The 57,671-nt window shown below is 54.5% G+C and carries 55 protein-coding genes and 1 pseudogene (2 of these 56 cut by a window edge); 23 read left to right on the forward strand and 33 right to left on the reverse strand.

Annotation, left to right across the window (positions count from 1 at the left end):
• Positions 1-1,374, forward strand: partial view of an amidophosphoribosyltransferase gene (purF, locus tag M0P74_06305; protein MCK9363196.1) — the 3' portion only. It extends 42 nt beyond the left edge of the window; 1,374 of the gene's 1,416 nt are visible here — the last part of the coding sequence; its start codon lies off the left edge, out of view; it ends in the stop codon at positions 1,372-1,374.
• A 125-nt stretch (positions 1,375-1,499) separates the two neighbouring features.
• Here the strand turns inward: purF and M0P74_06310 are convergent, their stop codons facing one another.
• From M0P74_06310 to M0P74_06335, 6 genes are all read right to left on the reverse strand, one after another.
• A complete protein-coding gene (locus tag M0P74_06310) occupies positions 1,500-2,774 on the reverse strand; it encodes an McrC family protein (GenBank protein MCK9363197.1) in 1,275 nt (424 codons plus the stop codon).
• Positions 2,767-5,106 (reverse strand): EVE domain-containing protein, encoded by a 2,340-nt coding sequence (locus M0P74_06315; protein ID MCK9363198.1) that lies wholly within the window; start codon positions 5,104-5,106, stop codon positions 2,767-2,769. Before M0P74_06315 ends, M0P74_06310 begins: the two co-directional genes overlap by 8 nt.
• 72 nt (positions 5,107-5,178) lie before the next feature.
• A complete protein-coding gene (locus M0P74_06320) occupies positions 5,179-6,183 on the reverse strand; it encodes a virulence RhuM family protein (GenBank protein MCK9363199.1) in 1,005 nt (334 codons plus the stop codon).
• A gap of 190 nt (positions 6,184-6,373) precedes the next feature.
• Entirely contained in the window at positions 6,374-6,703 is a 330-nt protein-coding gene (locus M0P74_06325) for a type II toxin-antitoxin system HicB family antitoxin (GenBank protein ID MCK9363200.1), read from the reverse strand.
• Positions 6,687-6,941 carry a hypothetical protein gene (locus M0P74_06330; GenBank protein ID MCK9363201.1) on the reverse strand — a complete coding sequence of 85 codons (255 nt, stop codon included), beginning with the start codon at positions 6,939-6,941 and terminating at the stop codon, positions 6,687-6,689. The genes M0P74_06325 and M0P74_06330 overlap by 17 nt, the downstream gene beginning before the upstream one ends.
• 471 nt (positions 6,942-7,412) lie before the next feature.
• Entirely contained in the window at positions 7,413-7,886 is a 474-nt protein-coding gene (locus tag M0P74_06335; protein ID MCK9363202.1) for a Mut7-C RNAse domain-containing protein, read from the reverse strand.
• A 297-nt stretch (positions 7,887-8,183) separates the two neighbouring features.
• Here M0P74_06335 and M0P74_06340 point away from each other — a divergent pair, with 297 nt between their 5' ends.
• The 9 genes from M0P74_06340 (at position 8,184) to M0P74_06380 (ending at position 18,317) form a co-directional block, all read left to right on the forward strand.
• On the forward strand, positions 8,184-8,927 hold the full coding sequence (locus M0P74_06340) for an RNA methyltransferase (GenBank protein ID MCK9363203.1): 744 nt from the start codon (positions 8,184-8,186) through the stop codon (positions 8,925-8,927).
• A 67-nt stretch (positions 8,928-8,994) separates the two neighbouring features.
• A complete protein-coding gene (locus M0P74_06345) occupies positions 8,995-9,450 on the forward strand; it encodes an NAD(P)H-dependent oxidoreductase (GenBank protein ID MCK9363204.1) in 456 nt (151 codons plus the stop codon).
• A gap of 72 nt (positions 9,451-9,522) precedes the next feature.
• The gene (locus M0P74_06350) at positions 9,523-9,780 is read left to right on the forward strand and encodes a type II toxin-antitoxin system RelE/ParE family toxin (protein ID MCK9363205.1); all 258 of its coding nucleotides are present in this window, start codon (positions 9,523-9,525) and stop codon (positions 9,778-9,780) included.
• Positions 9,777-10,154, forward strand: a complete 378-nt coding sequence (locus M0P74_06355; protein MCK9363206.1) for a helix-turn-helix domain-containing protein — start codon at positions 9,777-9,779, stop codon at positions 10,152-10,154. The genes M0P74_06350 and M0P74_06355 overlap by 4 nt, the downstream gene beginning before the upstream one ends.
• Before the next feature lie 3 nt (positions 10,155-10,157).
• Positions 10,158-13,088: a DEAD/DEAH box helicase family protein gene (locus M0P74_06360; GenBank protein MCK9363207.1), complete on the forward strand. Its 2,931-nt coding sequence runs from the start codon at positions 10,158-10,160 to the stop codon at positions 13,086-13,088.
• Between the two features lie 3 nt (positions 13,089-13,091).
• Entirely contained in the window at positions 13,092-15,224 is a 2,133-nt protein-coding gene (locus M0P74_06365) for a site-specific DNA-methyltransferase (protein ID MCK9363208.1), read from the forward strand.
• Positions 15,225-15,618: 394 nt separating this feature from the next.
• Complete coding sequence (locus tag M0P74_06370) at positions 15,619-16,470, forward strand: substrate-binding domain-containing protein (protein MCK9363209.1); 852 nt, start codon at positions 15,619-15,621, stop codon at positions 16,468-16,470.
• A 15-nt stretch (positions 16,471-16,485) separates the two neighbouring features.
• Complete coding sequence (locus M0P74_06375; GenBank protein MCK9363210.1) at positions 16,486-17,184, forward strand: ABC transporter permease; 699 nt, start codon at positions 16,486-16,488, stop codon at positions 17,182-17,184.
• Entirely contained in the window at positions 17,181-18,317 is a 1,137-nt protein-coding gene (locus M0P74_06380; protein ID MCK9363211.1) for an ABC transporter ATP-binding protein, read from the forward strand. The genes M0P74_06375 and M0P74_06380 overlap by 4 nt, the downstream gene beginning before the upstream one ends.
• 133 nt (positions 18,318-18,450) lie before the next feature.
• On the opposite strand, the gene M0P74_06385 is transcribed toward M0P74_06380, so the two are convergent.
• From M0P74_06385 to M0P74_06435, 11 genes are all read right to left on the reverse strand, one after another.
• A complete protein-coding gene (locus M0P74_06385) occupies positions 18,451-19,248 on the reverse strand; it encodes an energy-coupling factor transporter transmembrane protein EcfT (GenBank protein MCK9363212.1) in 798 nt (265 codons plus the stop codon).
• The gene (locus tag M0P74_06390) at positions 19,245-19,976 is read right to left on the reverse strand and encodes an ATP-binding cassette domain-containing protein (GenBank protein ID MCK9363213.1); all 732 of its coding nucleotides are present in this window, start codon (positions 19,974-19,976) and stop codon (positions 19,245-19,247) included. Before M0P74_06390 ends, M0P74_06385 begins: the two co-directional genes overlap by 4 nt.
• The gene (locus M0P74_06395) at positions 19,973-20,518 is read right to left on the reverse strand and encodes a biotin transporter BioY (protein ID MCK9363214.1); all 546 of its coding nucleotides are present in this window, start codon (positions 20,516-20,518) and stop codon (positions 19,973-19,975) included. The genes M0P74_06390 and M0P74_06395 overlap by 4 nt, the downstream gene beginning before the upstream one ends.
• A gap of 71 nt (positions 20,519-20,589) precedes the next feature.
• Positions 20,590-21,345 carry an energy-coupling factor ABC transporter ATP-binding protein gene (locus M0P74_06400; protein ID MCK9363215.1) on the reverse strand — a complete coding sequence of 252 codons (756 nt, stop codon included), beginning with the start codon at positions 21,343-21,345 and terminating at the stop codon, positions 20,590-20,592.
• A complete protein-coding gene (cbiQ, locus tag M0P74_06405; GenBank protein MCK9363216.1) occupies positions 21,345-22,151 on the reverse strand; it encodes a cobalt ECF transporter T component CbiQ in 807 nt (268 codons plus the stop codon). The genes M0P74_06400 and cbiQ overlap by 1 nt, the downstream gene beginning before the upstream one ends.
• A 59-nt stretch (positions 22,152-22,210) precedes the next feature.
• Positions 22,211-23,248 carry an energy-coupling factor ABC transporter permease gene (locus tag M0P74_06410; GenBank protein ID MCK9363217.1) on the reverse strand — a complete coding sequence of 346 codons (1,038 nt, stop codon included), beginning with the start codon at positions 23,246-23,248 and terminating at the stop codon, positions 22,211-22,213.
• 50 nt (positions 23,249-23,298) lie between these two features.
• A complete protein-coding gene (locus M0P74_06415) occupies positions 23,299-24,048 on the reverse strand; it encodes a transporter (GenBank protein MCK9363218.1) in 750 nt (249 codons plus the stop codon).
• Positions 24,049-24,145: 97 nt separating this feature from the next.
• Positions 24,146-24,562 carry a nickel-responsive transcriptional regulator NikR gene (nikR, locus tag M0P74_06420; protein MCK9363219.1) on the reverse strand — a complete coding sequence of 139 codons (417 nt, stop codon included), beginning with the start codon at positions 24,560-24,562 and terminating at the stop codon, positions 24,146-24,148.
• Positions 24,563-24,661: 99 nt separating this feature from the next.
• The gene (locus M0P74_06425) at positions 24,662-25,297 is read right to left on the reverse strand and encodes a flavodoxin family protein (GenBank protein MCK9363220.1); all 636 of its coding nucleotides are present in this window, start codon (positions 25,295-25,297) and stop codon (positions 24,662-24,664) included.
• Between the two features lie 71 nt (positions 25,298-25,368).
• On the reverse strand, positions 25,369-25,614 hold the full coding sequence (locus tag M0P74_06430; GenBank protein ID MCK9363221.1) for a DUF3820 family protein: 246 nt from the start codon (positions 25,612-25,614) through the stop codon (positions 25,369-25,371).
• An 86-nt stretch (positions 25,615-25,700) separates the two neighbouring features.
• Positions 25,701-25,883: a hypothetical protein gene (locus tag M0P74_06435; GenBank protein MCK9363222.1), complete on the reverse strand. Its 183-nt coding sequence runs from the start codon at positions 25,881-25,883 to the stop codon at positions 25,701-25,703.
• A 413-nt stretch (positions 25,884-26,296) separates the two neighbouring features.
• On the opposite strand from M0P74_06435, the gene tkt reads away from it, so the two are divergent.
• From tkt to M0P74_06460, 5 genes are all read left to right on the forward strand, one after another.
• Positions 26,297-28,360: a transketolase gene (gene tkt / locus M0P74_06440; GenBank protein MCK9363223.1), complete on the forward strand. Its 2,064-nt coding sequence runs from the start codon at positions 26,297-26,299 to the stop codon at positions 28,358-28,360.
• 82 nt (positions 28,361-28,442) lie between these two features.
• A complete protein-coding gene (locus M0P74_06445; GenBank protein MCK9363224.1) occupies positions 28,443-30,113 on the forward strand; it encodes a hypothetical protein in 1,671 nt (556 codons plus the stop codon).
• 255 nt (positions 30,114-30,368) lie between these two features.
• Positions 30,369-31,379: a DctP family TRAP transporter solute-binding subunit gene (locus M0P74_06450; GenBank protein ID MCK9363225.1), complete on the forward strand. Its 1,011-nt coding sequence runs from the start codon at positions 30,369-30,371 to the stop codon at positions 31,377-31,379.
• A gap of 12 nt (positions 31,380-31,391) precedes the next feature.
• Positions 31,392-31,898 carry a TRAP transporter small permease gene (locus M0P74_06455; protein ID MCK9363226.1) on the forward strand — a complete coding sequence of 169 codons (507 nt, stop codon included), beginning with the start codon at positions 31,392-31,394 and terminating at the stop codon, positions 31,896-31,898.
• Positions 31,899-31,901: 3 nt separating this feature from the next.
• The gene (locus tag M0P74_06460) at positions 31,902-33,182 is read left to right on the forward strand and encodes a TRAP transporter large permease subunit (GenBank protein ID MCK9363227.1); all 1,281 of its coding nucleotides are present in this window, start codon (positions 31,902-31,904) and stop codon (positions 33,180-33,182) included.
• Between the two features lie 9 nt (positions 33,183-33,191).
• Here M0P74_06460 and trxA read toward each other — a convergent pair whose 3' ends face one another.
• On the reverse strand, positions 33,192-33,722 hold the full coding sequence (gene trxA / locus M0P74_06465) for a thioredoxin (protein MCK9363228.1): 531 nt from the start codon (positions 33,720-33,722) through the stop codon (positions 33,192-33,194).
• Between the two features lie 224 nt (positions 33,723-33,946).
• Between trxA and M0P74_06470 the strand changes: the two are divergent.
• Positions 33,947-34,063: pseudogene (locus M0P74_06470) on the forward strand (transposase).
• 253 nt (positions 34,064-34,316) lie between these two features.
• On the opposite strand, the gene M0P74_06475 reads toward M0P74_06470, so the two are convergent.
• From M0P74_06475 to chrA, 9 genes are all read right to left on the reverse strand, one after another.
• Positions 34,317-34,619: a sulfite exporter TauE/SafE family protein gene (locus tag M0P74_06475; GenBank protein MCK9363229.1), complete on the reverse strand. Its 303-nt coding sequence runs from the start codon at positions 34,617-34,619 to the stop codon at positions 34,317-34,319.
• Positions 34,620-34,778: 159 nt separating this feature from the next.
• Positions 34,779-35,882 (reverse strand): uroporphyrinogen decarboxylase family protein, encoded by a 1,104-nt coding sequence (locus M0P74_06480; protein MCK9363230.1) that lies wholly within the window; start codon positions 35,880-35,882, stop codon positions 34,779-34,781.
• A gap of 214 nt (positions 35,883-36,096) precedes the next feature.
• Positions 36,097-37,986: a cation-translocating P-type ATPase gene (locus tag M0P74_06485; protein MCK9363231.1), complete on the reverse strand. Its 1,890-nt coding sequence runs from the start codon at positions 37,984-37,986 to the stop codon at positions 36,097-36,099.
• Positions 37,976-38,191 carry a hypothetical protein gene (locus tag M0P74_06490; protein MCK9363232.1) on the reverse strand — a complete coding sequence of 72 codons (216 nt, stop codon included), beginning with the start codon at positions 38,189-38,191 and terminating at the stop codon, positions 37,976-37,978. Before M0P74_06490 ends, M0P74_06485 begins: the two co-directional genes overlap by 11 nt.
• Positions 38,192-38,365: 174 nt before the next feature.
• Positions 38,366-38,743, reverse strand: a complete 378-nt coding sequence (locus M0P74_06495; GenBank protein ID MCK9363233.1) for a metalloregulator ArsR/SmtB family transcription factor — start codon at positions 38,741-38,743, stop codon at positions 38,366-38,368.
• Between the two features lie 151 nt (positions 38,744-38,894).
• Positions 38,895-40,319, reverse strand: coding sequence for a DUF4129 domain-containing protein (locus M0P74_06500; protein MCK9363234.1), 1,425 nt, complete (start codon positions 40,317-40,319; stop codon positions 38,895-38,897).
• The gene (locus M0P74_06505; GenBank protein ID MCK9363235.1) at positions 40,319-41,509 is read right to left on the reverse strand and encodes a DUF58 domain-containing protein; all 1,191 of its coding nucleotides are present in this window, start codon (positions 41,507-41,509) and stop codon (positions 40,319-40,321) included. The genes M0P74_06500 and M0P74_06505 overlap by 1 nt, the downstream gene beginning before the upstream one ends.
• A gap of 18 nt (positions 41,510-41,527) precedes the next feature.
• Positions 41,528-42,466 carry a MoxR family ATPase gene (locus tag M0P74_06510; protein ID MCK9363236.1) on the reverse strand — a complete coding sequence of 313 codons (939 nt, stop codon included), beginning with the start codon at positions 42,464-42,466 and terminating at the stop codon, positions 41,528-41,530.
• A gap of 288 nt (positions 42,467-42,754) precedes the next feature.
• Complete coding sequence (gene chrA / locus M0P74_06515; GenBank protein ID MCK9363237.1) at positions 42,755-43,909, reverse strand: chromate efflux transporter; 1,155 nt, start codon at positions 43,907-43,909, stop codon at positions 42,755-42,757.
• A 227-nt stretch (positions 43,910-44,136) separates the two neighbouring features.
• Here chrA and M0P74_06520 point away from each other — a divergent pair, with 227 nt between their 5' ends.
• Positions 44,137-44,679, forward strand: a complete 543-nt coding sequence (locus tag M0P74_06520; protein ID MCK9363238.1) for a DUF362 domain-containing protein — start codon at positions 44,137-44,139, stop codon at positions 44,677-44,679.
• Here M0P74_06520 and pyk read toward each other — a convergent pair.
• Positions 44,672-46,108 carry a pyruvate kinase gene (gene pyk, locus M0P74_06525; protein ID MCK9363239.1) on the reverse strand — a complete coding sequence of 479 codons (1,437 nt, stop codon included), beginning with the start codon at positions 46,106-46,108 and terminating at the stop codon, positions 44,672-44,674. The two genes, M0P74_06520 and pyk, sit on opposite strands and share 8 nt — an antisense overlap.
• A gap of 281 nt (positions 46,109-46,389) precedes the next feature.
• On the opposite strand from pyk, the gene M0P74_06530 reads away from it, so the two are divergent.
• The 4 genes from M0P74_06530 (at position 46,390) to M0P74_06545 (ending at position 49,344) form a co-directional block, all read left to right on the forward strand.
• The gene (locus M0P74_06530) at positions 46,390-46,656 is read left to right on the forward strand and encodes a hypothetical protein (GenBank protein ID MCK9363240.1); all 267 of its coding nucleotides are present in this window, start codon (positions 46,390-46,392) and stop codon (positions 46,654-46,656) included.
• 221 nt (positions 46,657-46,877) lie between these two features.
• The gene (locus tag M0P74_06535) at positions 46,878-47,456 is read left to right on the forward strand and encodes a DJ-1/PfpI family protein (protein ID MCK9363241.1); all 579 of its coding nucleotides are present in this window, start codon (positions 46,878-46,880) and stop codon (positions 47,454-47,456) included.
• Between the two features lie 31 nt (positions 47,457-47,487).
• Positions 47,488-48,489 carry a hypothetical protein gene (locus M0P74_06540; GenBank protein MCK9363242.1) on the forward strand — a complete coding sequence of 334 codons (1,002 nt, stop codon included), beginning with the start codon at positions 47,488-47,490 and terminating at the stop codon, positions 48,487-48,489.
• Between the two features lie 183 nt (positions 48,490-48,672).
• Entirely contained in the window at positions 48,673-49,344 is a 672-nt protein-coding gene (locus M0P74_06545) for a transglutaminase family protein (GenBank protein ID MCK9363243.1), read from the forward strand.
• A gap of 43 nt (positions 49,345-49,387) precedes the next feature.
• Here the strand turns inward: M0P74_06545 and M0P74_06550 are convergent, their stop codons facing one another.
• Entirely contained in the window at positions 49,388-49,780 is a 393-nt protein-coding gene (locus M0P74_06550; GenBank protein MCK9363244.1) for a P-II family nitrogen regulator, read from the reverse strand.
• A gap of 53 nt (positions 49,781-49,833) precedes the next feature.
• A complete protein-coding gene (locus M0P74_06555; GenBank protein ID MCK9363245.1) occupies positions 49,834-51,048 on the reverse strand; it encodes an ammonium transporter in 1,215 nt (404 codons plus the stop codon).
• Positions 51,049-51,585: 537 nt separating this feature from the next.
• Between M0P74_06555 and M0P74_06560 the strand changes: the two genes are divergently transcribed.
• Both M0P74_06560 and M0P74_06565 read left to right on the forward strand, forming a co-directional pair.
• On the forward strand, positions 51,586-53,268 hold the full coding sequence (locus M0P74_06560) for a dynamin family protein (GenBank protein MCK9363246.1): 1,683 nt from the start codon (positions 51,586-51,588) through the stop codon (positions 53,266-53,268).
• Positions 53,269-53,358: 90 nt separating this feature from the next.
• On the forward strand, positions 53,359-53,703 hold the full coding sequence (locus tag M0P74_06565) for a hypothetical protein (protein MCK9363247.1): 345 nt from the start codon (positions 53,359-53,361) through the stop codon (positions 53,701-53,703).
• 221 nt (positions 53,704-53,924) lie between these two features.
• Here the strand turns inward: M0P74_06565 and M0P74_06570 are convergent, their stop codons facing one another.
• The 3 genes from M0P74_06570 to M0P74_06580 all read right to left on the reverse strand — a co-directional run.
• The gene (locus M0P74_06570; protein MCK9363248.1) at positions 53,925-54,941 is read right to left on the reverse strand and encodes an alcohol dehydrogenase catalytic domain-containing protein; all 1,017 of its coding nucleotides are present in this window, start codon (positions 54,939-54,941) and stop codon (positions 53,925-53,927) included.
• A gap of 6 nt (positions 54,942-54,947) precedes the next feature.
• Entirely contained in the window at positions 54,948-55,826 is an 879-nt protein-coding gene (gene lsrF / locus M0P74_06575; protein MCK9363249.1) for a 3-hydroxy-5-phosphonooxypentane-2,4-dione thiolase, read from the reverse strand.
• Between the two features lie 83 nt (positions 55,827-55,909).
• On the reverse strand, positions 55,910-57,671 hold the 3' portion of the coding sequence (locus tag M0P74_06580) for an acyl-CoA dehydrogenase (protein MCK9363250.1). It continues 65 nt past the right edge of the window; the window shows 1,762 of its 1,827 coding nt (coding positions 66-1,827); its start codon lies off the right edge, out of view; it ends in the stop codon at positions 55,910-55,912.

Genomic DNA, 57,671 nt, shown 5'->3' on the forward strand with positions numbered 1-57,671 from the left:
GGGGTCTTTGCGGTCTATGGCCACAAGGATGCGGCGCGGGTTGCGTTTTTCGGCCTTTTTGCCCTGCAGCACCGCGGGCAGGAAAGCGCGGGGATTACCTCTGCCGACGGCTGTCATGTCTGGGAACACAAGGGGATGGGGCTGGCCTCGGAGGTTTTTCACGAGGATGTCCTCTCGAAACTTCCCGGCAACCTGGCGATAGGCCATGTCCGCTACTCTACCACCGGCTCTTCGGTGCTTTCCAATGCCCAGCCTTTTTTGGTGCATCACGCCGACGAGTACTACGCGCTTGCCCATAACGGCAATATTGTCAATGCCCTGGCGCTAAGGGCGGAGCTGGAACAGAAGGGGGCGATTTTCCAGTCCACGATGGATAGCGAGGTGATCGTCCATCTGATGGCACCCTACCTGAAAGAAGGTCTGGAGGTGGCCCTGACGAAGGCTCTGTCTCGCGTTGAGGGAGCCTACAGCATCGTGATGCTGACCAGAAACAGGATTATCGCCTTCCGTGATCCCCGGGGCTTCCGGCCGCTGTCGCTGGGAACCCTCAACGGCGGCTGGGCCGTGGCGTCCGAGACCTGCGCGTTTGATCTGGTCGGGGCAAAGTACATCCGCGACATAGAGCCGGGAGAGATGATGTTCATTGACGAAACCGGCCTGCACAGCATGAAGCCGTTTGCCCCGGTCAAGCCGGCTCATTGTATCTTCGAACTGATCTATTTTTCCCGCCCGGACAGCAACGTCTTCGGCAGGAACGTCTATATGTGCCGCAAACGGCTGGGGCGCAATCTGGCGCGGGAGTACCGTCCGGACGTAGAGCTGGTGATGCCGTTTCCCGATTCGGGGAATTACGCAGCGATTGGCTATGCGGAGGAAAGCAAGATTCCCTTTGAAATGGGGATGATAAGAAATCATTATGTCGGCAGAACCTTCATCCAGCCCAGTCAGATCATGCGGGATTTCGGCGTGCAGGTGAAGCTCAACCCGGTTACCCAGTTGCTCGAAGGCAAAAAAATCCTGATCATCGAGGATTCCGTTATTCGGGGAACGACCAGTAGAAACCGGGTGCGCCGCCTGCGCGAATGCGGGGTGAAGGAGATCCACATGGCGGTGAGCTGTCCGCCGACCCGCAACCCCTGTCCGTACGGGATCGATTTTTCGGTGCGCGGCGAACTGATCGCCGTCGGGAAGGCAACCGAAGAGGAAATTGCGGCGTTTATCGGTCTCGACAGCATTCACTACCTGTCCATCGCCGGGATGATTGATGCTATGGAGCTTCCGGGGGATAATTTTTGTCTGGCCTGTTACAACGGCGCCTACCCCGTGCCCCCGCCTGAAAAATTCGGGAAATTCTGCCTGGAAGACGCCCACTAACCGCAACAAGGCTGATTTCGCGGCAGCGGAACTCCGGAAGGGCAGGAAGGGGTGACGAAGAAGAGAGTGACCCTGACCGCAGGCGCCGCCTTGTGCCAGACCCTCGACAAATAATCCTGCGGATATCAAAGTAATTCGGCATTGGTCAGTATAGCGACAATGTCTTTTCCAAGATCGCCTCGTAGTTTATGACCGTCGAACAGTTCTAAAAATACCATACCACAGTTGTGGTTAAAAGATGGCTGAAGTGCTTTGCCCTGGAAATACCTCCCCTGAATATTCGCTTGGTTGCCGACTCTCGGATAAAGAAGAAAGCTTCGGTTTGCACCGAATTGGACGTTGTACGCGTGCATCTGCTGCAGATCGGCATCGCCTGGTTTACCATCGCCTGGAATTTTCCATTTGGTATCCATGACGACCCGCTCGTAATTGGAACCGGTATCGATCTGGGCAATGATGTCGGGACGGATGGCCTTCTGCATATTATCGGCAGACCAGAATGGGCGGGATACTTGAGCCTTGAACGAGATCCGACGGAACGTCTGTTTCATTTCTGCCCGCTTAAGCTGAACGTAGACAAAATGTTCGAACAGGGTATTCATATCGAACAGGATCGCCAGGACATCCTCCCTGCCGCCACAAACGTCGGGATTATAGTTCAGTATGATCAAGCGGGCGAGTTGCAGCGCCTTGCGGTAATGTTCTGTGTTCCGGGTGTAGGGGAGGCGGCTGAACGTCCGTTCCGTAACTTTAAGGACGTCAACATCCTCGAACAGAATAGCAAGGTTATGTGCGAAAGCGACCAAATGCGGATTGGGTGAAACGCGAACAAGCACATCCAGCGCGACACGCAATATTTGGTTGAACGGGTTGTTGCGATCATAGAACACGTGGGCCGTGAAGAACCGCTCGCGATGGACAATATTCTTGGCCAGGTGCTGTTGAAAGATTATACGCCCTTTCAGGGTAGGGAGATTCCCGCAGGTTTGGCGATACTTCCGAACCAGACCATGATGCACAAGCTCATCGACTTCCGCCAGAAAAGACTCGAAGTAGATATCGAGTAACGAGGACGACCGCAGTCTCAACCTGGCATCCGACATCGATGCCACCCGGATGAATCCTGATTGACGGAGCATTTCGATCAGAGCGCCCTGCCACTTCTTTTTCTGGGTGGACGAGTCAGGATCCTTGTCTGCCTTGGGCAGAATCTCTATGGTCAGGTTTCCAACCTGGATGACGCCAACATAGTTCCGGAAATGGATGCGATCGAATCCGACCGCAAAGAACCGATTGCCATGCCGTTCGTTGTACTGCACCAAACGTTTGAAGTGGTCATGGGTAAACGACCCCCTCACTGGCAGTGTTGTGTGTTCGAACACCTGGATGACATTACTCATAGACTGCACGGAAGTCCTCGTCATTCAGGGTCATGGAATCTTGTAACGCGTAAACGCGTCGTTCTTCGAACTCATCCGCACCCCAGTCGCCTGCCGCCCACTCGATCGTTTCGTCTTTTCGCGTGACAAACCGCTCACCAAGAACCATGCCGATCTTGGCCGGATCGCCGTAAAAATATTCCTCCAGCAGGGGCAGGATTCTCGTTGCAAAGATGTTGCGCAATTCGTCAAGGGGGTTATCTTTCTTCTCAATACCCATGAAGTAGGAATGGCCGATGCAATGATCCTTGTCCAACAATTTCTCGATACGCGCATTGATTTTTATGAGAAGGCGTCTGAGATCCACTTCAAGATTCCCGTGTTGTTGAATGAGTTCGGGTTGCGGAGGAATGGCCACGAATGTGAAGCGGCGACGCAGAGCCGTATCGAGTGCCTCCACACTCCGGTCCGCCGTATTCATGGCGCCGATGATGTAAAGGTTACGGGGTACCACGAATTCCTGTCTGGAATATGGCAACTGCGCCCGAAGCTCGTTTGGCGCTCCTTTGCGTTTGTCCTCTTCAATAAGAGCAATCAGTTCGCCAAAGATGCTGGCCACATTGCCGCGGTTGATCTCGTCGATGAGAAGCGCGTAGTTGTGATCGGGGTCATCCGAGGCCCGGTTGACCATATTCTTGAAGATTCCCGGCTTGACTTCGTAGGTCAGAGTTTCGTTCACCTCTGCGGACATTAAGGGTTTGATGCCCTCAACGAAGTCCTCATAACAGTAAGATTGATGGAATGTAACGTATTCGTAACGCTTGATCTCTTTGGTAACTGGTTTGAATTCTCGAAACATCTTCAGTCTTACGATCAATTCTGGCAATTGCTCCTCAACCATTTCTCGGTCTACGGTCCAGACGGATTGCTCATCTTTTGAGAAGATCAGCGGTTCATCCCGTTGTGCATTTTTCACATTGGGGCAGTCCATCTTTGTATGAATCTGTAACCAGGACCAAATTGTGTTCTTAGGGTTCTGATTTGCCTGGCGGCGAATTTTGGCTTGCAGCAAGGGGTGGTCAAAGATGGTGGACACCTTCGCCGGTCCCAAATCATAGAGGACGATGACGATCACCTGCAACCAGGTCAGCTCTCCGGCCATTTCCTTGGCAAACTGATCCCGAGTTACCATCTGACTCTCAGTAAAGCGTGTCATATACTCATTGCGGAGGGCGTGTGTCTTCCCTGTGCCTGGGGGACCGTAGAGGATAGTATTGAGAGCTGGTAACGGTTTGCTGTCTGTGGGAACCTGAACGTCTATTCCTAAAACAAGACCCTGAATGCCTTTAAAATGGGCTTCCGTGATTTTCAGGTTTGTTCCTTGCCTACCCGCCGGGAAATCTGAAAACCCGTGCAGAGCATCAAGTTCTGCTCTGAGTACAGGGGCGTTCCACAGATTCTTGTCGATGCGGATTATTACACCTTCTGAAGCGCCCTTCTCAGTCGGTTTTATCCAGTAGGAAACCTCCTTGGCATCTTCCTCAGAAACCTGCACTTCAGACATTACTGTTGCAAGTCCATAGCAGCCGCTGTTTTTTCCTGTTACCCAGATGATGACTCTGTCGCCCGTTTTGATTTCTTTCTTGTGTTGGTTAACCGACCATGTTTTCAATGCCCCATCCCGCAAAGCGCCGATCACATCGTAGTCCTTTGGATTGCCTTGGAAGATCCAGTAGCGCGGCTCATGCGTTTCGCTCTCTGTCTTCGTTAACATCCCAGCAGCCATTCTCCGACCTTCCTCATTTCCCACAAGGAATTCGTTAAGAGCATCGGTGCGGTAAAAATTTTCAAACTGAGGGAACCAATTGATGAGTTGCTGCTGCGCCTCGCGGACAACTTGGTAGCGTTTCACTATATCCGCCGGTAGGGTGATGTCGAAAAGCGCCAATGAGTCGGCGGTCTTGTTGTTGAGGATGGAGAAACTTTTTTTGTCTACCCGGTTCAGATAGATGGTTGCGAGGCCGATGCCGAAATATTTGAAGGCTTTCGTTTCGGCAAGCCATTTCGACTCATCGAAATCGGAGTCGAATGGATTAAAAACGAACGGATGAAATTGTTCATAATTGGTTTCAATGGTCTGCCGAAACTTAGTGCTCGACCGTTGACCACCGCTCTGTAAGTGACCACCTTCGTGAGCGAACTTGTAGAAGAAATTGATAAAATCGGATTTGGACAATCCGGAAAGATAGTTCTTTGTAATCGTGTCGCTGTAATAGTCCTCGTTCTTGGAATGGGGATTGCTCTCGAACCATTTAAAGAATGCATCGATCAGTTCTTGAGGTGGCTTTTTCATGGGTTATCCTCCTAATCGGGTGTTCGCAGTCGATGTCCGCCCGCCGTACGCGGACCATCCTTATTCCCGCCATCATTTCCTACCCGTAATCAAATTGACTACGACTTTCGCCAGAACGTCTTTCTCTTCCGGCTTACTTTCTGCAATCATCAGCGTGATGGCGACCAGAGCATTGTCGGCAATGTGCCGGGAGCCGTCGGCGCAATAAAGGATACCGTTCTTCTCCATGAACCAGAGAAACAAGGCGGCGGCAATGCGCTTGTTGCCATCCACGAAACTATGGTTCTTTACCAGAAAATAAAGAAGATGCGCGGCCTTTTCTTCAAGGCTCGGATAGAGGTCTCTCCCGTCGAACGTCTGCATCACCGCCCCAAGCGAACCAGGCAGGCTGCCGTCTTTCTCTCTGCCAAAGAGCTCTGATCCTCCGAATTTGCAGCGCAACTGCTCGATAACGATTAAAGCCTCCTGATAATCAATACCTTTTGCCGCTGCCTTCTTCAAACGGGCAAGTGAAACCCGCTGGTGATCGTAATCGTCCAATAAGTCAAGGGCATAAGAATAATCCGTCACCACATGGAGAAGCGCCCTGGCCTGGTCTGATGTCACATCATACCGGTCCAGGACCTGGCCGACCAGCTTAAGGGACTGGCGTAGTTCCTTTAAGCGGCGCTGGTTAACGGAATACCCCTTCAGAATATGGTCGCGCAAGGTCTGCGTCGCCCAGATGCGGAACTGTGTGCCGCGCTTGGAGTTGACGCGATAGCCCACGGAGAGGATGGCATCGAGGTTGAAGTTTTCGACCTGATAGGTTTTGCCGTCAGCGGCAGTTGTTGCAAAAAATGCAACAACTGAATCGCGCACCAACTCCTGTGATGAAAATACATTACGCAAGTGACGGGAAATAACCGATTTGTCGCGATCGAAGAGGGATGCTATCTGGTTTAAATTCAACCATAATGTGTCCTTTTCCAGCCGGACATCGAGACTTATCGTGCCGTCCGGGTTGTTGTAAAGCACTACGGCGCCGGTGCTATGTTTGCTGAGCGGTTCACTATGGATGCCGGATTGCTTCTTCATCACAACCCTCCAGTGCGGTTGATCATTTCAGTGCGGGATGGATCCATTGACAATCAAACCCCATTCTTTATTTACACTGCCCTTTGCACACTTCCAATCTGAAATCAATGAGGTCGCCCCAATGGGTATCGTATCGACTTGTATTTGCAGTGAATTTAAAATATAATTGAACAAAAAGGTATTTACATGTTTAGCGGCTCAGTTTAGCTCCAGCTATACGGTTTAAGCTGACGCCTGATTCCGCTGCCTGAATAGCAAGATTCCTATGAATTTCAGGAGGGACACGAACCATGAATTTACCGCTATATCTTTTACAGGCTATCGGTTGCGGGACTGCCTCACCGGCATGCGTCATATCGTTGATAACACTCTCAATGGTCTTACGAATACCCTTCAAGGCCGACTCAGGCGTCTTATCCAACCAGCTCAAACTCGGGAACTCGGTGCATAAACCGACATATTCTTGATCATCATCAGACCAAGTTACGCGGTAAGTATAACGATCATTTTTCAGTGGCATCTTCAACCTCCAACTTGTCAATAGCCAAAAGTACCTGCTTTACCTGGTAGGCCCTGGCCTTATTATTCTGTATGTTGATCCGTGGGTCTCCTTGCCAAGGCATCTTGTATACGTGGTGACTTCCATCCATTTGGCGCGCCTGCCCGAAATAATAAATACAGACTTTGCTTAAGTCAGCAAAGCGAACGTCCGCGGGTTTATTTTTCATCTGTATCAGAATATCTTCAACCTTGGCCATGTTTTTATAGTATCAATATTGATATTTATGTGAAGCCGTTTATTTCAGCCCTGACCTCTGCGCATTTCCATCGGAATTCATTGGATTCGATTCATGAGCTAAATCGTTGACTTGTATTGAAGTCTTGGATGATTCAAAAAAAGAAAGCCTGTTGCTTACAGGAAGCACAAAAGCCCCCGCTCCTCCCTCAAAAATGCCACATTTCAAGCACAATATCCTTGATATACCTTGATGCAATTGCAAAACCATTTGTCATTCCCGAAAGCGAAGCTTAATGTTCATAATGTTTCTATCCCCGATAACAGCATTCGGGGACGAATATGGTTTTTCAAGCAGTTAGAACCAGATTATGAACATTAAACTTCGTTTTCCCGCTCAGAATCGTTGCGGGAATGACAAGAATGGGGAGTTTTGCGATTACCTCTACCTTGTTAAAAAAATTGCAACTTTGAACAGTGTATTTGAACAGCTTCAAAAAAATCCCAAAGCGCCTATCGCTCCAATATTAAGGGCAACGCCAAAGGCATCCATTCCCCTGCTCATTGATTGCCAATGGGTTCCCTGCCAGTAGAGACGGTGGCAGGCGGGGCATTCGGCAAAATGGTCCTGGGTGAGGAACACGTAGGGCGGGACACGGTCCTTCACCGTTTCTTTAGTACGTCCTTCCAGCCGCCGGTTGCATTCCAGGCAGATGGTGAAAGGACGGAGGCAGCCTTTTTCCAATTTTAAGGCGCGGATGACCTGCTGCACCTGTGCCGTAAAATGGTCGCTCTCAATGAGGACAGCCTTGATATGTCCAGCCACAATGACACGGCGTTTCATAATTCGCCGGTCACGGGTCAGAAGTATGCGTTTTTCATCCAAGGCAGCGGCGACTATCGCGGCATCGTCGGCGCCGGTAAAGAGGAGGGCATCAAAACCTGCCATGCGCAGCCACTTTGCCATTTTGCCCACATTATTATCGACGATAAATTTAAGCTCGGCGTCAATCATCTTAGTAACGGCGGCGGAATTTGCACCTTTCGAACCATATTCAACGCTCTGGTCCGAACAATCAGATGGCATATTAGTATTTTGTTGGCGTCCTTTCAAGAGCATTAATGTTTGTGTCATCCTTGTTTGAATAAAAGCAATTGATTATTTTTGGAAATTAGTTCACCCTCCGCCGATCTTTCATAACGCAAAAAAGGTGAGGACGTTTCCATTTGATCTTTAATTTTTAAAACTTTTGAGGGTTAAAGAGTGCACGCAAAACTCGATAACATCGCGATCGTCCTGAAGAGCCCGAAGTTTGCCGGGAATGTCGGCTCGGCGGCGCGGTGCGCCAAAAATATGGGCATAGCGGAGCTGATTGTTGTCGGCAACCGGGAGCTCGACGACGAGGAAATGCGCAAGATGGCGACCCATGTCGCGGGCGATATCGTCGATGGCATCCGCCATTATGACACGCTCGACGAGGCGCTGGCCGAATTCAACTGGGTGGTTGGGACGACGGCGCGGCAGGGGTGGGGGCGCGGGCCGGTGGTCTCGCCGCGGCAAATGGCCGAGCAGATCGTTAATGTGTCGCAAAAAAACCGGGTCGCCCTCCTCTTCGGCCCGGAGGACGCGGGGCTGACCAACGACGATTTGCGCTTCTGCCAGACGCTGGTCTCGATTCCGACCGCCGGCTTCAAATCGCTGAATCTCTCCCAGGCGACGATGGTCGTCTGCTACGAAATATTTGTCGCCCAACGGGAAGAAGCCGCCGGATTTAAACAAAAACTCGCCGAAGCAAGGGAACTGGACGGCATGTACGCCCACCTGCAGGCAACCCTGTCGGCAATAGGCTTCCTGCTGCCGGAGAATCCCGATTACTGGATGACCCATATCCGCCGCCTCTTTTCCCGCACCACGCTGCTGGCGCGGGAGGTAAAAATCATTCGGGGCATCTGCCGCCAGATCGAGTGGTACGGCGACCACAAGGAGCGGAAAACACCCCTGTTTTGAGCTTAGCGCCCCGTCGCAAGCGGGTAAGACTTATAAAAAATAACTGAAATTCGCAGAAGGTTTTCACATGACGAAAATACTCATTATCTATCACTCGCAGACGGGAAACACCGCAAAAATGGCGCAGGCCGTCGCCGCTGGGGCCCGCCTCATTGACAATACGGAGGTTCTGCTAAGAAGGGCGCAGGAGGCCTCCTTGGATGATCTGCTGGCGGCGGATGGTCTGGCAATTGGCACTCCGGAATACTTCGGATATATGTCGGGAATGATAAAGGATTTCTTTGACCGTACCTTTTATCCCGCCCAGGAAAAGGTTTTCAGAAAACCGTATGCGGTTTTTATCAGCGCCGGCAACGACGGCGCCGGCGCCCTGAAGAGCGTCGAGCGGATCGCCCTGGGCTACAAGTTCAAAAAGGTGTCCGAGCCGGTACTTGCTTGCGGCGTGCCGACTGAGGACGTTCTGGAGCAGTGCCGCAACCTCGGAGGCGTGCTTGCCGGCGGCTGCCAGATGGGAATCTTCTAAGGACAGTGCAGAAGAATTATTGCGTTAAGTATTCGATTGATTTTCATTTAATTATCCGTTAACATCCGTAGCATGTTCACGATCAGATTCAGCAAACAGGCCAATAAAATCAAGGCAAAAATGCCCAAAATCATTGCCGGGCGGATTGACGCCGAGCTTGAATCGATTGCCGAAAATCCCACAACCTATCAAGGGGACTGGAAGCCGCTGCAAGGCTCACCTTTTTGGCGACTGCGCGTAGGGAATTGGCGGGCAATCTGTGAAATTATCAATGACGAACTTATAATCTACGTCCTTAAAATCGGAGCGAGAGGAGACGTTTACAAATGAACATCCAGATCATCGAACATAACGGCGCACCGGAATATGCAATCGTCCCTTTTCGTGAATGGGAAACGATCATCGATCGTTTGGAAGAGATGGAAGATATTCGTGATGCCCGTACGATCTCTGTCGCAATTGCCGGCGGTGAAGAAACCTACCCGCATGAATTCGTCAAGCGCCTGTCGTCAGAGGAAAATCCTCTTAGGGTATGGCGTGAATATAGAAAACTCACACTGGCAACGCTGGCCAAGGAGTGCGGCGTATCAATCCCGGCCCTGTCCCAGATCGAAAACGATAAGCGCACCCCCAGCGTGGATTTGCTGCTGAGGCTCTCAAAGGCGCTCTGCTGCGACATGGAGGACCTGATCCGGGGAGATTAGCGAATGCTTTATCGTTTGATTTTACAGAAAGCTCAGGAATGGCTTGCCTCGGAAAGATGCACGATCCGGCCGCTTCTGGATTACATCAATGCCAACGGCAATTTACGCGAAGCTCAGGTGCAAGCCCTGCTCGTATATTTATTCCTGAAAATCGCCGGCGGGAATAAACGGCTCGGAACATTATTTGCGGAAGGTTTTTTCGCCCGCCCTGAAGACCTCGCTTCCCTGAACATTAATCAAGCCGCCCGGGCTGTTTTTGAAGCGAATCCTGCGTCCAGGGCCTTGTTTGATTTATCCCGTACCCCGCTCAATGGCCCGACGAGTGGCAATGGTCACGGCAAAAAAAATCAAAGAACCCTGTTTCCCGATTTGGAAAAACACCTTCTGGCACACCCACGGGAGACAGATTATTTGGCCATCAGCAAGAAACTTTTTTACAATGTGGAATATCCCGATTTTCTATTCAGCCTCCCGATGGGCGCGGGCAAAACTTTCCTGATGGCTGCCATCATCTATCTGGACCTCTATTTTGCTTTGAATGAGCCGGACAATAAACACTTCGCCCACAATTTTCTGATTCTTGCCCCCTCCGGGCTCAAAAGCTCGATTATTCCGAGCCTTAAAACCATTGAACGCTTTGACCCTTCCTGGATATTGCCTGAACCATCCGCCAGCGCCCTTAAACGCATGATCCGCTTTGAGGTTCTGGATCAGCCCAAATCCGCCAAAAGAAGCAACAAGGCGCGCAATCCCAACGCGCAAAAGATTGCCAATTATCAGCCGTTTGATGCGCTTATGGGGCTTGTCTTGGTTGTCAATGCGGAAAAAGTCATTCTGGACAGATTGGATTTGACCGCGCAGGGAGAGCTTTTTGAACATAATGAAGATGAAAAAGACCGGCTGGCGAATGAACTCCGAAACATCATCGGTAAAATACCCGCTCTGCAGATTCATATCGACGAAGTGCATCATGCGGCGACGGACGACATAAAACTCCGCCAGGTTGTAAACAAATGGAGCGCGGGCGGGACGATCAATTCGGTGCTCGGATTTTCCGGCACTCCCTATCTTGGTTCGGCCGAGGGCGTAAAAATATCGGATTCCCTTCAGTTAAAATTTACCCAGATCACGAACACCGTTTTCTATTATCCCCTGACCACGGCCGTTAAGAAATTCCTGAAAAAGCCCCGCGTCGAGCAGACCTCCGGCCTCGCGTCCCTTCAGATTATTGAAAAAGGGGTAACGGACTTTCTTGAGACTTTCGGCAATATCGTTTATGAAAACGGCGCCATCGCCAAGCTCGCCGTTTATTGCGGCAGTATTGCCCGGTTAGAAGAAGAAGTATATCCGTATCTCACCGGGACAATGAATATCAAGCCGGATGAAATACTGAAATACCACAAAGGAAATAAAATCTATAAAACCACCAAAGAGGCGGAAACGGAATTTAATTCTATAGATACGCCGGTTTCAAAAAAGAAGATTATCCTCCTGGTGCAAATCGGGAAAGAAGGCTGGGACTGCCGCAGCCTTACCGGCGTCATTCTTTCGCAAAAGGGCGATTGCCCGACCAACATGGTCTTACAAACTTCCTGCCGCTGTTTAAGGCAGGTTGACAAAGGCAGGCATGAAACCGCCGTTATTTGGCTCAATGATGAGAACGCCAAAACCCTGGACAAACAACTGAAAGAGGAACAGCATACCAGCATTCAGGAACTTACCATGCTCGGGAAAGACGGCGAGCCCGTCATGGTGGAGCGCATTTCCCGCATGGATTATCTCAAACTGCCTAAAGTTGATTTTTATCAACTCCATGTGGAATCCTCAGCCATCGCCAGCGAAGAAGCGGTTAATCCCGGACAAAATTTGTCAAACGTGAATGTCAAGGATCATTTCGACACGGCTACGGTCATTGAACGCGGCTTATCGCCGGATGAATTAAAAACCAAGGATATCCTTGCCCGGATTGAAGGGGAACGCGCGGGATTCGATTTATGGATATACGTCATTTCCCGTGAAAGTATGGGAAGCATCGCCAGAAGCGACCTTTACCCGTACCAGCTTGAACTGAAAAGCATCTTTGACGCGATTACTTTTGAAAAAGGCGCAGCCCGTTACTTTAACAGCCTCTTTCGGCAGGACGAGATCCGCGCCCGGATCCGTCTGGCTTTTCACAAACACCGAGAACTGGAAATAAAATCAGAAATTGTTCTGCAAAGCGCGAGTTTACTGGTTATTGAAAAACTTTCCCCGGTGGAGGAGCAAGACAAGCTGTATCCCCACGCTGCCGAGGTAAAAGAGATCATCCAGGCGGACGCAACCGGCAAAGACATGGCCCTGCTCCAGAAAGAAGTGGAAGCAGCACAAAGAAAAATGCAGGAGTTTATCGCCTCTCAGCCGAATCCCGACTTGTTTGCGATGGCGGGCTTCAACGCGCAAGTTCCGAAAATATTCTCCCAAGCCCTAATCAGCAAAAATCGGACATTTCATTATCTCCCTTACAATTTTTATCAAAGCCGGTTTGAATTAAACTTCCTGAAAGAAGTCGTCTCGCTTGCGACATTCACGGAAAATAACTTAGAAGTGTATTATAATGGCGAAGGGCATCTGACCGAATTCCGCATTGCCTGTTGCGCGAAAAAAAATGAGCGCTGGCGGCGCGTCGGGCTTTACACCCCTGATTTTCTGGTCATCCGGCGCAAAGACGGAAACATCCATAAAATCCTGATTGTGGAAACCAAAGGAAGCGGTTTTGCTGCGCAGCCGGAGTTTATCGCGCGCAAGAATTTTGTGGAGTCGGAATTCCTTAAGATGAATAACGAGAAATTCGGCTACCGCCGTTTTGACTACCTCTATCTCCCGGAAGATCCCGACATTAACAAAACCCTTCTTTTGTTCAAAACAAGAATCGAATCATTTTTTAAGGAGAATTAAGCCATGCCTGTGAAATACATACCCTATTATCCCAATACCGTAACGGGGCAGGCGATATTAGACAACATCACCCGCACCCGCCGGGTATTGCGCTACCGGGACAACGGCAAGGTGGTGGACCGCATCAAACGGGGAATGCCGTATTATGAACTGGAAAAGATTGAGGAAGTAAGAAGCCAGACTGACATTCCTTTGCCAAATAAAGAGGAAGAACACGGGGAATTTCAAAATCTTCTCATCCGCGGCGAGTGCATTTCCGCCTGCGCTTACTTGCAAGATCAAGGCGTCAAGGTTGACCTTGTCTATATCGACCCGCCCTTTGCCAGCGGCGCGGATTACGCGAAGAAAGTGTACCTAAGGCGGAATCCTGAGTTTGCCGAAAAAATCGCCAACGCGGAAGAGGAAATGGATCTGGAAGAACTCCGCTCCTTTGAAGAAAAGATGTACGGCGACATCTGGAACAAGGAAGATTACCTGAACTGGATGTATGAAAACCTCACGGCCATTAAAAGTGTGATGAGTGAAACAGCCAGCATTTATGTGCACTTGGACTGGCATATCGGGCATTATGTCAAGGTGCTGATGGATGAGGTGTTTGGCGAGGATAACTATAAAAACGAACTGATATGGCAAAAAACGACGGCGCCAAAGGCTCAATCTGGGCAATTTGCTAATGTACACGATATGATATATCTGTACTCATGCACTGATGATTATCTATTTAATAAACTTTACACAGATTATAGCGAACAATACTTACAAGACTTTTATAAATATGAAACAACGGACGGTAGAAAATACAGGATTTCAGACTTTTCACAAGCTGGGCAAGGAAGCCCAATGTATTTTGGAAAAGACGGAAAATCACTTTTATTAGAGCCTCCATCAGGAAAACACTGGATATGGGGTCAAAATAAAATTACCGATGGTGTGATAAATAAACGTATTATTTTATCAACAAATAATGTCCCCGGATTAATACGTTATTTAGACGAAATGCCAGGGAATCCATTAAGAGATATATGGACAGATTTAAGTGCAATAGGACCTGGGGCAAATGAGAATGCTAACTACGCCACCCAAAAGCCCGAAGCTTTGCTCGAACGAGTCATCCAGGCGTCTTCCAATGAAGGCATGATCATCGCCGATTTTTTCGGCGGCAGCGGTGTTACGGCCAAAGTTGCGCATGACCTTGACCGCAAGTTTATTCATGTGGATGTGGGGATCAATAGCATTCAGACCACGCGTGACCGGCTGATTGCCGTCGGCGCCCAATTCGATATTTACGATATTCAGGACGGCGTGTCGCTTTTCCGCAACCCCGTGCAGACCATGGATAAATTGAAACGCCTGATTGCCGGCCTGAAAAATGAGGATTCTATAGACAGCTTCTGGGAAGGCGCGGTGAACGACAGCAAACTCGGCCTTATGCCGGTATATGTGCCGAACCTTCTTGACCACAGCACAAAGGTGCTCGACATACCGCTTATGAACCGCATCATGAACGAAGCGCTGCCCGACCTGCCGGACGGCGTGAAGCAGGTCATTGTTTACTATGTGGACATCGAAAACGAGCCGGAACTGAAAAAGTTTATCGCCGACTATAATGCGACCAATATTCAGATTGAACTGCGGGATTTAAAGAGCATCCTCGATGAATGCGTTATCAACGATGAAGCGGATTATCAGCTTGAAGAAGTGGAGAGCGGATTTGCCATAGAATTTAAGTCCTTTGTCAGCGACCGGCTTATTCAGAAGATTGACGTCTACAACCAGAAAAAACTCTTAAACGACGCTAAAAACGGATCGTTTGATGAAAACGGTTCTGCAAATGGCGATAACGGCAACGCCGAAAACGGCAATGGGAGCGGCAGCAAAAAACCGTTTACTCCGATAGAAATCAGCAACAGGGGGTTGGAACTAATCGAGCTTGTCAGCCTTGATTGTACAAATTCTGACGGCGTCTGGAAAAACGATATGGAACTCAAAGTGGATAAGAATGGCCATGTCATTCTGAATGGCCGCAAGACAAAGGAATACTGGCACGGCAAAATCGTTGCCGCAAAGAAGCCGTTGCGAATGAAGATACGGAATATCGCCGGAGACGAGTCTGTTATTAATTTACAAGAGAGGTAATTGCAAAACTCCGTGTCATGCCCGAAAGCGGAGCTTAATGTACACAATGCTTTTGTCGGGCATCCATGATTTAAAATAGTTAAAAACTGGATTATGAACATTAAACTTCGTTTTCCCGCCCAGAAGCGTCGCGGGAATGACAAAAGGGTATAGATTTTCAAAGCTCTCTCCGCTGACGTCGCCCGGGGTGTCCCACTATCCATTTACTAAGTGTATTTGTACGAATTAGTAATTAATAGTTAATATATGTCTTTTTTGCGTTGCAATTTTCTTCTCCATCCTTTATAAGTGCCGTCAGTTTTTGAAATGCGCCCCCGCTGGGGTAATTATTCCCAATAAAAGCGGTCGGCAAGGTGATTAGTGACGGAGAACGATATTATTGGAGGGTGAGAAAATGAAACAAGGTGGGAAGATGGGTTGGAGAGCGGCGCTGGTCGCCCTTGCAGTGATGACGGTTATGGCGTTGCCAGGCTTCGCGGCGGGCCCGGCGCAGAGGAACATAATCCTGGCCACGACAACCAGCACGCAGGATTCGGGGCTCTTGGACGTCCTGATCCCGGTCTTTGAAAAGAAGACCGGCTATTTTGTCAAGACAATCGCCGTCGGTTCCGGCCAGGCGATGGCGATGGGGCAGAAGGGCGAGGCGGATGTGCTCTTGGTGCATTCGCCCGCGGCGGAGAAAAAGTTCATGGCGGAGGGATACGGGGTGAACCGCCTGATCGTGATGCACAACGATTTCGTTGTAGTTGGCGCGCCTGCCGATCCGGCCGGGATCAAAGGGACAAAAAGCACGCCGGAGGCCTTCAGTAAAATTGCTGCCGCGGGATCATTGTTCCTGTCGCGGGCGGACAATTCCGGCACCCATGCCAAGGAAAAGGGCGTCTGGAAGGCCGCGGGGATCAACCCCGAGGGGCAGAAATTCTATCAGCAGACCGGCCTGGGCATGGGGCAGACGCTGAACGTCGCGGCAGAGAAGAAGGGATATACACTGGCCGACCGGGGAACCTATCTTTCCATGAAAAAAAATCTTGGCCTGGATATCCTGAAGGAGGGCGACCCGATCCTGCTTAACGTCTATCATGTGATTCAGGTCAATCCGGCGAAATGGCCGAAGGTAAATGCCGAAGGCGCGAAGGCCTTTTCCGACTTCATGGTCTCCGCAGAAACTCAGGGAATCATCAAGACCTTCGGCATCGCCAAATTTGGAGGAGCGCTTTTCTTTCCCGATGCGGGCAAGAAGGAATAGCAGAGCCGGGGCAGTATGGAACTGATTATTGAGGGGTTCAGGCAGGCATTTTATCTGATCTTTACGCTGGATCGGGAAGTCATCGGGATCACGCTGCTGTCGCTCAAGGTGTCGGGGAGCGCGACCTTGATCAGCATGGTCGGCGGCATCTTTGTCGGCACGGCGGTAGCGCTCGCCCGATTTCCGGGAAGGCAGTTGGTCGTGAGCCTGATCAACACCGGGATGGGACTCCCGCCGGTGGTAGTCGGTCTCTTCGTGACGATTTTCCTCTGGCGCAACGGTCCTTTAGGTTATCTGGATATTCTCTATACGCCGACTGCGATCATCCTGGCCCAGACCGTGATTGCCGCCCCGATCGTCACAGGCATAACGCTCGCGGCCATCCAGAACCTGCCTCCCAATCTTCGCCTCCAGATCCTCGCCCTGGGCGCCACGCGCCTCCAGATGGTCTGGCTGCTGGTGAAGGAGGCGCGCCTGCCGCTTTTGGCCGCCGTAATGGCCGGCTTCGGCGGCGTCATCTCGGAGGTCGGGGCATCCATCATGGTCGGCGGGAACATCAAGGGCTACTCCCGTGTTCTGACGACGGCGACGGTGATGGAGACGAGCCGGGGGAATTTCGAAATCGCCATCGCCCTTTCGGTAATTCTGATGCTGCTCTCCTTTCTTGTGAACGCGATCCTCACGAGGATTCAGCAGCGGGAGAGACCCCGATGAGTCACGCGGGCGAGCAGGAGGTTTTACTCAAGGCCGAGAATTTGCTGGTGCGCCGGGGCGGGGCGACCGTGCTCGATATTCCCGAACTGAACGTTTTGCCGGGACAGTTCCTTGTTCTGATCGGTCCGAACGGCGCGGGGAAATCGACGCTGTTGTTGACCCTTGCCGGTCTGCTTGCCCCGGTCCGGGGAAAGCTGCTGTTTCGCGGCGCCAGTATTGGCGCAAGGGGTTTCGACTATCGCCGCCAGATTGCGATGGTTTTTCAGGAGCCGCTTTTGTTTGATGCTACCGTCTTTGATAACGTCGCGGCGGGTCTTAAAATCCGGGACGTGGGGCGGGCAGAGATCGGCAAAATGGTTCCGGAATACCTCGAACGTTTCGGCATAGCGCATCTGGCGAAACGTTCCGCCCGGAAACTCTCCGGCGGGGAGGCGCAGCGCACGAGCCTCGCCCGCGCCTTCGTTACCAACCCGCAGATCATTTTTCTCGACGAACCCTTCTCCTCGCTCGACCCGCCGACTCGCGACGCCCTTACCGACGATCTCGAGCGGATCATCCGCGCCACGCGGACAACGGCGGTTGCCTCGACCCACGACCAGACGGAGGCGCTCAGGCTGGCCGACCGTCTGGCGGTAATGGCGGAAGGACGGATCGTGCAGATCGGGACGTCCGCCGAGGTGCTGTACAAGCCCACTAATGAGGCGGTTGCCTCCTTTGTGGGTGTGGAAACGGTTCTGCCGGGACGGGTTGTGAGGATCGACAACGGCGTTTTCACCGCCGCCGTCGAGGGGGGCGAAATCGAGGCGGTCGGTCAAGTCCGGCTGGGAGAAGCGGTGCTCTGCTGCATCCGGCCGGAGCACGTGACCGTATCCACCAATGGCCACCCCCGGACGACGAGCGCCCGGAACGTCTTTTCCGGAACGATCCGGGCGATTACGCCGCTCGGCCTTTTCCAGCGGATTCGCGTTGATTGCGGATTCGGCCTGGTCGCCTATGTGACACGCCAGTCCCTCGAAGAACTCCATCTTGAAGAGGGAATAAGCGTTACGGCCTCCTTCAAGGCAACGTCCGTCCACGTCATTCGCCGCGGCGGAGGGACAGGGATGGCTCGGTCTGCGCCTTCCAAGCCCTGAGCGGACCTTCTCGACTCACCAATCATGCCCCAAGTTCAGCCTTTCTGATCCCGACCGTCTATTCCGCTCAACAAGATTATGCGACAGTTATTATAAAAAGCGCTGAGTCAGGCGAGGTTTTGTGCTGAACTTTTTATGAGGCCGCAAACCTTAAAACAAGCGTGGCAATGATCAGCGCGACCAGGACGGCGAAGGCGCCAAGATCATGCCGAAAAAAAGCAAACTCGCAAAGCGTGGTGCGCAGGCAGCCGCGCTGGTAGCCCCTCGCCTCCATCGCGAGGGCGAGCTCATCGGCGCGACGGAAAGCGGACAGCAGCAGGGGGACGGCAAGCGCCACGACGGCGCGGCCCCTCAGGACGAGGCCCCCGGTTGTAAAATCGGCGCCCCGCGCCATTTGCGCCATTCGGAGCCGTTCATACTCCTCCAGCAGCATCGGAACGAACCGCAGCGCCATCGCGATCATCAAGGCAAGGTCCTGCGATGGGATTCCCACTCTTGAAAGCGGCCGGAGCAGACGTTCAATGCCCCCGACGAGGGCGGAGGGGGCAGTTGTCAGCGTGAGAATGGCGGCGGCAAGGATGAGGCTGGCGAACTGCCAGGTGACGTAAAGCCCGCGGAGAAGGCCCTCCTTCGTGATCCGGAGCGGCAGCGGGGCAAGGGTGAAAAGGGGAGTCCCTGCGGTAAAGAGGAGATGCACGAGAAAGATCACTGCCAGGAAAAACAGCACGGGCCGGAGCGCCTCCAGAACCTGTGTGGGCGTCATACGGGCGGTAACAACGATGGCGACGAGAAAGGCGCTGATGAGCGGTATTTCCACCGCCGTCGCCCCGAAAATGAGGAGGCTGAGCGCGACGACGGAAACGATCTTTACCCGGGGATCGAGGCGATGGAGGAGCGTATCGCCCGGCAGGTATTGCCCCAATCGGATCATTCCGCGTTATCTCCCGGAGGATGAAGCCCGATCGCTGTCCGGAGTCCGGGCTTGCCGAAGATTTCCTCCGGCGTTCCTGTTCGCAGGAGCAGCCCCTGGTCCATGACCGCGACCCGGTCCGCCTCCGCGACGTCGCGCAGGTCGTGGGCGATGTGGATAATCGCCATCCCCTCCCGGTTCAACCGCCGGATTATCGCGAGTATCCGTTCCCGGCCCGCCGCATCGAGATAGGCGGTCGGTTCATCAAAGGCGATGTAGCGGGGGTTCATGGCCAGTACCCCGGCAATAGAGAGGAGGCGCTTCTCCCCACCGGAAAGGGTATGCGGGGCGCGTTTCTCGAATCCCGTCATTCCGACCATCTCCAGTGAAACAGCGACGCGACGGCGGATCTCCGGGGCGGGAAGGGCGAGGTTCCCCGGGCCGAAGGCCACGTCCTCTTCCACTGTCATCCCGACTATCTGGCTGTCCGGGTTCTGAAAGACCATTCCCACCCGCCGCCGGATCTCCCGGACGGAGGAGCCGTCGGTCGTCATCATCCCGTCCACGCAGACCGTTCCGGAGGCCGGAAACAGGAGGGCGTTCAGGTGCTTGATCAGCGTGGTCTTGCCGCAGCCGTTGGGACCGATCAGGGCTGCATGTTCGCCCTCGGCGATCTCGAGGCTGATTCCCCGGAGAGAGTCGGGAGCTGCGGCTTCGTAACGGTAAACCAGGTTTTCGACACGAATCATAGGAGCTGTCCGTGCAGGCGTTCCCGGAGCTTGATCGCGATCCAGGCAGTCAGAACGATCTTGAGCAGGTCGCCCGCAAGAAAGGGAAGAACGCCGACAGCCAGCGCCTTCAGAAGCGTAAAACGGGCAACGAGGCTAAGCTGCAAAACACCCAGCGCATAGAAGACCGCCGTCCCGGCAACGAGCGATAAACAAAGCCACGCAAAGCCGGGCCTTTCCCTCAGGGCGGTGAGTTTGCCGATGACGAAGGCGGCGACGACGAAGCCGATCAGATAGCCGCCGGTTGGCCCGAAGAGGACGCCAATGCCCGCCTTGCCGCCGGCAAATACCGGCAGACCAATGATGCCGAGGAGGAGATAGACCACCTGGCTGAGCGCCCCGAGACGGCCCCCGAGCAGCGTTCCGGCGAGACCGAGAAACAGGGTTTGGAGGGTAATCGGCACTGGCGGGAGCGGGATGATGATGTAAGCGCCCACGGCGGTCAGCGCCCCGAAGAGAGAGGCATAGACCATGCCACGGAGGGAGGTCTGTTCTGGATTCATTTTGGGGCTTTCAATCCTTTATCGTATGTAGTTTCCGCGAACATACTGCGATCCGACCGGATTTTCAATCTTTAATTGCAGGCAGGACTAACTTGACGCCGCTGGAACGACAACGGAAGTTCCAGATTGTTTTCTTCGAGGAACGCCTGGTTTGAGAGGATTTCCGCCGCCGGACCGTCGGCAACAACCATGCCGCTGCCGATCACAATACAGCGCTCGCAGACATCGAGGATCAGATCGAGATCGTGGGAGGCGATGATCTTGGAGTGTTTGAATGTCTTGAGCAGCGTAATTAATGAGCGCCTTGACCGCGGGTCGAGGTTGGAGGCGGGCTCGTCCATCGCCAGGATATCCGGTTCCATGGCCATCACCGCCGCGATCGCGACGGCGCTCTTCTGTCCACTCGACAGATGGTGCGGCGGTTTGTCCTGAAGATTGCGGCTGTTGACCATAGCGAGGGCCTTGTGCACCCGCTCCCGCACGGTCGCCTCATCCATCCCGAGGTTGAGCGGGCCGAAGGCGACATCGTCAAAAACGGTTGGCATGAAGAGCTGGTCATCAGGATTTTGGAAGACGATTCCGACCTTCTTCCGGATCTCCTGCCGCGTTTTTTTGTTCAGGGGCAGGTCGCCGATGGTGATCGAGCCCGCAGTCGGCAGCAAGTAACCGTTCATCTGCTGGAGAAGCGTGGATTTTCCCGCCCCGTTGGCGCCGACGACGCCGACGGATTCGCCGTGGGTGATCCGGAAATTGATCCCGTTGAGCGCCTCCGTTCCATCGGGATAGCGGTAGGAAACATCTTTGAATTCAACTATATGATGGCTCATTAAAACAGCTCCTGCACGACCCGGCCGAGCTCTTCGGCAACGGGGAAAAAGCGGAAAACTCCCAGATAGGCGATCATCACCGACAGGAACAGCAGATCGGGGAGCGCAATATGGGACCGTTTGAGGGTCGGGATGTCTCCCTGGAATCCCCGGGAGAGCATGGCGTAGTAGATCCTCTCTGCACGATCCATCGTTCTGAGAAAAAGAATCCCGATCAGGCGCACGAACATCTTCATGCCTGCGCCGTGCGACCCGAAGGAACGCATCTCCCTGGCCCGGATAATCCGCATCGCCTCTTCCATCAGGACAAAGAGGTAGCGATACAAAAAGAGGAGCTGCGAAACAAACAGGGCCGGAACGCCCAGACGCCGGAGCGCATGGCAGATGCCCGGAAATGACGTCGTTGCGATGAGCAGAAGCGCTGCGCTGATCGTGAGCGCAAACTTCATGAGAATCGAAAGAAAAGATATCCATCCCGCGGACAGGGAAACGCCGAAGATGACGGCCACTGTTTTCGTATCCAACAGCGGGTTAAAGATGCCTATGAAAACCGCGAAGGGGGAAACGACTATGATCTTCCTGATCATGAACCGGACGGGGATTTCGCCGATGGTCAGCAGCAGCACGGGGTATAGAAAAAAGGGGGCCAGCGCAATGACCTCGTACTTGGGAAAAGAGATGACGGTGAGGAGAAACAGCATCGTGGCGATCACCTTGGCGCGCGGGTCCAGACGATGCACGAAGGTGTCCCCGTAGGAGAGCCGGTCCAGCCGGCCGATATCGAAATATTTCTCGTCAAAGGTCATGGTTTCATCCTGGCGAATCCGCAGCGCCTTCTAAATGTCAGCCATTATTGATGCCCTGTTTACGCATCTCTGTCCCGGGAGGATCGGACCCCTATGCCGATAAGTACGATCATTCCGAGAACGACAACAGCGCCGACGATGCCGGATACAGAGGTTTCCGCCTTGATTCCCGGCCATGCCATCGCCTCCACTTTTTTCGGGTCAGGGCCCTCCGGTTTTAAGCCGTAATCGGGGAGAAACGCCGTCTTTTCCTGGATTCCCCTGAGCACACGGGCAATCCCGCGCTCCGCCTCCCGCAGTTCGCCCTTGCCGGTGACCTTTTCGATGGACCACTCCAGACCATCCGGATGGGTCGAAGCGAACCAGGAGAGGGTCCCGCCCGTTATGATTACCAATACTGCAAATGTCATCATAACCTTCTTCAGCGAAACCTCCGCACCCAGAGGACGGGCTACGGCAATGCTCTCGAGAATCTCCGGTCTGGCGCTGCGCACATAATTGATGACTCCGGCGGTTACAAACCCTTCCACGATCCCGATGGCCAGGTGTATCGGTTGCATCATCAGAACAAAGGCACTAAAGGACAGTTCACTCTTGCCGGACATTAGCGTTTCCATGACAACGGAAAAAGCCCCGAGCTGCAGTGCCGCGACACCGCTCACGAGGGATGCGACAAGGATTCGCCCGGGGTTTTTGCTTTCCCCCGCCCATGGTTTGTAGATTAACGGATAGACGAGGTAGCAGGGATAAACGCCGAGGTTCCAGATGTTGCAGCCGAGGGCAAGCAGTCCGCCATCGGCGAAGAAGAGCGCCTGAACCGTCAGGACCGAGGCCATGACGAGAAAGGCTGCATGGGGACCGAGGAGGATGGCCAGGATCATTCCGCCCCCCAAGTGTCCGCTTGATCCGGTCCCGGGGATCGTAAAATTGATCATCTGCGCCGCAAAGATGAAGGCGCCGAGGACCCCCATCAAGGGGATCATCCGGTCATCGATCCGTTCCTTCAGTTTCTTCGAGGCATATCCGCCTACCACGGCCGTTCCGGCCCACAATGTCGTCCCCACGGCGGGGGAAAGCAAAGCATCCGCCATGTGCATGATCGTTCCTCCTTCTTAAGAATACAGTGATGATTTATGAACCGCGTGCATCAAAATCTGAACGCCATTCCCGCCATCAGCGACCATTCGGTTTCAGCAGCGGTCAAGCCGTATTTCACACCGACATCAATATCTATACTTTCAGAAAGGGAGTAGATGACGCCGCCGATGAGAAAGGCAGGGTCTTTGTCCGCAGCCTTGTCCGAATTTCGCTCGATCCCGACATTCCCGACAACTTTTAGGTTCTTGATAACCTCATAGGTCGTAGCGAGGGATGCATGCCAAATGTTTTTCTCTTCATCCGCCTTGTTTTCGTTCCCGATGTAGCCGACATTCACATGGAAAGCCCAAGGCTCGACCTCCTTCGAACCGATGATAAATGCGTGGTATCCGGTCCGCCCGGCGCCGAGTCCCTTTTCGTCGTTGCCCGTTGGTATCCGCAGGCCTGGTTTCAACGCAAAGCTCAGCCCGTCTTTCTCGAAGAATCGCCACTTGGCCTCAACGGTCGTGTCCGATATCCCTCTTTCATCATAGACCGTGGCTCCGTCTTCCCTAACTTTTCCCCACTGATAGGGCAGGCTCAGGACAATATCCGTATTCTCGATGAAGCCATAGGAGAAGGTCGTCGAAACCTGACGACCGGTTGATTCCACCGACACGCCGTTGAGAGTTTCCTTTTCGGAGTCGTGCTGAGCGCTGACCTCCACCTGAAACTTTCCTTTCCCCTGCGTGCCGGCGTCGTCCGTGATGAGCGGATGGGCACCCCAAGCGACCGCAGGGACCAACAACAATATACTCACGAACAAACTCTTAACCGCATAACACATTCTTTCCATTCCTCCTTTCAAGTGTTATGATTATAAAATTCGTAACACGACCGGGGAAAAAATAATACGCCTACCCGATCTCCCTCCCCGTGCTCGACATGCTGAGGGTCCCGTGCCGAACCCCCTTGATAGAGGTTAGGGCGTCGGCCAGCCGCTGCACCTCTTCCGCCTTTCCCCGGGCGGCGATGATCTCCAAGCAATTGTGGTGATCGAGATGAATGTGCTGGGTGGAGATAATCACATCCTGGAAGTCATGCTGCATATCCATCACCCGAATCAAGACATCACGTTTGTGATGGTCGTAGATGAGGGTGATGGCGCCGGCCACATCGCACCCCCCCTGCCACTCCCTCTCGACCAGCTCCCGGCGGATCATATCCCGCAGGGCCTCCGAGCGGTTGGTATACTGTTTTGCCCGGATCAGGTCGTCAAACCTGTCGAGGAGATTTTTTTCTAAGGACACCCCAAAACGAACCAGTTCCGACATCACGCCTCCCGTGTTACGTTACGGCGGCTTGTGGCACACCCTGTCGGCGCTGTCAAGCATTTTTATCAATATCCGGATCTTGGATATGGCTAACGCCAATTACCTGATAAAGTTAGTAACCACTTTCTCTTCGTTTGGGGGTGGTGTAATTTTACCGGCGGTGGCTTCTTTCATCTTTAACAACCATGCCATATTTTTACCGAGGACACTCATGATCTGTGCGCCTTCGCCATCCTTTATTGCTTCACCGGGAGTTCTGCCGTGTATGACATTCCAATACCTCGATGTGGCAATGATCATTTCGGAATAGGTGAGATAATGGGTCAAACTATCCAAAGCCGCAGAACCGCCTGTCCTTCGCACCGCTACGACTGCCGCTGCAACTTTATGACGAAATAAATTCCCATTCGATCCGGCGACAAAGAACATGCGGTCCAGAAAACTTTTCATCGTACCCGGTATCCCCGAATAATAGACAGGCGAGCCCAGGATAATGCCATCGGCTTGTTTGACTATCTGTATCAAATCGTTCAGTTCATCAGCTTTAATAGAGCACTTTTCATCTTGAGTTATGGCACATTTTCCGCAAGCAATACAGCCATGGATCATCTTATGGCCGATGTGGAGTATCTCGAACTCGATACCGGCGGCTTTAAGTTCATTCCCGACCATGCTTAGTGCATGAAAAGTGTTTCCTTCTTTGTTAGGACTGCCGTTTATTGCGATTACGTTCACTGATTGCAGGACCTCTTGTACTTTCTATATCTGAAAAGATATTGTTATTTTGTCGGGAAAAATCAGCTCAATCATTTCAGCGAATCAAAAAGGTATTCCAGCCCATTGACCTTTATTTCATAGACGGTGCGCAGCATTTTCCCCAGTTCCCCTTCCGGGAAGCCTTTCTGGGAAAACCAGACAACATAGCGCTCCGGCAGATCAACGAGCCGATATCCCGCATATCTCCCAAAGGGCATTGTTGCCTGAGCCAGCTTCAGGAAGGCATCCGCATCCGGACGAAGAGGCGGAGAATTTATTTGATCATCTGCAGTCATTAAATATTCCGACCAGCGCTTACCGCGTATTTTGAACAATTCCGCCCCATGATCATGACTAACCTGTCAACAATAAACAGCGTCAGCTAGTCTCCTGCCTTCTCCTCCGGCGCCGGTTCTGCTGTTTCCGCGTCTGCATCAGGAGCGCCCGTTTGGAGATTCTCTTTCTGCTGCTTGGCGGCAATGCGTTTTGCCGTCTTTTCCAACTGTTTTTGCTGGCGCGCTTTTTCTTTTACCTGCTTGCCATAGCTGTACATGGATTTTCCCATCGTCATGCTCCTTTTTTACTAAACGGTGATCATCTTACTTGAAAACACGGCAGATTCGGCTAATAGGGGCAATCCAGCGGCGCCTCGCCCCTTGCTTGTAAGTCAGGGCTTGCGCTTCGGCTGCTTATCAAGCTTGTTTTTTGCATTTTGCTTCTGTTTTTCAACGGACTGCTTCTGCCCCTTTTCCTTGTCCTTCTTGCCGCCCTTGTCTCCCATTTCGTTTCTCCTTTTCAGATGGACAGAATTATGCTGCAAAAACGATAGACGCATCTTTAATTTGTTGCAATCTCGCATACTATTGCACAGGAGTCAATGAAGCTTTAGTGAATTTTTGTTCTCCCCCCTTGTCTAAACAGTTCATTTATTATACTCTGCCCAGGCAAAAAAACATTTATCTGCCAAGGAGGCAAAAAATGGACGGACGGGGATTGGAGCAAACGTGTATCAACACGATTCGTTTTCTGGCGGCGGATGCCATCGAAAAGGCAAAATCGGGACATCCCGGCATGCCGATGGGGGCGGCGCCCGCGGCGTTTACCCTCTGGACTAAATATTTGCAGCATGATCCGCGTGCTCCGCTCTGGCCGGATCGCGACCGTTTTGTCCTGTCCGCCGGACACGCCTCGATGCTGCTCTATTCGCTCCTGTATCTGAGCGGCTATGACCTTTCCCTTGACGATATCAAGTCATTCCGGCAGTGGGGCAGCAAGACGCCCGGCCATCCGGAGCGCCAGCATCCGCCGGGAACGGAGATGACGACCGGCCCGCTCGCTCAGGGGCTGGCCGCGGCGGTCGGAATGGCGATTGCCGAGGCGCACCTCGCCGCCCGGTTCAACCGTCCGGGATACCCGCTCGTTGATCACCGCACCTATGTTTTTGCCAGCGACGGGGATCTGATGGAGGGGCTCTCCGCCGAGGCGTGCGCGCTGGCCGGCCACCTGGGTTTGGGAAAGCTGACCGTCCTGTATGACGACAACCGGATCTCTCTGTCGGGGGCGACCTCGCTTTGTTTTACCGAGGATATCTCCAAAAGGTTCGAGGCCTCGGGCTGGCAGGTGATAGCGGTTGAGGATGGCAACGATACAAAGGCGATCGCCCGGGCGCTGGAGGCGGCGGCCAAGGAGACTGATAAACCTTCGCTTGTCCGGCTCCATACGACAATCGGATTCGGCGCGCCGAAAAAGCAGGGGACAAGCTCTGCACACGGTTCGCCGCTGGGGGCCGAGGAGCTGAAGGCCGCGAAAACAAATCTCGGCTGGCCGCTGGAACCGCCGTTTTTTATCCCGGCTGAGGCGCTGGACTATTTTCGGCAGGCGGCTTCAGGCAGGGCAAAAAAACATCTTGAATGGAAAGAACTGCTGCGTCGTTATTCCGAGTCCTGGCCGCAGGAGGCGGCTGAGTTTGACCGGGTGACGAAGGGGGAACTGCCGGCGGACTGGACGGATTCTCTGCCTTTCTACCTGCCCGATACGAAGGATGTCGCAACGCGCAAGACCTCCGAGGCGTTCCTGCAGGCGGCGGCGGAAAAACTTCCCGAACTCATCGGCGGGTCGGCCGATCTGAACCCCTCCACTTTTTCCTGGTTGAAGGGAAAGGGCGATTTCCAAAAACCCTCCGCGAGCGTCACACTCCCGGAAGGCGCCTGCGGCGGCGAGTGGGGCTATGGGGGCAGAAACATCCATTTCGGGGTGCGGGAACACGCGATGGCGGCAATCGCCGGCGGAATGGCGATCCACGGGGGCGTCATCCCTTTTACTGCAACATTCTTCACCTTTGCCGACTACATGCGTCCCTCGATGCGGCTCGCCGCGCTTATGGGGCTGCGGGTAATCTACATCTTCACCCATGACAGCATCGGGGTCGGCGAGGATGGCCCGACCCACCAGCCGGTCGAGCACCTGATGAGTTTGCGCGTGATGCCGAATCTGACGGTAATCCGCCCGGCCGACGCCAATGAGACGATCGAGGCATGGCGACTCGCCTTAGAAAACGTCTGTGGTCCGACCGCCCTTGTCCTCACCCGCCAGAACCTGCCCGTTGCCGACCGGCTGCTGGTAGGCGGGGCGGATGGAGTCCGCAGCGGCGGGTATGTATTCTGGGATTCGGCGGAGGGGGAGGAGCCGCAGGTCGTGCTGATCGGAACTGGCTCGGAACTCCAGCTTGCCACGGCGGCAGGAAAAACCCTTGCCGAGGAGGGAATCCGCGTCCGCGTTGTCTCCCTGCCCTGCTGGGAGCTTTTTGACGCCCAGGCCGAGGAGTACAGAGATTCCGTGCTTCCTCCCGCCGTGCAGGCGCGGGTGGCAGTGGAGGCAGGGGCGAGGCTGGGCTGGGAGCATTACGTGGGAGCAAAAGGGGCGGTGATCGGGATCGACCATTTCGGCGCGAGCGCCCCGTATCAGGTGCTCTATGAAAAATTCGGGATCACCGCGGAAAGAGTTGCGGCGGAGGCGCGCCGCCTTCTGAAAATAGCCGATTAAGGGAATTGCAACCAAGTGGCCGCCGGTTTTCACCGGAGGGGCACCTTTAGAAGAGGGTGTGAACGCAGGAAACGGGGGCAGGATGACAACAAAGATGAATTTTCGCCCGGGATTGTTTCGGGATTTGGAAGCGGATATCCGTAAAAGGCTGGTGGCCGAGAAGATTGTCGAGCGGATTGCAAAAAAGGACTACACCGTCTGGAAACCTGCGCCGACTGAGATAGCCAACCGCCTCGGCTGGTTAGACAGCCCCCGGATGATGCCGGAGAAAATAGCCGAGATAGAGGGGGCTGTGGCAGAGATTCGGGCGGACGGGTACAATTTTGCCCTTCTGCTCGGGATGGGCGGCTCCAGCCTCGCCCCGGAGGTATTCCGCAAGGTGTTCGGAATCGCCGCCGGCTATCTGAATCTGGAGGTGCTCGACAGCACCGATCCGGGGGCGATTCTTTCCTATGCGGCCTGCCTCGATTTTGCCAAGACGCTGTTTGTCGTTTCCACCAAATCGGGAGGAACGATCGAGACCCTTTCCCTGATGAAGTATTTTTACAACCTGACTGCCGAAAAACTCGGGAAGGAAAAAGCAGGCGCACATTTCCTCGCGATTACCGATCCGGGCAGCAAATTAGCGGAAGCAGCCCAACAAAACGGTTTTCGGCACGTCTTTCTGAACGACCCGGAAATCGGGGGGCGCTATTCGGCCCTGTCGTTTTTCGGTCTGGTTCCCGCGGGCCTTTTGGGAATAGACATAAGGCGCCTTCTGGAAAAAACCGCTGCCGAGAGCGGCGCGGCGGCCCTCATAGGCGGGATTCTTGGCGAAATGGCGATGCGGGGACAAGACAAGTTGACCTTTGTTTTTTCGCAGCGGCTGGCCGCGCTGGGTGGCTGGATCGAACAGTTGCTCGCGGAGAGCACCGGCAAGGAGGGAAAAGGCATCCTGCCGGTGATCGGGGAGCCTGCCGGCCCGCCGGCCTTCTACGGCGCCGACCGGGTTTTCTGCTCCGTCCGCCTGCAAAACGATGCGATCGGGGAGCCCCATTTGCGGGCGCTGGCAGCGGCCGGATTTCCCGTTGTGGATTTGACCATCGCCGACGACTATGATCTGGGAGGGCATTTCTTCTTTTGGGAGATGGCGACTGCCGCCGCCGGGTGGCGTCTAACTGTGAATCCTTTTGATCAGCCCAATGTTGAGTCCGCCAAGATGCTGGCGCGGCAGATGATCGACAAATATCTCCAGGAAAGAGTCCTTTTGGAAGATGCGCCGGTGATTGAGGCGGATGGTTTTTCCGTCTTCGGCCAGGTTGCGCTCAACGATCCGGAGGACATCCTTAAGGAATTTTTCTCGCAGGCAACGCCCGGCGCTTACGCGGCTTTTATGGCATACCTGCCCCCGTCGCCCTGGGTTGACGATGCCGTACAGCGGCTACGGGGGGCCATAGTGGAGAGATTCTTGCTTGCCACGACCTTTGGCTATGGGCCGAGATTTCTGCACTCGACCGGGCAATTGCACAAGGGAGACAGCGGGCGGGGGCTTTTTGTCCAGTTTACCGCTGATGACAGCGAAGACGCGCCCGTGCCCGAGGCAATGGGAAGCACGGAGTCAGCGCTGACTTTTGGGGTTTTGAAAAAGGCGCAAGCGTTGGGGGATTTGCAGGCTTTGACGAAGGCGGGGAGAAAAATTATCCGGATTCATTTTCATGGCAATCCCGCCCAGGGCATTGACCGCCTGACGAAAAACCTTGCGAAAAAATCCTGAGTTTCGCCGCCGCGCCGCAAACATTGGATGAGCTTTAGAACACGGGCACTCCGGGGTGAGTTTCCTCGGTACGCGGTCAACACAGAGGCAAAAAGCAACTGGCGGGCCCGCTGGGGGAAAAAGGGGCGAGCTAAAGAGAAATGTATTGACAAAGGGCGACGTCTTGGTTAAGGGCCGACGTTGCCGGCAGAAAATCGGCATTGGTCAGAGACGGGTAAGATTTTTTAAACTTTATGAATAGTTGGGAGGTATGCTGTGAGGAAGAAACCGGTATCAGTCATCGTTGCGATAGTATTTTTCCTGGTTTGTTTTGCCTTTTCCGCCGAGGCGAAGATTATCGTCAAGTACGGCCATGTGGGACCGCCAATCCACCCGCAGCACCACGCCGCTCTGGCGTTCGCCAAATACGTGAATGAAAAAACGAACGGCGAGATCGAGGTGCAGGTCTTTCCCCTGGGCCAGCTCGGCGGCGAGAGGTCGATGTGCGAGCAGGTGCAGGGCGGAACCCTCCAGATGACCTCCGCCACGGCCGGGGTGCTCGCCAATTTTGTCCCGGAAATCGGGATCATCGAGCTGCCTTTTGTCTATCCGGACAGGGAGACGGCCTACAAGGTACTCGATGATAAAGATGTCCGGGAACGTTTTGCGAAGTATGCCGAGGCCAAGGGTTTTATCTTTATTGGCTATACGGAAAACGAGTTTCGGGACATGACCAACTCGAAGCGGCCCATCAAGAATCCGGAGGATTTGAAGGGTTTGAAAATGAGAGTGCTGGAGGCGCCCATGATGATCGACACCTTCAAGGCCCTGGGAACAAACCCGACTCCCCTGCCCTTCCCGGAGATATACAACGCCCTGCAGCAGAAGGTCATCGATGGGCAGGATAATCCGATCTTCACCTCGATTATGATGAAATTTACCGAAGTGAACAAGTTCGCGACGATCACAAACCATGTTCTCACCGAATGCCCAACCGTCGTCAGCCGGGATTTCTGGAAATCGCTTACCCCCGCTCAGCAGAATATCTTCCGGGAGGCTGCGGCGGTGCAGCTCAAGGTAAACCGGGAAGGCAACGCCAAAAACAGGCTGGTGGCCCTGGAGAAGGCGAAGGCCCAGAATGTGGATGTGCATGTTCTGACGGCCGGGGAGCGAGAGGCCTTCAAGAAGGTCGTCCAGCCGGTGTTGGAGAAGTACCGCGCTTCGTACGGGGCGGAATGGTTTGATTTCTACCTCAAAAAGATCGACTTCCACGCGAAGAAGAAGTAACCCGGCAAACAGATGGACGGTCTTTTAAGGAAGCTCAACAGGTTCGAGGAGGGGATGGTCGGCTTAGCCCTCCTCGGCTTGGCGCTGCTTACGGCTGTTGAAACCTGCCTCCGTTATACGATCTCTTATACCTTCAGTTGGTTCGGCGAACTCGCGAACTATACGATGATTTTCTGCGCCTATCTCGGCGCCGCGATCGGCGTGAAGTACGGGACCCACTTTTCGATGGAGGCGCTGTCCGAGTATCTTCCTGACCGGGCGAGTCATGCGCTGAAGGTCTTGGCATACGGCATATCGGGCGTCATCTGTCTGCTTTTCGTTTACTACGGGACAATCCATATTTTGAAAACAAGCGCCTTCGGCGTCAAGAGCCCCGCGCTGCAGTTGCCGATGTTCATCCCCTATCTGCCGATTCCGCTTTTCTCGGCAACGATGGGGTTCCGTTTTTTTGTCCTTTCCTTTCAACACCTCCGTGGTTTTTTGAAAAACGAGCCTTTCGCGCGTATCAGGAGGAAGTAGCTTTTGACCTTGACTATCGTTTTGCTTTGTTTTTTGATATTTCTTGTCATAGGCATGCCGATCGCGCTCGTTCTGGGAGCGACCACCGCCGTTTATCTGATCTTTATCGCCCACGCCCCCATTACCTCCCTCATCCAGCAGCTATTTAATGGGCTGGACAATTTTGTCCTGCTGGGGGTGCCGTTTTTTATCCTTGCCGGCAACATCATGGCGGAGGGAGCCATCTCCAAACGGCTGGTTGCGGTTATGAGGCTATTCGTGGGGAGATTTACCGGCGGACTCGCCATGGCCTCCGTTTTGGCCTGCCTGTTTTTTGCGGCCATTTCCGGTTCATCGCCGGCCACGGTAATCGCAATCGGCGGCATCATGATGCCGGCCCTCATCAAGGATGGCTACGGGGAGCGCTTTTCGATCGGCCTTCTCACCTCCGCCGGCTCCCTCGGCATTCTGATTCCGCCCAGCATCCCGATGATTCTCTATGCGCTGGTAATGAATGTCTCCGTGGCCGAGCTTTTTCTGGCCGGCTTCCTGCCGGGTCTTTTTATCGGGGGCGTCCTGATGGTCTATTCCGTTATCATGGCAAAAAAACGGGGATGGCGTTCCGAGGCTCGCTACACCTTCGCGGAGGGGATAAAAATCATCAAAGAGGGATTGTGGGCGTTGTTTCTTCCCATCCTGGTGCTCGGCGGGATCTACGGAGGGGTTTTCACCCCGACGGAGGCAGCGGCGGTTTCCGTCGTTTACGCCCTTCTTGTGGAGCTTTTCATCTACAGGGAACTGAAACCGGGCAAGCTCTTTTCCGTCTGTAGAGATTCCGCGATACTGTCAGGATCGCTGCTCTTCATCCTCTCCTGTGCGATGAGCTTCATCTGGATGCTGACCGTCGAGCAGATTCCGGTAAAGCTGGCCGAGATAATCGTGACGAACATCGAGAGCAAATGGCTCTTTCTGCTGGCCATCAACGGCGCGCTTTTGCTCATCGGCGGTCTCATGGATATCGTGACGGCGATTGTCGTCATCTCACCGATTCTGGCCGAGACGCTCAACCGGTACGACATCAATTACATTCACTACGGCATTATCATGATCGTGAATGTTGAGCTGGGTTTCCTGACCCCGCCCTTCGGCCTCAATCTTTTTGTGGCAATGGCCGTTATGAGGCGCTCCCTCGTGGAAGTAAGCAGGGCGGTGCTGCCGTTCATCCTCCTCTTTTTGGCCTGCCTTCTCATCATTACCTATGTCCCGCAGCTCTCAACGCTGCTGCCGGAGCTTTTCCTCAGGTAAATTTTTCACTTACAGATCGGCCAATAACTGGGATAGTCCAAGGCCCGCCTTCTCCAGTTCTTTCGAGGCGGCCAACGCCTTTTCGTAAAGTGGCGTGCCCTTGGTCTCACTTGCCTTTTCCAGCCATTTGGAAAATTTCTGCCCATGCTGTTCGTTGCTTTTAGCCCATGAACTGATCAGCGATTTCAGCTTGCCCTTTTCGTCGGAGGGGAATTTCTCGAGGGTTTTGTCCACCATCGCCTTGATCGTACTTTCCGGAACCGCGCCGAGGATCTCGTCCACCTTCTGCCCGTCCACAAAAAACATCTGCATCGGGATGCTCATGATCTGATACTTGGCCGCTGTCCGCTGGTTCTGGTCCACGTTGATTTTACAGAACTTGAATTTGCCATTGTAATCCTCGGCAAGCTTGTCGTAAAGGGGGCCGACCATCTTGCAGGGTCCGCACCACGGCGCCCAGAAATCCACTTCCACCGGCAAATCCGCCTGAAACACCTCTTCCTCAAAAGTATCGTCCGTAATTTCCACTACCTTGCTCATTGTTTCCTCCTCCATCATTTTATTTTTTCGTATGCGTGGCAAAACAGAAAAAACGCCTGCTTATTATGAACATCAAGCTTAGCTTTGTCAACCAGGGGGAAGTCTGCGTACGGAAGATGTTGAAAATACGGGATAACGGCTTTCACCGGTATCTTAAATCCGGTTCATCCGGTTGATGCGTACTTTTGACTTGAAAAAGAACGAAGATTAAATAAAGAGATTAAGGCATAAACAACAAAATCAAAACCATGAAACGAATGGCCTACGGCTTCAGAGATATGGAATTCTTCAAACTCAAAATTATGGCCCTTCATGAAACAAAGTACGCTCTATTCGTATGAACCAAATTTAAATCATGTCTTTGGTTAATCTGCTTCATCTGATCATGGTGAATATTTTATAGTGCGTCATGACCACAATAAGAACGCCGAAAATTTGTTTAATTTTTGCACTGGGAACAAAGCGGCTCGTGAGCCTTACTCCGAAATAGGAACCGATCGCCCCAACTACAAGAAGCGGAACCGTCAGGTGCATATCAAACTGAGCCGTTGCAAGGTGAGGGATCAATGCTGAAAAAGACGGAGGACAAACCGCTCAAATATAGAGCTGGGGAACAAATCGGACGAGATATGAACCCAAAGGCGCTGCAATGGTTGTTATGACAGCAAGGGTGATCGCCTTTTTCCAATCGATATGTCCACCCTTGGCAAACCCGAAGGTTGCAGTCAGCACCGTTAGACCATTTAACAGAAGGCTCAACGGTTGGACTTGGTGAACAAGATCGGGAAGAAACAATCCCAGGAAAGGAACCGCCGAAAAGGCCACACCAAGCCTCAACATTCCCGATATTACCGAGAGAATACTTAACCCGATGATAATGATTACATACTGGCTCATTTTATTCCATCCTCCCGAGACAATTGCAAAACCATTTGTCATTCCCGAATGTCTCTATCGGGAATATGGTTTTTCAAGCAGTTAGAACCAGATTCCCGCTCAGAATCGTTGCGGGAATGACAAGAATGGGGAGTTTTGCAATTACCTCTCCCTTCCAAATTAATCCTGCTTCCAGGATCCCAAAGGATACTTCCCGTATTTGTGGGTCGCCTCCACCCAGGCTTTGAAATGTAACCCCGGAGTTGACGGAAGAAGTTGGCAGCTCGGAGCCATGAGGACCCCTCCACCAAGCCCGCCAATCTCAATCGTCTCTTTCACGATGGCCTCGATCTTTTCAGCGGGGCCCCCGTCTATGGTTGCCCCATGCACTATCAGAGCTGCGGGGACATTCAGTTGTTTCACGACGCGTTCGCGTATCCAGGCCGCATCGTGCTTTTCGTCCAGGTGCAGCCCCCCCACCCCTGCCTCCCTAACCAGACTTTCGAGAAAGGCATATGATTTCGGTCTTTTCATGTCGCCATGAACATGCATGAACACTTTTTGACCAAACTCTTTTCCCACCATTTCAACAATCTGGGCGACGTAAGGAAGCAGAAATCTCTGGGCCATCGCCGGGGAGATGAGCTCGGTTCCAAAAGAGTCGTTCAGTGTAAGATGGGTATTAGCCCCGGCCTCGTATTGCGCGCGGATCCAGTCCATGCTGAAATCGGTGGCGACTTGGCACATTTCATCGACCCAGTCCGGATCTTCATAACAGTCAACGGTTAGGTCGCTCACTTTTCGGAAAAGATGTTGAACAAACCCAATGCCCACATAAGACATCGGAGAAATAGGATGGGTTGCGCCGAGCTCTTTGCAGACCGCCTTGAGCGCCTTAAGCGCCTGGGGCATCCGGTCATGTTTCAATGGGTCGAGAGGAAATTTCTTTTTGATCCTGTTCCAGTCTTCCTTCTTCCTGATTGAATGCTCCTTAACCGAAACACTGACGCCGAATTTTTCAGGGATATCAAGGACGCCTCCCAGGGATGGAACTCCATAGCCGTGATCTATGTAGGTCCCAAAGCATAAATCGTAATCGTACTTCTTGATATTGGTAACAAAAGCCTCGGCGATTTTATCGGAATCCAGCTCTTTCTGTGTGGTTATCTCCCTTATGCTCCACCCCATATCAAAGATGGCCTGTGCCATAACATGCGGACTCACGGGAATTATATCCGGCTCCTTTAAATCGAAGACCGCCTCAATCCGATCCTTTTTATTCATCTCTTATCCCCTCTGCATTTCGCAGTTCCCCCTTCTTTTTTTGTTGAGTAGGCCGGTTTATCCGGATGCCGCAGGTTAACATTTGTTTTCTCCTTTTGATTTATTGAAGGCGCACAATATCTCAACCATGTATCCATGTCCTTGGGTAATCTGTCTCGTATCATAGCAGCCGCGATTTTCGTCGGGTGAGCGCGTGGAACCAACCATAGAGCGGTCAAGGCCGGGTCCACAGCAGCAGCGTCGAACTGATAACGACGGTCACGCAGCCCGCTTCCTGGAATATGACCGCCAGTACCGGTGTCAGAAGGCCCAACATAGCCAGGGTGAGACCAATCGCATTGTAAATGATGGAGAAGAATATGTTGAGCTTGATGCGTCGAAGCACCTTCCGCGACATCCGTACAAAATCAACAACGCGGGAAAGATCATCGTTCATCAGCGTCACGTCCGCCGCTGCGATAGCTACATCAGTGCCTGCGGCCCCCATGACTATGCCGACGTCGGCGAGGGCCAACGAGGGCGCGTCGTTGATGCCGTCGCCGACCATGGCTATGGTTTTCCCCTTGTCCTGCCACTCCTTGATGAAGCGCTGCTTGTCCTCGGGAAGCAGCCCGGCGCGAAACTCATCCACGCCGATCTCGCGTGCAACCGCCTGCGCCACCTTGGGGTTGTCGCCGGTAAGCATGATGATGCGCGAGCCTAACTCCTTGAGCGCCGTCACGGCCTGCGCCGTCTCCGTACGCACCTCGTCCGCGATGGCTACGAGACCCACGGCATCACGCCCGCGCGCAACGAGGACCACCGTCCGGCCAAGCTCAGCCTGTGCCGCCAAAGCCTGTTCAAGACGCTCGCAAACGGCGATACCCAGGTTCCGCAAGAATTCCGGCTTGCCGACCACGACGGTTTCACCTGCGTGGCTGGCGGTGATCCCCATGCCCACCTCATTTTTGAAATCGTCGGGGTCCGGCACGTCAAGCCGGCGCTGGGCAGCCAGCGCCATCACCGACCTTGCAAGGGGGTGTTCCGAGTACTTCTCGGCAATGGCGGCGAGACGCAGGACCTCACGCTCATCTTCCCCATCCGCGCCAATCACCTCCACGACCTTCGGGCGACCGAGGGTGAGCGTCCCCGTCTTGTCAACAAACAGGACGTCAATTTTCCCGGCAAGTTCAAAGTAGATGCCACCCTTGATCAGCACCGCCCGCCGGGCCATGTTGGCGATGCCGGCCGTCACCGCTGTCGGAGTCGCGATAGCGAAGGCGCACGGGCACGCCACGAGCAAAATAGCGACGGCCACCTTGATATCGCCGGAAGTAAGGTACCCGATGATCGCGAGCACGAGAACGACGGGAAGAAACCAGACGGTGAAGCGATCAGCGATACCCTGGACCGGCGCCTTTGTTTCTTGGGCCTGTTCGACGAGGTGAACGATCCGGGCGAGCGTGGTATCTGGGCCGATCTTGGTCGTACGCACATCGAGTCGTCCGTTCTCATTCAGCGTGCCACTGAACACCTCGCAGCCCTTGAACTTGTCGACCGGCATTGACTCGCCGGTGATGGGCGCCTGGTTGACCGTGCCGGCGCCGGCAGTAACCACTCCGTCCACCGGGATGCGCTCTCCCGGGCGCACGATGATAATGTCTCCCACGCGCAGTTCAGCCACGGGGACGGTTGCCTCCACGCCATCTCGCCGTACCGTCGCGGTGGGCGGGGTGAGATCCAACAGGTCGCGTATGCTCCGGCGACTCTTGTCGAGGGTGTAGGATTCCAGGGCGCCGACCACGGCCATGATGAAAATGATGACCGCAGCCGAGAGGAACTCGCCCACCGCAACGGTGACGACGAGGGCCACGGTAATGAAGACATTGACCGTAATCTTGCGCTGATAGAGATCTTTGAAGCCGGCGATGAAGCGCGGAAAGCCGCCGAGCAGCGTGGCGCCAAGCGCGAGGCCCGCGCTCACTAACGGTGGGCCGATACGCCAGTGGGCAAACGCCCAGCTCACCAGGATGAGCGTTCCGACGAGGGCGGGAACGAGGGAGAGCACCAGGATCTCCCGGTAGCGGTCGGCGCGGGGTCGGACACGAGTAGCCTCACTCGGCATTGCGTACCCCCTCTTTGCTCCCCTTCGTCAACGCCTTTTTAGGCTCGTTCTCTATCGTCTCGTTGTTCTTCTTGTCGTCTCCTTCCACATGGCAGCTACAGCCCGGACCGCAACCGCTGCTTATCTTGGTCATCGACTCCTTGAACATCGCGAAGAACCCCTTTTTCTTGGATTTCGTTTCCATCTCAATCTTCGTCTCATTCATGATTCATTTCCTCCTAATCAACATTAGAAACATCATCATACGTGGGCAACAAAATACGCTGCCGGTGGTCGTCTTCTTCTTGACACTCAAAGCTGCTTACCCTGCTTGCATGTGGGCCCAAGAGACCAAGCCCGGCGGTCTGGGGATTGACAGGATTCACACAGGTAGGAGCGATCATTCCCGCCTCCTCGCTTCAGTGTCCTCCAACAGGCACAACCCCAAATCGAGAAGGCCGACGATGCACGGGTTTATAATCCGGTAATGGACGTTGTTCCCGCTTCTGGCGCCCGCGAGGATGCCCCGGTCCACAAGACGCTGGAGCTGGTTGGATATGGCTTGTGGCTTCATCCCCATCGTGTCTGCGAGGTCTTTCACACACATTTCTCCGGAACGTGTCAGTGCGTGAATCAGACGCAATCGCGTGTCGTTGGCCAGCATCTTGAACAAGTGCATCAACTCATCCGCTTTCCCCGGGCTAATGAGTTCACGGTCCTCCAACGCAGGTTTGGGCCGACAGCAGACCTGCACATTCTTCTGTTTTCTCGCGGTCATTTATCCCCCTCCAAGGCTTACACGAATACACGATACTGTGGATAACCGTAAATGTCAAGCGTCACTTTTGCCCCTGCGTACGGAAGATATTGAAAATACGGGATAACGGCTTTCACCGGTATCTTATTAAATTCCCTTGTTTCAGAAGAATTTAAGGGACTCGCTGGCAAGAGGTTGGGGGCGCGCCAGCAAGCCACCCCTTGCAACGTGTCGGCCAACGCAGAGGACTGCGCAGGAAGCGCCAGGCGGAGTTCGCCGCCGCCAGTTGCGCCTGATTCAGCCTCGCTTCGCCGTAAACTTCCCGGTTATAGGCAGCGATTATGGCTTCGATTGGCTCCTTAAGCGCGGGAAAACGGGCATGCAGACGCACCCCGAATTCGAGAGGCGTCTCGTGGCGACCATGGGGAAACCCGCCGCGCTGTGCCCAGCGCAAAAGGGCGCCGTAAAGTTCGGCGGCCTTTTGATAACCTCGGGCGCTCCGAAAAATTTTCCTGCAGGTTCCGACCAGAAAGGACCACAGCAAGGCAAATCTCGAAGACAGTGATATCGTTTTCGGGCGGTCACCCCCCTCTGTCCTTGCGAGGAGCCATTTTACGGCATAGAAAAGGGCGATGGCAGAGGCAATGATCATGGTCAGCAGCAGGAGCCCCCAAAGTCCCCATGCCAGAATTTTTTCCAGCAGCTCCACCAACCAGCCGTGCACTGGCGGCGTAAGCTGATTCGAAGCGGTGTTTGGAGATGATTTCGTCGCATCCACAGCGAGATGGCTGCCGCGGGGGCCGAAGAGAAAACGTAAGATAGTGATTAATAATGAGAGAAGCGGACTGCCGGCGGCCGCCAGTGTGTTGTATCCGAGCTGTGCGGCCGCGGTGAGGCCTGGTATGAAAAAGAGCAGTAAAACCGAGGCTCCCAAAAGTGCGACCACGACAAAGCTTGCGATGAAGCCGAGCGCCCGGTACCCGGGGAGAAAGGCTTTGGAGGCATAGTTCCGTGTCCGGGCCATTCCGAGCGCTAACAGGCCGGACAGGAAGAAGGGAAAGACGAAGAGCAGGGACAGGGTGTCCTCGGCCAGCGTTTCCCCTTTGGTCAGCGCCATGAGTTTCAGTATAAAAAGCGCAAAAAAGGCGGCCAGGCCGAGATCGAAGCGATTGCATGTATTGAAATATGTCTGCGGCCTGCGGGCAAGGGTCACCCCTCCGGCCCACAGTATAATGAGCAAAAAGAGATTCAACGAAAGGATCAGTCCCTCCAGCACACCCCGCGAACCATTGAAAAAAAGGGAAAGCCAGGCGCTGTCCAGAAGCGGATAAGAGCGGTAATAAATCCCATGAATCAACAGCAGCCCCCCGCACATAAACCCCAGCAGCTCAATGCCTATGACGCTTGCTATCCGCCATCCCTTACCCGTGGAGATGCGGGTGGCAAATACTGCCAAGGCAAAAGCGAGAAGGGTCTCGAAAAAAGGGAACGGGCGATGCATAGTCATCAGCGAGCAGAACATGGCCCAGCCCAGAAACCAGCTCAACTCCATTGCACCATTGACGAAATACCAGAGCATTCCCTTGCGGACATCCATCAGGCACGCCCCTTTCCGCCGCCGGTCCCCTCGTTGTTCCCGGTTGCCAAACCGCTGGCAGCGAGGGGACCGGCTGAATCAATAGCGGGAGGGGCGGCAAAAAACCGGAAAGGCATCCGTCGCCGCATAAAGTATTCCCGGGCAGCCAGCGCCATTTTGTCCTCTTCAAGGGAAAAGTACAGACAACTGATCCCCCAGGGCGCCCTCAAGTGCAAATGGAACGTGTCGCTGAGGCTGCGCGCCGGTTCCATCTGCAGCCGGGCCAGCGTTTCCAAAAGGGCGGCGAGCTGATTGGCGTTTTTCGAAACGGGGACAAGGGGTGATGCCTCTCCAATCAGCCGGCCGTTGGTTATCAGTCCCACGGCGCAGCCGCGCTCGGAGAGCCGCACCGCTGCGGATGCCACCGTTTCGAGCAGGCGCTCGAATTCCTCCGTAGCCTTGTGCTGAGCGAGCGGGCCGATGGCAACGACGAGCAGCGCCTTTTCCTGGGACGAAGGCTCGAAAATCTTCTCCTGCAGCTTGTGGTGACGGGCGGTCGCTTTCCAGTGGATGTGCTTGGCGGGATGCCCGTACTGGTAGTCCCTTGTGCCCAATATGTAAACAGGGTCATCCACCGGGGTGTCGGCGCCGGGAATGCCGAAAAAATCGCGCGGCGGCAACAAAAACGGTTTGAGGGGAACGAGACGGGGATATACCACCACCTCAAGCGGGCTGGCCATTTCCTTGTGCCTGGGGAAGAAGCCAAATAGGTCTCCCGAGGCGATGCCAAGCGGCCCTATGTGATGGATGCCCCTTTGCCGCGCCTTCAGTTCCCAGTGGAAGCTGGCCGTCTGATACCATAACAAACCGGCTTCAGCCGTAAGCGCGGTTGCGCCATTTTCGTCGTGGACGAGGCCGTTTACGGGAGATTCTAACTGCAGCCAGACCGGGAGGATTTTCCTGTTTGCCGTCGTCGCCTGCAGCAGAAGCTTCTCATCCGGGAACAGCCGGCGTTTGTCGATGCTGAAGCTGCATTCAATGCCGGTCAGACTCCACCCTGCCCAGAGTTTTGCCCCGGCGGCGACGCTGAAAAGAAGGAGCGACAATACCGTCAGATCCCGCTGGCCGGTAAGCAGGGCCATGCAGAAAAACAGACCAACAATGATCAGCACGAAGGGAACAAGGAAAATGCTTGGCGGTCTGCGATCCATCGCGCTCATCGTCATTGCTTACACACCGGGGGCAGGCACGGGTATCCGGCTGACGATCTCTTCGAGAAGCCGCTCCTGGATCTCCCCCTGCAGCCGCTCTTCTTCCTTGAGAATCAGACGGTGCGCAAGGACAGGCGCCGCCAATGACTTTATGTCATCGGGAAGCACATAGTCCCGACCGCGCAGCGCCGCCAGGGCTTGGCCGGCTCTCATAAGACCAAGGGAGCCCCGCGGGCTCGCCCCGAGTCGCAAAGCAGAACTGTGGCGGGTCGCATTGACAATGGCGGTTAGGTATTCCTTCACAGGCAGGGAGACGCGGATGTGTCGCCGGGCTTCCTGCAACCCGGCGATCTGTTCGGGAGTCGCCACCGGTTCCAGCTCCTTGAGGGGATCTTTCTCCCGAAAACGCTCCAGGATGGCGATTTCCTCCTGCGGATCGGGATAACCAAGCCGTATGCGCAGCAGGAAACGGTCAAGCTGCGCCTCGGGCAGGGGAAAGGTTCCTTCGAGTTCGATCGGATTTTGCGTAGCCATGACAAAAAAAGGATTAGGCAGGCTGTATGTTTTTCCATCCACCGTAACCTGCCGTTCCTCCATGCTTTCTAAAAGGCTAGACTGAGTTCGGGGGATGGTGCGGTTGATCTCGTCGGCCAGAAGCACGTGGGTCATGACCGGGCCCGGCTGAAAGGTGAAGTGCCCCGTTTCCTGATTGTAAACATTGAACCCGGTGATGTCGCCTGGCAGCAGATCCGGGGTGAACTGCACCCGCTGGAAAGAGGCGCCGATGCTTTTGGCCAGGGACTTGGCGATCAATGTTTTTCCCAGACCCGGAATGTCCTCTATCAACACATGCCCTTCGGCCAGCAGGGCGACCAGCAGGAACTCGAGGGAACGTTCTTTTCCAACAGTCACAAGGGATACATTTTCAATTATTCGCTTACACAGATCGAAATTCACCGTTGCACCTCTCGCCGCGTTGTTTTCTCCCCTGACTGGCAACCTGTTTAAGGCTGCGCTACCAGGTCCGGTATAGCCTCCCGGCAAGGCTTTACTCCGACCTTCGGGTTCCTCTACCGGGGCTTTTTTCAAGCGTCGCCACGTTAGGGGAGTCGGCCCTCTCTGTCAAGAATATTTTCCTGCTTGTCAATGATTTAATGTTTGCCCGAAAGGAAGAGGCTCACGGCCCTGCCGGGCATAAGAGACGCATTCCGCTTCTCATGCCCGGTAATCACAGAAGGTTTTATATTACAAGAACAGCAGCGACGCTGCTATGCCGGCAAGTACCGGATAGAGCAGATTGACCTTGAAGAATAGTGCGGCAAACGTCCCACCGGCGATGAGAATGCGAATCGCATCCCAGGGGACCTTCAGGCCGAAGCGAATCGTTACGGAAAGGAGCAGCCCCACAAAAGAAAACAGGATGCCGTGCAGAGCCCGGCTGAACCAGGGAGATTTCCGGAGCCGATCGTAGTAGGGAACCATTCCGGCGATGATTACGAAGGAAGGCAGGAAGATGGCGGCGGTGGCAATGATGCCGCCTTCCAGCCCGTACTTCATATAGCCGATGAAGGTGGCAGTGATGACAATGGGTCCCGGCGTGATCTGTCCGAGGGCGATTCCATCCAGAAAGGTCCTGGTGTCCATCCAGCCATGGACGGACACCACCTCGTTGAACATCAAGGGAACCGAGGAAAAGCCGCCCCCGAAGGCGAACAGGTCAATCTTTGCCATCAGGAATGCCAGCGTGAATAATTCTCTCTTAAACAGATAGAGCAGGATTAAGGCCACTACCGCAACGAGGAGTATCCAGGCCAGGGGCTTCGGGGAGAAGGAGTTCTGGCCGTCAAATGTCGCCTTGGTCGGGAAGGTCTGGCGATAATAAAACCCAAGCCCAAATAGCCCGGACAGGAGAATGACACCAATGGGATGGACGCCGAAGCCGAACATTATGGCTGCGGCCAATGCAACCAGCGCCCCTTTCCAGTCGTTCAGCCAGGTTTTTCCGAATGTTAAGGCCGCATGGGCGACGATGGCCACGACCACCGCCTGGAGGCCGCTGAACGCCGAAACGACGGCTGGCAAAGCGTGCGCGCGGGCATAGAGGGCTGAGAGGATCAGCATCAGGATGAAGGCGGGAAGGCCAAAGCCGACAAACGAAGCGGCGGCTCCCCCAATCCCCCGCGAACGCAAGCCGACATAAGCAGCCGCCTGCATGGCCGTCGCCCCCGGAATCATCTGGCAAAGCCCCGCACCTTCGCGGAAAGATTCCTCGGTGAGCCATTCTTTTCCCTCCACGGCCATCTTCCGGATTTCGGCAAGCATGGCAGGACCGCCAAAAGCCGTCAATCCCAACCGGAAAAAGGACAAAAAAATATCGCCGAGCGTTGGTGTCTTAATCATAAAACTCTCCCCATTACTCTTTTTTCTGCCCCGGGATCTTCCTGCCCCCAAGACAAGCTCAAGGGCGCGCTCTGCTGGTCTGATTTTCCCTTGTTTCGATAAATAAAGAGCATACTTCCAAAACTGCGTCAAGATTTTCCTGGGGCGTCTCCCTCATCCGGCGCCTTGAATTTCTCACGGGATATATTGTATGAAGACAAATCATAGCGGAGAAGAGGGCGAAACCATTGCAAGGAGATCTTTCAAGAAGGCAATTTATTCTGACCACTGCAGCCGGCGTGGCGCTTGGGTTGACTGGATATCCCACTTTCCTGCCTGCCGCCGGGGAGGTGGAGCTCGCGGTGATTTCCGGCGAGCCAGCCGCAGCAGCGAAGAAGGCGCTGGCGGTTTTGGGAGGAATCGGGCGTTTCGTCCAAAAAGGGCAGCGCGTGGTGATCAAACCAAACATGTCGTTTGCCAAAACGCCCGATTTGGCCGCAACAACCCACCCCCAGGTTATCGCGGCGGTGGCGCAGGCCTGTGTCGCTGCCGGGGCCAGGGAGGTGTTGGTACTGGATCATACGCTGCAAAGGGCGGAGCTCTGCCTTGACCGGACAGGGATTCGGGATGCGTGCCGTTCTCTCCCCAGCGTCCACGTCCTGGCGCTGCAGGAGCGGCAATTCTTCCGCGAGATACGAATACCGCAGGGGAAGGTGCGCCCGGCGAAAATCCGCTTCCCGAAAGGCCGCAAGGGTTTTTATAAACCTCCCGCGCCGCCCTTTTTTACATGACTTCAAACCTTGTCCAACTGGTTCTGCTTTTTTCCGAAGAGGGCGCGCCGGCGGCAAAGATGACGAGGTCGCCTTTTTTGATCAGGCCGCGGTTTAGCAGTAATTCCTTTGCCTCCTCTATGGCGAGGTGTTCCTTGTCAAACTGGTCGCGAAAAACAGAGTTTACCCCCCAGCGGAGACACAGGCGGTTCATGGTTTCAAAACTGTTGGATATCGCAATTATGCGGGCATAGGGCCTGTACTTGGAGATAATTCTGGCGGTTCTTCCCGCGAAGGTAAAGACTACAATCGCCTGGGCATCGATCTGGCCGCTCATTTCCACTATGGAATGCCCGATCGAGTCAAACAGTTTTTCCTGGAGATCGGAAGGCGAAAGGTACGTGATATTCCTCCGGTCTTCGGCATGCATCTCCGCATTGAGGACAATGTCCCTCATGATTCGAACGACGTCGACCGGGAATGCGCCGACCGAGGTTTCTCCGCTCAGCATCACGGCATCGCTGCCGTCCCAGACGGCATTTGCAACATCGGAGGCCTCCGCACGGGTGGGAACCGGGGAGTGAATCATCGATTCGAGCATCTGCGTCGCAGTTATGACCAATTTGCCGGCGGCGTTGCATTTTTGAATGATGATTTTCTGCAGTACCGGCACATCCTGAGGCGGCAGCTCCACGCCCAGGTCGCCCCGCGCGATCATGATCCCGTCGGCGGCGGCGATGATGGCGTCGAGGTTTTCAACGGCTTCCCGTTTTTCTATCTTGGCAATAACCGGGATGTCTTCGCCCCGGTCGCTGAGCCAGTCTTTCAGTTGTGTGACGTCGGCGGCGCTTCTGACGAAAGACAGGGCGATGTAATCAACCCTGTGCTGCAGCGCAAACTCGAGATCCCGGAAGTCTTTGTCGGTGAGGGACGGGGTCGATAAATTCATCCCCGGCAGGTTCATCCCCTTTTTCGAGGTAACGAGGCCCCCGGCATCGATTCTACAGATGACGCCCTCGCCCTTCTTTTCGATTATAGTCAACTGAATAAGACCGTCATTGATTAAAATCCTGTCCCCAATTGCGGCATCCTGGACGAGTGGCTGGTAGGACGTGGAGATCATCTCCTTTGTTCCGAGGAGATTGTTAGTCGTTATTTCAATCAGCTCACCAGTTTGCAGGAATATGCCCGGTTCCGTAATTTCGCCGACTCTGATCTTCGGCCCCTGCAGATCAACGAGAATCGCAAGCGGGGTGTTTTCCTCGGTGCAGGCTTTATGCAGGGCGTCAAAAACAACTTCAAAAAAGTCACCGCTGCCATGCGACATGTTCAGACGCACAGCGTCAATCCCCGCCCGGATCAATTGACGGATTGTTGCCGCATTCCCGGTGGCCGGTCCTAACGTCGCGATAATTTTAGTCTTGGAGAATTTTGCTGCAATTTCTGCCATTTTCCCTCCTGTTTATTCGCTGCCCCTGGCGGCATTTCGTTGCGATGACGATAATGGGGTTTTCGGGACAACCGAACGTGCTGCAGATCGATGTTTTCCGTGGCGATAAGACTAACATTTGGTGTATAAGGTGTCAAGGCCGTACGCAGTCGCCGTTCACGCTGTTTTGTCACAATAACTTCAAGCGGGAGAAAGGAAGGATGACGATAAAAATTAATTTTTATTGCTGGGCACGCTGAACCACCTGTCGCAAGGCGAAGGAGTTTCTTTCGCAAAAGCAGGTGGAAATCAATGACCGCGATTTTTTCAAGAACCCTTTCAGCCGGGCAGAAATAGTGGAACTGTTGGGGGAAAAGCCGGCGGCGGAGATGTTCAACTTCCGCAGCCCCTCCTTCAAGAAGCTGGGCGTGAATCGGGATAGCCTTGGCCCTGAAGAACTTATCGCTTTGATGCTGAAGGAGCCACGGCTGGTCCGCCGGCCGGTGGTGCGAATCGGGGAAGAGGTATATTTCAGCGCCGACAGGTCAGTCCTGGAGGGTTTGCTTTAACCATAAGCAGCCACTCCTTAGCCACGGGCGGTTAGCGCTTCACCAAGCCTCTTGCGTGCTGATGCACGTCCGGACGCAGTGCAAGGCATTACAGCACTATAACAAGGTCGCTGCTGTCCGCCGCAGGCAATGTTATAAATATATTTGCGCATAGAACGACTTTGGGTATATACCTCTTCGAAACAAGCGTAAATACAATAAAATAAGGAGGAGAAATCGCTATGGCAAAGAAAATTCTGTTTTTGGTTGGCGACTACGTAGAGGACTACGAAGTCATGGTTCCGTTCCAGGCGCTGGCCGCGGTCGGCTACACCGTTGAGGCCGCCTGCCCGGACAAGGCCGCGGGCGACGTGATACGGACTGCCGTTCACGACTTTGAAGGCGACCAGACTTACAGCGAAAAGCGCGGTCACAACTTTGGCCTGAACAAGACCTTCAGCGAAATCAAAGAGGTTGAATACGACGCCCTGGTTATCCCCGGTGGGCGCGCGCCCGAATATATCCGCCTAAACCCGCGCGTGCTGGAAATTACTCGCTATTTCTTTACGACCAACAAGCCCGTTGCGGTTATTTGCCATGGCGCGCAGGTGCTGGCGGCGGCCGGCGTGCTGAAGGGACGTAAATCAACGGCCTACCCGGCAGTGGGTCCCGATGTCGTAAGCTCCGGCGGGGAATATATGCAGATACCCGTTGACAAGGCGGTGACGGAAGGCAACCTTGTTTCGGCCCCCGCCTGGCCGGCCCATCCCGATTGGCTTGCCCAGTTCCTGAAGCTGATGGGCGCGAAGATCGAGTTATAGTCAAAACAATAGGGGCTCTGTCCCTCTTTATATGCTGAAGGTCATTACCGACGAGGCGGCGATCAAGCGTTGCCAGGGACATTTTGTGAGGAGTTTCCGGCCATTTGCGTCCGCCAAGATTCCCGTGCGGCTCGGCCATCCGGGGGCGAGCGAGCAGGCGAAGGTTGTCTGGTCGGAGGACCTCGGCATCTGGCACTTCTCCCGCAAGATTGCCGACAGCCGCTACTGGAATGGATTCGGGAGCGGCCGCCCGGAGCCTGGAAGCGCCATTGCGATTACCTGCGAGATAAATTTCCCCCTCCGCGGCGTTGACAGAAGGATGGGCGGCGCCTTTGCCCAGGATCGCACCGGCCGCCTCTTCGTTGTCCACCGGGGCAAGTTGGGCGGCGGCAGAAAGGGGATCGGGAAATCGCTCTTCACAAGCAGCTACCGGGGAACCTGGGAGGTCTTGGATGACGGGGGCGAGGAGACGCCGGTCGCCGTCATCGGGATTCTGCAATCGCCTCGTTTTGCCAGACATATCGCCGAGTTCGTCCAAAAGATTGCCCAAATCAAGGAGACTGCCGCCGCCAGCTCTGCGCAGGCCGAGCTGCTCTTTGGCGAATTTCGTCTCCATGAAGAGCTGCTCGGCGCCCGCTACCGCGAGCAGGAGAGGGAGACCGGCGCCGAATGCGACCACGGCCTCGTCGTCCGGGATCTGGCCAAAATCATGATGCAGGCCGGTCTGAGGGTGGGAAACGACGGGAACCGGGATTTGGCGGTGATGAACCAGGCCGGCCGGATCCGGGCGGTCTTTCAGATTCGGACGGAAACGACTCTTGCGGAGATTCACGCCGCGGCGACGCAGCTTCTGCTGAGCGGCCTGAGTCTAACCGACAATCCGCTGCTGATATTGGCTCTTCCCCGGTTGCCGAAGTCTTCGCTGATTGACAAATTGAAGCGGCTGAATATTGCCGTCCTGATTTATGAATGGCAGGAAGAACGGGCGCTTTTCCCCGGCCTCGCCTCTCTCCTGCCGGCAATTGCCTCGTGACTGGCCAGTGGGGGAGAAACGATGATTCAAGCTCGGAGAACTCCCTCTGCCCTTCGTGTCATTGCGACAAGCGAAGCTGCGAAGCAATCTGATGGTTTATCGAATACTTACGGGATTGATTCGGCCTATGGCCTTCCCGCAATGACCAAAAATTAAAGCTGTCCCTCGTATAAGGAGAAGTTTATGGAATCAGAAATGCAGCAGTATCTACAGCCTTCAGCGACCATTGACCATGACGACAAAGCGGTTGCCGCCTTTGCAAAAGGACATGCCGGCGATTCGGCAGATCACCGCGAACAGGCGGTCAGCCTCTATTATGCCGTCAGGGACGGCATCCGCTACGATCCTTACTCCATTGACCTGTCGATCGAAGGAATCCGTGCCAGCGCTACATTGAAAAGCGGCCGCGGCTGGTGCGTGGCCAAGGCGATTCTGCTGGCAGCCTGTTGCCGTACCACGGGAATTCCCGCCCGGCTAGGATTTGCCGATGTACGGAATCACCTGACCACCCAGCGTTTGCGCGACCAGATGAAGACCGACGTCTTTTTGTGGCACGGGTACACCTCTATTTTCCTGGATGGAGGTTGGATCAAGGCCACGCCCGCCTTCAATATCGAACTTTGCCAGCGGTTTCGGCTGAAACCCCTTGATTTCGACGGGCGCAGCGATTCGATTTATCACCCGTTCGATATGGAAGGGCGGAGGCACATGGAGTACCTGAAGTATCGCGGTGAATTTGCCGAGGCCCCGCTTGAGCAGATTGCCGAAACATTCCGCCGTGAATATTTAAAGGATTCTTTCGGGGATCAAGCCGACTTCGAAAGCGACGTAGCGCAGGAGACCGGCGGCTTCTGAAAAAAAAAGCAAAATAAATCCGGCCTCTTTTTACTTCATGCCTTTAACCCTTAAACCGGCCCACCCCTTTTTTCTCGTCGATGTCGCCGGGATACATAACCGCTTCTTGACCGCGTTCCTTGGTGCGGATGCGGATTATCTCCTCCACCGGGGAGATGAAGATGAGTCCGTCTCCCGGTTCGCCGGTATAGGCGGATTTCAGGATGGCGGCGATGGTGTCCTCCAAATTGCGCTCGCTGACAACGATGTTGAGTTGAATCTTCGGCAACATGTCCACCTGATAAGTTCCGGACCGTCCCGCGAGCTTGATGCCGCCCTGCCGGCCATGCCCGCGAATTTCGAACATGTTCATCCCGACGATGCCGATTTCAGTTAAGGCGTCCTTGACATCCGTAATCTTGTCTTCTCGGATGATAGCCTCGATTTTTTTTAACATTTCTGCTCTCCCTAAATATTTATTGAGGAAGCTCCTCTTCGAGCCGGCTTGTCTTATGAATAGGAACGCTCCCCGTGCGAGCTGATATCCAGGCCTACCTCTTCTTCCGCTGCCGTTACCCGCAGCCCGATGCTCGCATTGAGCAGTTTGGCCAGCGCATAGGTAACGCCAAAACTAAAGGCGGCAGTCGCCACTATGCCAATAATCTGAATGCTGAGCTGTCCGGGGTTGCCGAAGAAGAAACCGTTTCCGCCGGCGGCGTTCACTGCTGTTGTCGCAAACAGGCCAGTGGCGATCATTCCCCAGGTGCTGCCCACGCCGTGGCAGGCCCAGACATCCAGCGACTCGTCCCATCTTCTCTTTTCCCGGAAGCGCATGGCATAATAGGAAATTGGCGCTGCTACGGCGCCGATCAACATAGCAGCAAGCGGCGTGACAAAACCGGAAGCGGGCGTTACTGCCGCCAATCCGACTACCATGCCGGTGGCGATGCCCAGGGTGCTGGGACGGCCGTCCAGCCAGGAGAGCAGCATCCAGACCAGCCCGGCGGCCGCGCCGGAGGTGTTGGTGGCGAGGAGCGCATTAACCGCGACGCCATCGGCAGCCAGGGCGCTGCCGGCATTAAAGCCGAACCATCCCACCCATAATAACCCGGCGCCGATCACCGTAAGGGGGATGTTGTTCGGTTCCATGGGGGACTTCCCGAATCCCTTGCGCGGGCCGATGACAAGGGCAAAGGCAAGGGCGGAAAAACCGGCCGCAATATGCACCACCGTCCCGCCGGCAAAATCCAGAACGCCCATTTCCCGGAGCCAGCCGCCCTGCCCCCAGACCCAGTGGCACAGAGGGTCATAGACCAGTGTGGCCCACAGCAGGCTGAAAATCAGAAAACTGATGAATTTCACCCTTTCCACAAAGGCGCCTGTAATCAGCGCCGGCGTGATGACCGCGAACATCATTTGAAAGGCGGCGAAAAGACCATGGGGAATGGTCTTGCTGTAGTCGGCATTGGGCAAAGCGCCAACGCCGCTGAAGCCGGTAAAATTAAGCCCGCCGATGAGCCCCTGGATGTCCTGGCCGAAGGAAAGGGAGTAGCCGTACAATATCCATTGGATGCCGATAAGGGCCATAAAGGTGTAGCTCAAGGTTAACGTGGAAAGGACATTCTTGCGCCGGACCATGCCCCCGTAAAAGAGCGCGAGCGCCGGCGTCATCAGCAAGACCAGGGAGCAGCAGACCAAGAGCCAGGCCGTGTCGCCGCTGTTGATTGGATTGACCATAATTCGTTACCTTTCCTTAAGACGTAGTGATTAATGCCAATTACTGCAAACATAGCAAATATCTTGCCAAATATAAATTACTTGCATTATTAGATAGATAAGATTTACGCTGACATATTATTGGGACGAAATTGTCACTGATTAAGGCAGCAGTACATAATTGTATTAAGATAAAATGGGGGAAAGAACATCTGGCGAAGGCCTCAGAAAGTCTTCCGGGATTTCCCTGATTGAAAACGCAGCCAATTTTCATTAAAGTTATTGACAAAGTCCCGGAAAGGTGTTCAATTTTTACGCGTACGGTACACGCAGGTTCAATCCAGAGGCTTATCTTGCGCAAGCTGCAATCGCCTCTAAAAAAACGGCCGGAGACGCAACAGATATTAATGAAATCATTAGATAATTTTAGTTAGATCTGCCGCTGCCGGCAACCTGGCAGGGGCGGCGGCTTGACCAGACAAGTTGACTGCTTGCACGCATGATTGAGCACGGCGTCAGCGCGATGATACAATACGGAGGAGAGCAATGGCGCCGCGGGTATTGAGCCTTAAGCAGAACAAACAGTTTGCTTCGATACGCGATTTACTCCAGAGGTGTTTAGCCCTGACAGAAAAGTGCTCGGACGCGGAGTCATCCCAGTTTCTCTTCGAACAAATTTCCCATCTTCAGTCCGCTGCGCTTTTCGTCATAGTCGGGGAGGTGAAGGCTGGCAAGAGCAGCTTTGTGAATGCGCTGCTTGGCGAAGAGATCTGCGAGGTTGCGCCTGAACCATGCACGGCCGGCATCCAGGAGCTGGTTTACGGGGAAGAGCGATCAACGACGATCCTCGGAGATCATTGGGAAAAGGTCAGTCTGCCGAAAGAGGTCCTCAAGGAAATATCCATTGTCGATACACCGGGGACAAATTCGATTATTCGCAATCATCAGACCATTACAGAGAAATACATACCAAAAAGCGATCTTGTCTTGTTTGTCTTTCCGGCAAAGAATCCCCATACCGCTACCGCCTGGGATTTCCTGGAACTTGTTCGGAAGGACTGGCGCCGGAAGATAGTTTTTATTTTGCAGCAAGCCGACCTTGCAACGCAGCGGGAACTCGCTACCAACAAAGAGCGGGTGCAGCAGTATGCGCGTGAGAGAAACATACAGAATCCAGTGGTTTTCACTGTTTCGGCCAAGCGGGAAGCTGAAGGCGCATCGGATAGTGGTTTTGCAGAATTTCGGCAGTTCCTGCAAAGCGCCGTTGAGACGGGGGATGTCTGGCAGATGAAGGCCGAAGCGGCGCGGGACACGGCCGGCAAAATTGTCGGCAGCCTGCTGGCGCGTCTGCGGAAGGAACAAGCCGCTGTTGCCGATGACCGGATTTTTTACGCGAATTTAATCGCCCGGGTGGAAGCGCGTCGCGAAAAGGCTAATGCACTCAGACGCTTGGCCGTCGATAGCCTGTGCGTCTCCTACGACCGGCTTGCCACCGGCTTGGAACGCGACTTCGCTGAAGGCTTAAGAGTGGGAACGATCTTGCGCCGGGCTATTCCGTTTGTCCGGGACAAGGATGTCAAGACATGGCTCAAAGAGCTTCATGCCAACTTTGAAAGTGTGTCGAAGCAGGAGATTGACGCCGAGTCCGCGCGAGTGTCGAAGGACATTTCTGATGAGATGATGACGATGTTCAGCGAGTTGACTGAGGCAATTGCCCATCGCCGCAATACCGTAAGCGAGAGTTTTTCGGCCCGGCATTCCGACCGCGCCGAGATTCTCTTGCGCCTGCAGCAGCAGCTTCAAGACCTGCGCATCGCAGACATTGTTGGCGATAAGGGGATTCAGGGGTCTGACATAGGAACGCTATCCCTGGCCGGCGGAGGGATCGCGGCGCTGGGCGCAGTCATTGCGTTTGCCACTCAACTGGTGGTGCTTGACATCACCGGCGGCATCCTGGCGCTGGTTGGCGCCGGTCTCATCGCTGTGACATTGCTCTGGAAACGGTCAAGCATCGTTAAGGATTTCTCGCAGAAACTGGAACAGTCGCGCCAGGAGTTCCGGGATCGCCTGGATAAGGAGATTGCCTTGATCTTCGGGAAGCTTTTTGTGGAAATTGAGCAACGCTTGCACGAACCGGTGGCAGCCCTCAATGCAGCCGATGACCGCTTGACTCCGCTTGTCGCAGAGGCGCAGCTTGTTGAGCAACTGGCGGGCGCGGTTTTTGATTGAAGTATAGCCGAACAGGATGGCTTCTGCACGGCCTTGGGCGGCTGCGGAGCTTGGACGAGTTAGCGTTGCCGCTTACAGAAGGGAGAATCAATGGAAACTACGGTGATCACAGAAAGAGAGAGGTCGGCAAAAACCCTTACGACAATCATTTATGCGCTGTATGCTGCGTTTTTTCTGGCCGGCATCACCGCCATCTTTGCGATCGTGATCAACTACGTCAAGAAGGATGATATGGTCGGAACATTTCTGGAAAGTCATTTTCGCTGGCAGATTCGCACCTTCTGGTTCGGGCTGCTGTGGGGCGTGCTGGGAGGAATCACCATGCTGATCGTTGTCGGATGGTTTGCGCTTGTCGCCGACGGCATCTGGATTATTTACCGCATAATCAAAGGCTGGCTGCGGCTTAGCGAAAATAAGCCTATGTACGTCGTCTGAAAAGTCAAGCGGGATGAACCCAGGCGGCCCCGCCCTCATCCTTGAAGGAAGGGGGCGGGCATCTGATGAGGGCGCGAAATTTATGGTCGCGCTGAATAGTTACCGTTATTTTTGAAATTTTTCTTATTGTCGAGGAGGCACTGCATGGACCGGATACTTATCGGCAAGGAACGCGCCGTCGTTAGCGCCTCCGTCTGTCGCTGGCGCCGACAAGCTGGCACTCAGAGGTCGTGCGGCCGGATTATCACCTTGAGGGAATCCTCGCCGGACAGAACAAGCTGAAATCCTTCCTGAATACGCGAAAGGGGCAGGCGGTGGGTGATCATGTCCCCGATTTCCACGGTGCGGCTTGCGAGCAGAGACATGGCGTGCGCGATATCGGGCGGGCCGCAATAATATGAGGTTAAAATCCGTATCTCTTTCCTCCAAAAGTCGTTCAGGGGAATCGTTACCTGTTTTTCCGGGCTCGGCACGGCGAAGAACGCGACCGCTCCCCCTTTGTCCACTGATGCCCATGCCTGGTTTATGACCGACAGAGGCGACGCGCAGACAATGACGACATCGGCTTTTTTACCGTTCTGCCTGACGACTTCCCCGGGAACATCGCCGTTCGCGAGCAGCGCGATATCCGCGCCGTTTTGCGAGGCAAGGGCAAGTTTCTTTGGATTGATGTCCGTTGCAATTACTCGACATCCCCTGGCTTTGGCGAGCTTGACGTGCAAAAGCCCGGACATGCCGCATCCCATGACCATGACCGTGTGGCGCTGCTCAATGCCCGCAAGCCTTTGTGCATGGCACACACAGGCGAGAGGCTCGATGAAGGTGCTTTCCTCAAAGGAGAGGCACTCCGGCAGCAGATAGGCGCCGCGCTCGATCAAGACCTTGGGGACGAGGATGTACTCGGCAAATCCTCCCGGCAGGCGCTCCTGTACCTCGGTGCAGAGCGGATATTTCCCGGCCCTGCAATAGTCGCACTTAAGGCAGGGCACTTTGGGCGCGATGAAGACGCGATCGCCCACCTGGAATTTCGTCTGCAAGCTGCCGACTCGGACCACTTCGGCGCCGATTTCGTGTCCCGGCGCCAGGGGGGCGCGCGGCAGCCTGTACCATTCGACAATATCGCTGCCGCAGATGCCGCAGGCATGGACCTTGACGAGCATCTCTTCGGGCCCGGGCGCAGGCGTATCCACTGCTTGAATCCGAATGTCCGAGTTGTTGTGCCAGATGGCAACTTGCATCACGCTTCACCGATTCTTGAGCGAGCGGTAGAGCGCGAAGGCCTTTTCGGGCGTCTCGTTTTCGTGCACCACGGCTCTTACCGCCTGAATCATCGCCACCGCATCGTCGGACTGGAAGATGTTGCGGCCCATATCCACGCCGGCGGCGCCCTGCTGCACGGCTTTATACGCCATGGTCAGGGCGTCGAGTTCGGGAATCTTCTTCCCGCCTGCCATGACGATGGGTACCGGACAGGAAGCAGTGACCGTCTCAAACCCCTGTTCCACATAGTATGTCTTCACGTACTGCGCGCCCAGCTCAGCGCAGATACGGCACGCAAGCCTGAAATACCGGGCATCCCGCGCCATGTCTTTGCCCACTGCGGTCACGGCCAGCGTGGGAATGCCGTACCGCGTGCCGGCGTCCACCAGCTTCGTCATGTTGATAATGGATTGGCGCTCAAACTCGCCGCCGATGAACACCTGCACGGCCAGGGCGCAGGCGTTGAGGCGAATCGCGTCCTCAATGTCCATCGCGATCTCCTCGTTGGACAGCTCCTTTAAAATGCTGGCGCCGCCGGATGCGCGCAGCACAATGGATTGCGATAAGGAGGGCGGAATGACCGTGCGCAGAATTCCCCGGGTCAGCATCAGCGTGTCTGCGTAAGGGGCGAGGGGAACAATGCCAAGGTCGATGCGCTCGAGCCCGGAGGTGGGGCCTTGAAAATAACCGTGGTCGATGGCAAGCATCACGGTGCGGCCGCTTTGGGGATTGAAAATGCGGGCCAGGCGATTTTTCATTCCCCAACCCAGAGAATTAGCCCCCTTCAGAAAAAATCCCTCGGTGGACTGGGGGGTGTTCAAGCCAAATTTCTCGGCCTCTTTTAAATCGTCGATATCGGGCATAGTGCCTCTCCTTATTTTTGAAATGAAACGCCCACTTCCTGCAGGGGTCGCGGGGATTGATTCAGTTTTCTCTCCCGAGAATGCTACTCGAACCACTCCGGTTTCATGTGCACGGTGAGACCGTCCGCGCTTTCCCGCAGGCGGGGGGCGATGCCCTTTACCTTCGGGAGTTCATAGGCAAAAAAGTAGCGGCACGTTTGCAGCTTGCCCCGGTAGAAATTAGCCTCCTCCTCCGTGGTTGCCCTGCCGAGCGCCTCGGTTGCCTTCAGCCCCTGCAAGAGCCACTGCCAGGCGATCGTGACGATGCCGAAGAGCTCAAGATAGAGGGTGGCATCGGCCAGAAACAGCTCGATTTTGCCTTGCAGCGCTATGCCTGACAAAGACATAGTAATTTCTTTAAGAATTTCGACTGCTTCGGCAAGGGAAACGGCGCATTTTTCGCATTGTAAACATGAAGCTTCGCTTTCGGGAACAGCCTTGCCGGCGGCGATTGTCTTTTCCAGTTCGGCCAGAAACAACTTAAACGCCTTGCCGTTTTTCATTATCACCTTGCGTCCCAGCAGGTCCATCCCCTGAATGCCGGTCGTTCCCTCGTGGATCGGGTGGATCCGGACGTCGCGGCAGTACTGCTCCAGCGGAAACTCATCGCAGTATCCATACCCACCGAGGCACTGGAGCCCCTGGCTGACCGAGAGGATGCCCATCTCCGCCGGATAGCTCTTGGCGATCGGGGTGAGCAGATCGAGGAGCAGTTCGTAATGTTCTTTTTCTTCCCCTGCGGTGACAGCGGACAAATCTACGTACTGGGAACACTGAAAAATAAGGGAGAGCGACCCCTCGACAACGGCGCGCTGGAAGAGGAGCATCCTTTTTACATCGGCATGTTCGATGATCGGCGATTGCGGCGTCAGCGGATCTTTCGCCTGCACCGGGCGGCCTTGCGGCCTCTGACGGGCATATTCGAGCGCCGCGTAGTAGGCTGCCGAAGCAATCGCCGCCGCGCCCATGCCCACGTCGATTCGGGCCTCGTTCATCATCTGGAACATGCACGAGAGCCCCCGGTTGGGTTCGCCGACCAGCCAGCCGCGGCAGTCTTCATTATCGCCGAAGGCAAGCTGGGTGATCGGGGCGCCCCGGTAGCCGAGCTTGTGATAGATGCCGATGCAGGCCACATCGTTGGCGGCCAGACCTCCATCCGCCTCCGGTCTCAGTTTGGGGACGACGAAGAGCGAAACCCCCTTCACGCCGGGAGGCGCCCCCTCGATCCGGCCGAGGAGCAGGTGAACGATGTTTTCCGTCGATTCGTACTCGGAGCAGGAGATAAAGATTTTCTGCCCTTTTATTTTATAGAAGCCCTCTGTGGTCGGAAAGGCAGTGGTCGCGATATCCGTCAGGGAGGATCCGGCCTGCGGCTCTGTCAGCGCCATTGTTCCCTGCCACTCACCCGCAAACATCTTCGGGACATAAGTTTTAAGCAGTTCTGGAGAACCGAAAGAGGCGATCAGTCCGGCGGCGCCGGTCGTGAGAAACGGATAGACGGAAGCCGAGTAGTTCGCAGCGCCAAAGATTCCCCGGAAGGCGGTCATGATCATGCTCGGGATCTGCTGGCCGCCCATTTCATACGAAGCCTGCGCTCCTATCCAGCCCCCCTCGCCGCAGGCCTTCATGATCTGCGCGGCCAGTGGATGGACAAAAACCTTTCCGTCCCTGAATTCCGGCGGTTGCTTGTCCATCTCGCTAAACGCCGGGAAAAGCATCTCCTTGCCCATTCGCATGGCCGTATCAACAACCATGTCGAAGGTTTCTTTGCCATGATCTTCAAAATACGGGTATTTTGTCAGGGCA

Source organism: Syntrophales bacterium, from assembly GCA_023229765.1.
In the GTDB taxonomy this organism is placed as follows: Bacteria; Desulfobacterota; Syntrophia; order Syntrophales; family UBA5619; genus DYTH01.

Excerpts from the sequence above, each read along its gene's own strand:
- M0P74_06390 (MCK9363213.1), bottom strand. The coding sequence starts at position 19,976 with ATGATTCGTGTCGAAAACCTGGTTTACCGTTACGAAGCCGCAGCTCCC.
- M0P74_06475 (MCK9363229.1), bottom strand. The coding sequence starts at position 34,619 with ATGAGCCAGTATGTAATCATTATCATCGGGTTAAGTATTCTCTCGGTA.
- M0P74_06395 (MCK9363214.1), bottom strand. The coding sequence starts at position 20,518 with ATGAATCCAGAACAGACCTCCCTCCGTGGCATGGTCTATGCCTCTCTC.
- M0P74_06560 (MCK9363246.1), top strand. The coding sequence starts at position 51,586 with ATGGCGCCGCGGGTATTGAGCCTTAAGCAGAACAAACAGTTTGCTTCG.
- M0P74_06400 (MCK9363215.1), bottom strand. The coding sequence starts at position 21,345 with ATGAGCCATCATATAGTTGAATTCAAAGATGTTTCCTACCGCTATCCC.
- M0P74_06435 (MCK9363222.1), bottom strand. The coding sequence starts at position 25,883 with ATGGGAAAATCCATGTACAGCTATGGCAAGCAGGTAAAAGAAAAAGCG.
- M0P74_06480 (MCK9363230.1), bottom strand. The coding sequence starts at position 35,882 with ATGAATAAAAAGGATCGGATTGAGGCGGTCTTCGATTTAAAGGAGCCG.
- M0P74_06370 (MCK9363209.1), top strand. The coding sequence starts at position 15,619 with ATGAAACAAGGTGGGAAGATGGGTTGGAGAGCGGCGCTGGTCGCCCTT.
- M0P74_06505 (MCK9363235.1), bottom strand. The coding sequence starts at position 41,509 with ATGGATCGCAGACCGCCAAGCATTTTCCTTGTTCCCTTCGTGCTGATC.
- M0P74_06490 (MCK9363232.1), bottom strand. The coding sequence starts at position 38,191 with ATGAATGAGACGAAGATTGAGATGGAAACGAAATCCAAGAAAAAGGGG.
- M0P74_06545 (MCK9363243.1), top strand. The coding sequence starts at position 48,673 with ATGGAATCAGAAATGCAGCAGTATCTACAGCCTTCAGCGACCATTGAC.
- chrA (MCK9363237.1), bottom strand. The coding sequence starts at position 43,909 with ATGATTAAGACACCAACGCTCGGCGATATTTTTTTGTCCTTTTTCCGG.
- M0P74_06410 (MCK9363217.1), bottom strand. The coding sequence starts at position 23,248 with ATGCACATGGCGGATGCTTTGCTTTCCCCCGCCGTGGGGACGACATTG.
- M0P74_06315 (MCK9363198.1), bottom strand. The coding sequence starts at position 5,106 with ATGAAAAAGCCACCTCAAGAACTGATCGATGCATTCTTTAAATGGTTC.
- M0P74_06570 (MCK9363248.1), bottom strand. The coding sequence starts at position 54,941 with ATGCAAGTTGCCATCTGGCACAACAACTCGGACATTCGGATTCAAGCA.
- nikR (MCK9363219.1), bottom strand. The coding sequence starts at position 24,562 with ATGTCGGAACTGGTTCGTTTTGGGGTGTCCTTAGAAAAAAATCTCCTC.
- M0P74_06335 (MCK9363202.1), bottom strand. The coding sequence starts at position 7,886 with ATGGCAAAGTGGCTGCGCATGGCAGGTTTTGATGCCCTCCTCTTTACC.
- M0P74_06445 (MCK9363224.1), top strand. The coding sequence starts at position 28,443 with ATGACAACAAAGATGAATTTTCGCCCGGGATTGTTTCGGGATTTGGAA.
- trxA (MCK9363228.1), bottom strand. The coding sequence starts at position 33,722 with ATGAGCAAGGTAGTGGAAATTACGGACGATACTTTTGAGGAAGAGGTG.
- M0P74_06380 (MCK9363211.1), top strand. The coding sequence starts at position 17,181 with ATGAGTCACGCGGGCGAGCAGGAGGTTTTACTCAAGGCCGAGAATTTG.
- M0P74_06430 (MCK9363221.1), bottom strand. The coding sequence starts at position 25,614 with ATGACTGCAGATGATCAAATAAATTCTCCGCCTCTTCGTCCGGATGCG.
- tkt (MCK9363223.1), top strand. The coding sequence starts at position 26,297 with ATGGACGGACGGGGATTGGAGCAAACGTGTATCAACACGATTCGTTTT.
- M0P74_06485 (MCK9363231.1), bottom strand. The coding sequence starts at position 37,986 with ATGCCGAGTGAGGCTACTCGTGTCCGACCCCGCGCCGACCGCTACCGG.
- pyk (MCK9363239.1), bottom strand. The coding sequence starts at position 46,108 with ATGGCAGAAATTGCAGCAAAATTCTCCAAGACTAAAATTATCGCGACG.
- M0P74_06310 (MCK9363197.1), bottom strand. The coding sequence starts at position 2,774 with ATGAGTAATGTCATCCAGGTGTTCGAACACACAACACTGCCAGTGAGG.
- M0P74_06320 (MCK9363199.1), bottom strand. The coding sequence starts at position 6,183 with ATGAAGAAGCAATCCGGCATCCATAGTGAACCGCTCAGCAAACATAGC.
- M0P74_06535 (MCK9363241.1), top strand. The coding sequence starts at position 46,878 with ATGGCAAAGAAAATTCTGTTTTTGGTTGGCGACTACGTAGAGGACTAC.
- M0P74_06495 (MCK9363233.1), bottom strand. The coding sequence starts at position 38,743 with ATGACCGCGAGAAAACAGAAGAATGTGCAGGTCTGCTGTCGGCCCAAA.
- M0P74_06325 (MCK9363200.1), bottom strand. The coding sequence starts at position 6,703 with ATGCCACTGAAAAATGATCGTTATACTTACCGCGTAACTTGGTCTGAT.
- M0P74_06455 (MCK9363226.1), top strand. The coding sequence starts at position 31,392 with ATGGACGGTCTTTTAAGGAAGCTCAACAGGTTCGAGGAGGGGATGGTC.
- M0P74_06330 (MCK9363201.1), bottom strand. The coding sequence starts at position 6,941 with ATGGCCAAGGTTGAAGATATTCTGATACAGATGAAAAATAAACCCGCG.
- M0P74_06360 (MCK9363207.1), top strand. The coding sequence starts at position 10,158 with ATGCTTTATCGTTTGATTTTACAGAAAGCTCAGGAATGGCTTGCCTCG.
- M0P74_06540 (MCK9363242.1), top strand. The coding sequence starts at position 47,488 with ATGCTGAAGGTCATTACCGACGAGGCGGCGATCAAGCGTTGCCAGGGA.
- M0P74_06550 (MCK9363244.1), bottom strand. The coding sequence starts at position 49,780 with ATGTTAAAAAAAATCGAGGCTATCATCCGAGAAGACAAGATTACGGAT.
- M0P74_06355 (MCK9363206.1), top strand. The coding sequence starts at position 9,777 with ATGAACATCCAGATCATCGAACATAACGGCGCACCGGAATATGCAATC.
- M0P74_06565 (MCK9363247.1), top strand. The coding sequence starts at position 53,359 with ATGGAAACTACGGTGATCACAGAAAGAGAGAGGTCGGCAAAAACCCTT.
- M0P74_06350 (MCK9363205.1), top strand. The coding sequence starts at position 9,523 with ATGTTCACGATCAGATTCAGCAAACAGGCCAATAAAATCAAGGCAAAA.
- M0P74_06345 (MCK9363204.1), top strand. The coding sequence starts at position 8,995 with ATGACGAAAATACTCATTATCTATCACTCGCAGACGGGAAACACCGCA.
- M0P74_06500 (MCK9363234.1), bottom strand. The coding sequence starts at position 40,319 with ATGGATGTCCGCAAGGGAATGCTCTGGTATTTCGTCAATGGTGCAATG.
- M0P74_06365 (MCK9363208.1), top strand. The coding sequence starts at position 13,092 with ATGCCTGTGAAATACATACCCTATTATCCCAATACCGTAACGGGGCAG.
- cbiQ (MCK9363216.1), bottom strand. The coding sequence starts at position 22,151 with ATGACCTTTGACGAGAAATATTTCGATATCGGCCGGCTGGACCGGCTC.
- M0P74_06375 (MCK9363210.1), top strand. The coding sequence starts at position 16,486 with ATGGAACTGATTATTGAGGGGTTCAGGCAGGCATTTTATCTGATCTTT.
- lsrF (MCK9363249.1), bottom strand. The coding sequence starts at position 55,826 with ATGCCCGATATCGACGATTTAAAAGAGGCCGAGAAATTTGGCTTGAAC.
- M0P74_06385 (MCK9363212.1), bottom strand. The coding sequence starts at position 19,248 with ATGATCCGATTGGGGCAATACCTGCCGGGCGATACGCTCCTCCATCGC.